We start from the raw sequence: 56,630 nt of genomic DNA on the forward strand, positions 1-56,630 counted from the left end.
GAGCCGGCTCACGGTCTCGTAGTCGGCTTCGCGCTGCGCCCGCTGCGACCGCACGTTGAGGTCGTCGAGCTGCTGCTTGAGCTCACCGATCCGGTTGAGCGAGGCCCGCTCGGCCTGCCACCGCGCTTCGAGCTCGGCGAGCAGCCCCTCGCGGCTCGCCAACTCGGCACGCAGGGTCTCGAGGCGTGCCTTCGACGCGTCGTCCTTCTCCTGCTTCAGCGCGAACTCCTCGACGCGCAGCCGGTCGACGGTGCGCTTGAGCTCGTCGATCTCGACGGGGCTGGAGTCGATCTCCATCCGGAGTCGCGAGGCCGCCTCGTCGATGAGGTCGATCGCCTTGTCCGGCAGCTGCCGCCCGGAGATGTACCGGTTCGACAGGCTCGACGCGGCGACGAGCGCGGAGTCGTTGATCGTGACCTTGTGGTGGGCCTCGTACCGCTCCTTGAGCCCGCGCAGGATCGCGACGGTGTCCTCGACGCTCGGCTCCCCCACGAAGACCTGCTGGAAGCGGCGTTCGAGCGCGGCGTCCTTCTCGATGTACTCGCGGTACTCGTCGAGCGTCGTCGCCCCGATGAGTCGGAGTTCGCCGCGCGCGAGCATCGGCTTGAGCATGTTCGAGGCGGCCACGGAGCCCTCGCCCCCGCCGGCGCCCATCAGCGTGTGCAGCTCGTCGATGAAGGTGATGACCTGCCCGTCGGAGTCGTTGATCTCCTTGAGCACGGCCTTCAGCCGCTCCTCGAACTCGCCGCGGTACTTGGCGCCGGCGATGAGGGCGGACATGTCGAGCGAGACGAGGCGCTTGTCCTTGAGCGAGTCGGCGACGTCTCCCGCGACGATGCGCTGGGCGAGTCCTTCGACGACGGCGGTCTTGCCGACGCCGGGTTCCCCGATGAGCACGGGGTTGTTCTTGGTGCGGCGCGTCAGCACCTGGGAGACGCGCCGGATCTCGGCGTCGCGGCCGATCACGGGGTCGAGCTTGCCGTTGCGAGCGATCGCCGTGAGGTCGACGCCGTACTGCTCGAGGGCGGTCTTCTGTCGTTCTTGCGAGTCAGGAGCGCCCTGGAGGTTCGCCATGCGTTCCGTCCTTTCGTTGCGGTGGTCCTGAGGTTGAGTCTACTCCACTCAACTTGCGTCCGCGGCGGCAGATTCCCGCCGCGGGTTCCGGATACCGACGGCACTCACGAGGGCACCGGCGAGGAGCAGGAACGCCATCACCACCATCGCGCGGTGCAGTCCCCCGACGCTCACCGCACCGCCGAGCACGATCCCCGCGAGCGCGACCATGACGAGCCCGGCGATCCGCGCGACGGCGTTGTTCACGGCCGATCCCGCTCCGGCCTCGGACTGCGGGACGGACCCGAGGACCGCGCTCGTCAAGGGGGTGACCATCAGGGCGATCCCCGCACCGATCAGCACCAGCCCGGGCAGGACCGACCACCAGTAGCCCCGCGGATCGTCACCGGCGGCGAGCATCAGGAGCGCCCCGCAGGCGGCGATGGCGGGGCCCGCGGCCATGAACCACCGCGGCCCCCAGCGGCCGGCGAGCGCACCGACCGTGGTCGAGAGGACGAGGAGCATCACGGTCGGGGGCAGCGTCGCGAGACCGGCGAGCCAGGCCGGGAAGCGCCAGACCTCCTGCAGGAAGAGCGTCACCACGAAGAACACCATCCCGAGGGCGCCGTAGATCGAGAGCGTCGCGAGGTTGCCCACCGTGAAGTTCCGCGCCCGGAAGAGCTCGAGCGGGACGAGCGGCGCACCGTGCCGACGGGTGACGCGGAGCTCCCACGGCACGAAGGCCACGAGCGCCGCCCCGCCGAGCACCAGTGCGGTGAGGACGACCGGCGCGCCCCACCCGAGGCGCTCCTGCTCGATGAGCCCGAGCACGACACCGCCGACCCCCACGACGGCCAGCACCGCGCCCACTACGTCCACGTGGGCCCGCGGACCGACCCGGACGTCCGCCGAGATCCGCGACACGAGCGGGATGGTCACGGCGATGGGCACGGCGGTCAGCACGAAGATCCACCGCCAACCGATGCCGTCCACGACGAGCCCGCCAACGACCGGCCCGAGGATCGTCGCCGCACTCGACCACGCCGTCCACGTCCCGATCGCCTTCGCCTGCGCCGCACCACGGAACGCCGCAACGATGAGCGCGAGCGCACTCGGCGTGACGAGCGCCCCGCCGACGCCCTGCAGCGCCCGGGCGACGATGAGCACCTCGCCCGTGGGCGCGACGGCACACACGACCGAGGCGATCCCGAACACCACCAGCCCCCACGTGATGATCCGGACACGACCGAACAGGTCGGACAGGCTGCCGGCGACGAGGATGAGCGACCCGAGCGTGACGAGGTAGGCGTCCACAGTCCACTGCTGGACGACGAGTCCCCCGCCGAGTTCGTCGCGGATCGCCGGGAGCGCCACGTTCACGACGCTCGAGTCGAGCCCGACCACGAAGGACGACAGGATCGCCACGACCAGCACGACACGGCGGTCGTCGCGGAGCGGAGCGGTGGCCGCAGGGGCAGGGGTCGTCATGTGCTCATCCTCCGCCACCCGGCGCGGTCCCGCCTGCCCTGGGGACGACCTGTGGACGACTCGTCCGACGTGCACGACGAAGCCCCCGCGACCGACGGGGTCGCGGGGGCTGCCGACAGGACGGGGCTGGGGTCCTAGTTCCTGGAGTCCGAGTTCGGCTGGACCGACGGGCCGGGGTTGACCACCGGCTGCGGGGCGGGCTCGGCCGCGGTGTTCGTCACCGTGGTGTTCTGCGCTCCGGCGTCGGTGCCCTTGGCCTTCTTGTCGTCGTCACCCATCTCCTTCTTGAAGATGTTGATCGACTGCCCGAGGCCCTTGGCGAGCGCCGGGAGCTTGGTCGCACCGAACAGCAGGATGATGATCCCGAGGATGATCAGCAGGTGTACGCCACCGAGGTTTCCGAGCATCATGACTCCTTGGTATCTGGATCTGGTCGCCGTCTCCGAGTCACCGTCGACGCGTGCGGCGGAAGTCCGTCGTGCACCCATCGTAACTCGCACCGGTCAGGAAGCCCAGGCGGGCCCCGGAACGGACACCGTTCGCACAGGCAGGCAGAACGACAGACGGGCAGCCAGCCGGGCAGGCGGCAGTCAGCCAGGCAGGCAGGCAGGCAGCCAGTCAGCAAGGCAGCCAGTCAGCAAGGCAGCCAGTCAGCCAGGCAGCCAGTCAGCGTGCGAGCACCGCGTCGAGGGTCCAGGCCACCGGCGCTGCCGAGAGCGCCGGGACGTCCGCCTCGGTCACGCCCCGCAGGCGGTACGCGACGCGCTCCCCGGGCAACAGCGTCATGAAGCCACGGTCGACGGTGCCGCCGGCAGCGACCCGGTCCGGCTGGAAGAGCAGATCGCGGACGAGCCCCTCCGCCTCGACGACGAGGTCGAGCCCGTCGCCGTCCGCCGCAGGGGTGAACGCCGTGCGGTAGCGGGCGGGCTCCCAGCGCATCTCCTTGTCGGGTGCCGGCGTCCAGACCGCACGTCGCCAGTCCATGTCGGCGACGACGAGTTCGTTCGTCGGGTCGTCCACGACACCGACCGACTCCGGCAGCGCCACGACGGCGACCCCGGCGGCGGACAGGTGGACGGGCAGCGAGACCTCGGCGAGGACGGTGCCCGCCAGGGTGATGCGCCGGACCCGGACGACGCTGTCGTGACCGGACCGGGTCGAACGGACCGCGATCTCGATCGGCGAACTGCCGAACGCCCCTGGCGACACCCCGAGGGAGAGCGTGTCCGCCAGGTCGCCCAGATCAGCCGTCTCCCCGCCGGCGGCCGACGAGGCGCCGCGATCCGCGCCTCCCGGCTGCTCCGACCCGTCCACCGGACCGGACCCACCCGCCTGGCCGGACCCGACGCCGGACCCGACCGCCTGGCCGGAGCCGACACCGGAGCCGACACCGGAGCCGCCCCCGGACCCGACGCCGTCACCGACCGCAGCCGCGACCGACGAGACCGGACGGATCGTGAGCAGCACGTCGTCGTAGAGCCGCCGTAGCTCGTGCGCGAGCGGCTTCAGCCGCCCGGCCGAGTCGATCGCCGACCACGACGAGACCGGCCACAGGTCGTTCAGCTGCCACACGACGACACCCGTGTTCCGGGGCCAGTGCGTCCGCCAGTGCTCCACGCCCGTCGCGATCGCGCGTGCCTGCTGGAGCTGCGTCAGGTAGTGCCACCGGTCGAACTCGGCCGGGGCGACGGAACCGAACCGGGGTGCGAGCCCCCGCTCGAGCTTGCCCATGCCGTCCGCCGCCTTCTGGTGGTGGACGACGCCGGGCGAGTCGACGGCGAGCGGCGCGTCCCGCACGGCGTCGCGGAGCGTCCGCCAGGCGGGCGGTGCCTGCCAGCCGAACTCGGACACGAAGCGCGGCACCGACTCGCGGTAGGCGGTGTCCGGCAGGCGGTTCCAGACCTCCCACGAGTGGTGCGTCTCGTGGTCGACGTCGTTCGCGAAGAGCGACTCGGAGCCCGACCACGGCGACGCGACCGTGTAGAAGCGGGACGGGTCGACCGCGTCGACGATGGTCGGCAGCAGGTCGAGGTAGTAGTCCAGGCCCCAGCCGCGGTCCCCGAGCTCGGCGGCCCAGCCGTCGACCTCGTGCAGCCAGATGTTCTCGTTGTTCCCGTTCCAGAGCACGAGGGACGGGTGCCGCGAGAGCCGGGCGACGTTGTCCCGAGCCTCGGCGATGACCTCGCTGCGGATCGGCTCGCCCTCGGGGTAGGCCGAGCACGCGAACGGGAAGTCCTGCCAGACGAGCAGTCCGAGCTCGTCGCAGACCTCGTAGAAGTCGCGCGACTCGTAGACGCCGCCACCCCAGACGCGCACGAGGTTGACGTTGAGGTCGGCGGCGGCGCGCAACCGCCCCTCGACGCGGTCCCGGGTGACCCGCGAGACGATCACGTCGTCCGGGATCCAGTTCACGCCCCGGACGTCGACGAGGGTGCCGTTGACGTGCACGTTGAACGGCTTCCCGACCCGGTCCGACGTCGTGTCGATGCGCGTCGAGCGGAAGCCGGTGCGGAAGGTCGAGCGGTCGAGGACCTCGCCGTCGACCGTCTGCAGCTCGACCACGACGTCGTAGAGCTCCTGTGCGCCGTAGCCGCGCGGCCACCACCGCTGGACCTCGGGCACGCGCACGGTGACGACCGTCTCGTCGTCCTTCGGCGTCAGCTGGGCGCGGGAGCGCTGCCGCGTGGTCCCGCCGTCGGCCGTCCCGCCGCTCACGGTGACGACGAGCACGAGGTCGTCGTCCTCGCCGTCCTGGTCGAGGTCGTTGAGTCCCGAGCGCTCGACGGTGATGTGCGCGTCGAGCACGCCCTCCCCCGCCTCGACGTCGACGAGCGGCCGGACGTCCCGGAGCCTCGCCGTGGACCACCGCTCGATCGCGACCGGTCGCCACGGACCGCTCGTCACCGCCGTCAGCCCCCAGTCCCAGCCGAAGTTCGACGCCATCTTGCGGATGTACGGGAACGGCTCGTCGTACGGACCGGGCATGCTGCCGGCCTTCGCGGCGACGCGTCCGGCCTCGCGGTAGGGCGACTCGAACAGGATCTCGAGCGTCTTGCTGCCGCGGCCGACACCGCCGGTGGCGTCGCGCGCGTCGAAGCGGTACCGCCGGTGCATGTTCCGGGTGGTCCCGACCACGACGCCGTCGAGGCTGAGCTCGGCCACGGTGTCGAGTCCGTCGCACACGAGATCGACGCGTTCGAAGCCGCGCGGGTCGACGTCGACGGTGCGCTGGTACGACCAGTCCGCCCGTCCCACCCACTTCCCCGCGTCCTCGTCGCGGTCGAACGTCGGGTCCGCCAGCAGGCCCGCGCGCTCGAGGTCGGTGTGGACCTGCCCCGGCACGGTCGCCGGGATGACGCGGCCCGCGACGCCGTCCGGCGCACCGGGGCCCTCGGCCAGGGTGACGGTCCAGTCGTCGCGGAGTTCCTCGCGTTCGAGGGTCATGCGGGTCCTTCTCTTCGGCGGAGGGGTCGGTGTCCGCCACGGTCGGGGCGCCGGCCGGCGGCCCGCCCCGGGGCCGGGGTCTCGGCCTGGAGGCGCTGCACCGGTCGGCCGGGCGTCGTCGCGTCGCGCGCGCGGACGCTGGTGCGATCGCGCGTGGGGGTGCCCGGCGATGCTAGTACGGCGACCTTGCAGGACCGCGAGTGGCAGGCTGGGGAGCGTGATCAGTGTTGCACTCGCCACCGCCCTGCGTGACGCCGGACTCCGGTGGCACCCGACGACGGGCGACCGGTTCGTGATCGACAAGCCGGGCGTGGACGACGACGTCTACACGGTGTCCGAGATGACCGTGGAGCGGCACGACTACCCGTCCGGCACGGTGCTCGGGTTCAACGGCACGACCGAGTGGGCACTCGACTCCGTGGACGCCGCCGAGTCGCTCTGGCTCCCGCGCGAGGACCAGCTGCGCGAGCTGCTCGGGCCGGCGTTCGTGTCGCTGTCGGCCGGCTTCACGGTGGTCGCGACGATCGACGGTGCTGATCGTTCGTTCACCTCGGACGACGCCGCCGAGGCCTACGGGCTCGCGCTGCAGGCGTACATCACGGCCGCACTGGCCTAGCGGGGTACGTCGGACGCGCGACGGCGCGCCCGGCCTGAACGTTCCCGGAATGCGGGCTGGGCGCGCTTTGGTTGACTCGGACCATGACCGTTCCGAACATCACCCTGAACGACGGCAAGACCATCCCGCAGCTCGGCTTCGGGGTCTTCCAGATCGACCCGTCGGAGACGAAGGACGCCACGCTCGCAGCGCTCGAGGTCGGCTACCGCCACATCGACACCGCCGAGATGTACGGCAACGAGAAGGAGGTCGGCGAGGCCATCGAGGCGTCCGGCATCCCCCGTGAGGAGATCTTCGTCACGTCGAAGCTCAACAACGGCTTCCACGACCCCGAGGCGGCGCTGGAGAACGGGAAGAAGTCGGCCGAGCTGCTCGGCGGCTACACCGACCTCTTCCTCATCCACTGGCCGCTGCCCACCAAGTCGGACTTCGTGCCGACGTGGAAGGCGATGGAGGAGCTCTACCGCGGCGGCACCGCCCGCTCGATCGGCGTGAGCAACTTCCAGGCCCACCACCTCAACCGCCTCGCGGCTGAGACCACGATCACCCCGGCCGTGAACCAGATCGAGGTGCACCCGTACCTCACGCAGGACGAGCTCCGCGCCTACGACCGCGAGCACGGCATCGCGACCGAGGCCTGGTCGCCGATCGCGCAGGGCCTCGTCCTCGACGACGAGACCATCACGCGCATCGCGGGCAACATCGAGAAGACCGCGGCGCAGGTCGTCCTGCGCTGGCACATCCAGCGCGGCGACATCGTCTTCCCGAAGTCGGTCACGCGCGCCCGGGTCGAGGAGAACTTCGCGATCTTCGACTTCGAGCTCTCGGACGACGACATGACCGCGATCTCGTCGCTCGACAAGGGCCACCGCACGGGTCCGGACCCGGACACGTTCGACTACATCCCGGCGTAGGCGGGGCAACGAGAGCGGGGGGGGGCGCGCGCGCCCCCCCCCCCCCCCGCCGGGCCCGGGTGCGCGGCCCGGGTCCGCCGCCGCGTGGCCCGGCCCGGGGGGCGCCCCCCCCCCCCCCCCCCCGCTCTCGTGTCCGGTGTCCGCGTCCGGTGTCCGCGTCCGGTGTCCGCGTCCGGTGTCCGCGTCCCGCGCGATGCGTCAGGCGCGACGCGTCAGGCGCGTCAGGCGCGACGGGACGCGGTGACCGTGAACTTCGGCGTGCGGACGACCTGCCTGGTCGTCCCGACGAGCCGCTCCAGGACCGGCCGGTAGCGCAGGTGCGAGTTCCAGACGCACCACAGTTCACCGCCGGACTGGAGGATCGTGGCCGCGTTCCGGAACATCGCCTCGGCCGCGTCGGTGGACACGGTGGTGTCCTCGTGGAAGGGCGGGTTGCAGAGGACGAGCTGCGCGGACCCCTCGGCGAGTTCGTCGCCGGCGTCCGACCGGACCACCTCGACCCGGTCCGTCACGCCGTTGGCCCTGGCCGTGGCGATCGTCGACGCCACGGCGATCTGCGAGACGTCCGTGGCGACGACCCGGATGCCCGGACGGCGCCGGGCGAGCGCGGTCGCGATCACGCCGTTGCCGCACCCGAGGTCGACCGCCGTGCGGGCGGTGGGCACGGCGCCGTCCATCGCGTCGAGCAGCACCCGCGTGCCCTGGTCGAGCGAGGTCCCGGCGAACACGCCACCGTGTGCGACGAGGGTCATGCCGAGGTCGTCGACGTGCACGGACCGCGGCCAGGGGTTCGTCGCGTCCGCCCGTGTCGCCTGTGCGCGGAGCGGGTCCTGCGCGATGAGCAGCCGCGACTTGCCCCGGCCCCGGGACGCCGTGACCTCGCCGAAGTACCGGCGCAGGACGTCGTTCTGCGAGAGGTTCATGTGCTTCGACACCCCGCCGCACAGCAGCACGACGTCGGGCGCGGCGAACCTGGCGACGGCACGGGCGAGTTCGTCGAGCCGGTCGTTCGACTTCGACAGCCGGAGCAGGACGAGTCGCACGTCCCGGAACGCCTGCTCGAGCGAGCCCGGGTGGTGGAAGCCCCGCCGACCGAAGGTCCCGGCGTTGGCCTCGAGCGCGCGCACGCCGACCAGGGAGTCCTGCACGACCCGGACGTCCGAGGCGCCGTGCAGGGTGATCGCACCGAGCGTCAGCACGCCGTACCGGTCGTCGACCACCGCGACCTCGCCCGGCTGCCGGAGCGCGTCGCCGTGCACGTGCGGCGCCTCGTCGAGGATGAACCGGTCGGTGCCGTCGATCGCGATGAGGTCCGGCGCGTCGTCGTGACGGCGGCGGAAGAGGTCGGCGAAGTCGGGTGGCACGGCGCCAGCGTACCGGTCCGGCTGTTGCCAAGCGTTGCCAAGACTTTCACATACGGTGTTCCACATCGATATGTTGCAGAGGTCCTGTTCGACTCCGAAGGAGCCTCATGCAACTCACTGTCCCCACCGCCCGCGCGCGCTGGATCGCGGTCGGCGTCTGCGTCACCGCGGCCATCGCCGCCGGCGGCGCGACCTCGGCGTCCGCCGCGACGACCCAGGCCGACGGCGACCAGGTCGTCGGCCCCCTCGTCACCGAGACGTCGTCCTTCCAGGGCGCACCGGCGTTCGCCGCACCGCTGCCGGGCGCCGCCGGTCAGGAGATCGCCGCGAACCGTGCGGCGACGCTCGCCGGCGCCCTCGACCGCGCCGTCGACTGGTACCTGCCGGCCCCCGGCACCGTCGGCCCGGTCCGCCCGGTGTCCGCGCCCGACCTGTGCCTCAGCGCCGCGACCGCGACGGCCGGCATCAACTCCCGCGTCACGCTCGAGTCCTGCGTGGACGGCGCCGTCGAGCAGCGGTTCTCGCTCGCGAGCAACCAGGGGTCGAACAACCCGATCGGCACCGGTCTCCGTTCGGAGCGCAACGGCGGCTTCCTCGGGCTCTACAACAACGACCCCGTGATGCGACTGCAGGTGAAGGAGATCGCCGACCGGCTGCCGAACGTGGCGGACTTCCTGCCGGCCTTCGACGCCCGGATCGACCGCATCGACACCCTGGCCCGCACCGCGTTCCTCAGCGGCCGCGGCACCCCGAACGCGCAGGTCCTCGTCGACGGCGCGAACGCGGTGTCCATCGGCACCGACGGACGGTGGACCGCGGTCGTCACCGGCCTGGCGTTCGGCACGAACACGATCCGCCTCGAGCAGTACGTCGGGCCCGACCGCACCGGGTCGACCACCCTCACCGCCGTGCTGGCCGCCGACGAACTGACCTTCACGACGACGTTCTCCCCGATCCGCGACACCCCCGTCCAGGCCGCCGGTACCGCCCACCCGGGCGCGACCGTCCAGCTGCGGGACGCCGCCGGCACCGCGCTCGGCGCCCCGGTCACGGCGAACGCCACCACCGGACGCTGGTCGACGACCATCCCGGCACCGAACGCGGCCGGCACCTACGCCGTCACGGCGACCCAGTCGCTCGCCGGCCTGGTCGACTCCGAGCACGCGGTGACGCGCGACGTCGACTACGGCGCGGGCGTCGCGGTGGAGACCCCCGCCGACGGTGCCGCGCACGCGGGCGGACCGCTCGAGATGTCCGGCACGGGCGAGCCCGGGTCGACGATCGAGGTGCACGACGTCACGGGCGGCACCGACCGCATCGTGGGTCGCGGCACCGACGTCGTCGCGCCGGACGGTCGCTGGACGCTCACGACCGACGACCTCGACCGGGCCGAGCACGTGCTCCGCGTCGTGCAGTCCTCGCGCGGCGCGAACACGACAACCGCCCAGGTGACGATCAACCCCGGCTCGAACGGCAGCCTCGCGCCGGTCGTGCTCACGTCGCCCCGCTCGGTGACCCCCGGACTCTCGAACACGTTCCGCGGCACCGCCGAGCCGGGTGCGACCTACCGGGTGCTCAACGTCTCCGGCACCCAGATCGTCCCGGGCACGCTGACCGTCGGCGACGACGGCACGTGGGAGTTCGAACGCGTCGTGTCGACCGGCGCCACGTCGTTCCAGTTCGTGATCGAGCAGACGAAGGACGGGCAGACCGAGACCTCGGAGCTGTTCTCGATCGACGCGAACCAGGGGGTCGCCCCGGTCGTCGTGACGACGGACGCGGTCCTCCCCGGCTTCGTGAACACGTTCGAGGGCACCGGCCCCGCCGGCGCGACCTACGAGGTGCTCAACGCCTCCGGCACGGTCATCGTCCCCGGTCGCCACACCATCGGTGACGACGGCTCGTGGTCGTTCGACCGGACGGTGTCCGCTGGGTCGCTCCGCTTCGGCTTCAAGCTGCGGGTGACCGTCGACGGCTCGACCTACACGACGCGGCTCTACGACCTGCCCGCGGCGACGCGGTGACCCGCTGTCGTTCGGTCGTCAGCGCGGAGGCCGCCACAGCACGATCTGCGTGTTCCGCTGCGGCCGCACCCCGGCGCGGAGCGGAACGGCTCCGCCGGTGGCCGAGGCCGCGAACACGCGCGCACCCGGCCGGTTGATGAGCTGGTCGGCGAGCGCCGTCTCGAGCTCGGAGATCCGTGATCGCAGCGCCCGGTTCTCGTTCTCGAGCTCGAGCACCCGACGGATGCCCTCGAGCGAGACGCCCTCGGACCCGAGCTGTGCGATCTCGCGGAGCTGGGCGATGTCCCGCATCGAGTACCTGCGGGACCCGCCCCGGGTCCGCCCGGGGACGACCAGACCGAGCCGGTCGTACTGCCGCAGCGTCTGCGGGTGCATCTCGGCGAGCTCGGCGGCCATCGCGATCGCGAAGACGGGCGAGTTCTCGTCCATGTCGGTCATGGCGTGTTCCTTCCGTCGTCCGCGTGGTGGTGGAAACCAGCCTGGAGGCTCGGCGAGCGTCCGTCAGGAAGCCGCGCCGAGCCTCCAGGCCGGGTTCATCGCTGTTGTTGCGTGACGCTAGTCGCGCGCCTTGGCGAGGAGGTCCTCGCGCGGGTTCTCGTCGGGCAAGACGTCGGCGAGGGCCTCGACGGCCTCGCGCTGCTTGTCCGACAGGTGGGACGGCACCGCGACCTGGACCGTCGCGAGCAGGTCGCCCGTGCCGTTCTTGGTCGTGACGCCGCGACCCTTGACGCGCAGGACGCGACCAGACGGGGTGCCCGGTGCGACCCGGAGCTTGACGGTGGAACCGCCGAGCGTCGGGACCTCGATCGTCGCGCCGAGGGCCGCCTCGACGAACGTCACGGGGACGTCCAGCCGGAGGTGCTGCCCGTCACGCTCGAAGACCGGGTGCTTGCGGACCGTGACGGTGACCACCAGGTCGCCCGCCTCGCCGCCGTCGGGCGACGGTTCCCCGCGCCCGCGCAGTCGGATCTTCTGCCCGTCCGCGACGCCCGCCGGGATGCGGACGTTCACCGGACGGCCGTTGCCCTGCGAGAGCTTGACGGTGTCGCCCGCGATCGCGGTGGTGAAGTCGAGGGTCGTCGTCGCCGTGACGTCGCGACCCTTCGTCGGCCCACCGAAGCCCCGGTAGCCGCCGCTGGACTGGCCGAAGCCACCGCCGCCGCCGGCTGCGCCGGCTCCAAACATGCCGCCGAGGATGTCTTCGAAGCCGCCGGCTCCGCCCTGGCCGAAGCGGACGCGTTGCCCGCCGCCGCCCTGGCCGAACATGCCGCCGAAGACGTCCTCGAAGCCCCCGCCCTGGCCCGGGCCACCCGCGGTGAAGCGGGCACCCGAACCCATGGCGCGGACCTGGTCGTACTCCTGGCGCTGCTCCTTGTCGGAGAGGACCGAGTAGGCCTCGCTGATCTCCTTGAAGCGGTTCTCGGCGGCGGCGTCACCCGGGTTGGAGTCCGGGTGGTACTGCCGCGCGAGCTTCCGGTAGGTCTTCTTCAGCTCAGCGTCGCTCGCCGTCTTGTCGACGCCGAGGACCTTGTAGAAGTCCTTGTCGAACCAGTCCTGACTGGCCATGAATCCCTACCTCCTCCCCGCGCTCAGGCCGGGACCGCCACCGCGACCTTGGCCGCACGGAGGACCCGCTCGCCGAGCTTGTAGCCCGGCTCGACGACGTCCGCCACGGTCTGGCCGGTGGCACCGGGTGTCGGGAGCTGCACGATCGCCTCGTGGATGTTCGGGTCGAAGGACTCGCCCTTCTCGCCGATCTGCACGAGCTTGAACTTCTCGAAGCCGCCGCGGATCTTCTGTCCGATGACCTGCATGGGCCCCTCGGCGAGGTCACCGTGCGCCTCGGCACGGGTGAGGTCGTCGAGCGCCGGCAGCAGTGCCCGGACGACCTCGGCGATGGCGACCTCGCGGTTGGCCTCGCGGTCGCGCTCGACGCGCTTCCGGAAGTTCACCAGCTCGGCCTGCGCACGGAGCATGTCCGCACGCATCTCGGCCACCAGGTCGCGGTCCTCGGGGCTGAGCTTGTCCTCGGCGATGCCGCGCGCGGCGTCGGCGAGGAGCGCTTCGTCCTCCGGCGAGAGGTCGTTCTCGGCGTCGGCGGCCGGGCCGCCGGCGGCGGGGCCGTCCGTCGGGAGTTCGACGTCGGGCCCCTCCGCCTCGATGAGGTCCTCGGGCTCGGCCGCGTTGGTGGCGTCGCCCTCGACCTGGGGTTCGTCCTCGTTCGGCACGTTGTCCTTGGGGTCCGTCATCTACTTCTTGTCCTTGTCGTCCTCGTCGTCCACGACCTCGGCGTCGACGATGTCCTCGTCGTCGGCCGGCTGCTCGCCAGCGGGCTGCTCGCCACCGGCGGCACCGGCTGCTGCGTCCTGCTGGGAGTAGATCGCCTGGCCGAGCTTGCCCTGCGACTCGTTGAGCTTGTCGAAGGCGGTCTTGACAGCCTCGTCGTCCTCGCCCGCGAGTGCCGACTTCAGGGCGTCGACGTCGGCCTGGACCTCGGACTTGACGTCCGCGGGGAGCTTCTCGTCGTTCTCCTTGATGAGCTTCTCGATCGAGTAGACGAGCTGCTCGGCCTGGTTGCGACGCTCGTTGGCCTCGCGGCGGGCCTTGTCCTCGGCCGCGTGCTCCTCGGCTTCGCGGACCATGCGCTCGATGTCCTCCTTCGGCAGCGACGAGCCGCCGGAGATGACCATCGACTGCTCCTTGCCGGTGCCCTTGTCCTTCGCGGACACGTGCACGATGCCGTTGGCGTCGATGTCGAAGGTGACCTCGACCTGCGGGACGCCGCGGGGGGCCGGGGCGATGCCGGTCAGCTCGAAGGTGCCGAGCGGCTTGTTGTCACGGGTGAACTCACGCTCGCCCTGGAAGACCTGGATCGCGACGGACGGCTGGTTGTCGTCGGCGGTCGTGAAGGTCTCGCTCCGCTTGGTCGGGATCGCGGTGTTGCGGTCGATGAGCTTCGTCATCAGGCCACCCTTGGTCTCGATGCCGAGCGACAGCGGCGTGACGTCGATGAGGAGGACGTCCTTGCGCTCGCCCTTCAGGACACCGGCCTGCAGCGCGGCGCCGACGGCCACGACCTCGTCCGGGTTGACGCCCTGGTTCGGGGACTTGCCGCCGGTGAGCGACTTGACGACCTCGGCCACGGCGGGCATGCGGGTCGAACCACCGACGAGCACCACGTGCGCGATGTCGTTGACCGAGACACCGGCTTCCTTGATGACGTCGTTGAACGGCTTCTTCGTGCGGTCGAGCAGGTCGGAGGTCATCTGCTCGAACTGGGCGCGCGAGATGGTCTCGTCGAGGTTGAGCGGACCGTCGGCCGTCAGCGTCAGGTACGGGAGCTGGATGCTCGCCGACATCTGCGACGAGAGCTCCTTCTTCGCCTGCTCGGCGGCTTCCTTGAGGCGCTGCTTGGCGATCTTGTCGGTCGACAGGTCGACGCCGTGCTCGTCCTTGAACTTCTTGACGAGGTAGTCGACGATGCGCTGGTCCCAGTCGTCGCCACCGAGGCGGTTGTCACCCGAGGTCGCGCGGACCTGGATCGTGGAGAAGTCGTCGTCCTTGCCCACCTCGAGCAGGGAGACGTCGAACGTGCCGCCACCGAGGTCGAAGACCAGGATGAGCTCGTCTTCCTTGCCCTTGTCGAGGCCGTACGCCAGCGCGGCGGCGGTCGGCTCGTTGATGATGCGGAGGACGTTCAGGCCGGCGATCTCACCGGCGTCCTTGGTGGCCTGGCGCTCGGCGTCGTTGAAGTACGCCGGCACGGTGATGACCGCGTCGGTCACGTCCTCACCGAGGTACTGCTCGGCGTCGCGCTTGAGCTTGCCGAGGATGCGGGCCGAGATCTCCTGCGGCGTGTACTTCTTGCCGTCGATGTCCGTCGTCCAGTCGGTGCCGATGTGGCGCTTGACGCTGGCGATGGTGCGGTCGACGTTCGTGACGGCCTGGCGCTTCGCGGTCTCGCCGACGAGCACCTCGCCGTCCTTGGTGAAGGCGACGATCGACGGCGTGGTGCGCATGCCTTCGGCGTTCGCGATGACCGTGGGCTCACCGCCCTCGAGCACGCTGACGACCGAGTTGGTGGTTCCGAGGTCGATGCCTACTGCACGTCCCATGTGTGGGTGCTCCTTCTGTTGGTACTCGTGATGCTGAAGTCGTTGGACTTGCGTCCGATGGACTCAACCTTACTCCGGTGCACCTGGGCGTCAAGATGACACCCTCGGAACTTGCCATGAGTCGACTCAAGTCGTTGGCGATCGCGGATGTTGTATTTCAGTGTTCGGTTTGATATTCTGGTACGGCAGCGGGGTCTCCCGCGAACATCCACCGCGAGCCGCCGACGGCCCGATCGTCCGAGCGAGAGCACGCGGCCCGACCCCCTCGAAAGGGATCACCAACCATGTCATCCAAGAAGAAGCGTCTCGCGAAGGGCCTGGGCGCCGGTGCGCTCGCCGTCGCGACGATCGTCTCCGGCCTGTCGTTCGGTGCGGCTTCCGCGTCCGCCACGACCGGCTCCGATGAAGTGCTCGGGACCATGAAGTTCCTGACGGGCACGTCCGGCATCATCTCGACCGAGGACTCCAAAGGTCTGCCGTACGCCATGTGGCAGAAGTCCTCCAGCGCAGCGCAGGCGTCGCGGCGGGCGACGTCCTTCGACATCCTTCCGAGCGAGCAGTACGGCGCGTACAGGTATCGCTCGCAGGACTCCGGGTTCTGCCTCATCTTCTCCTCGCCTCTCTCCTCCACGTCGGGTTCGGCCCTTCGCGAGGCCCCCTGCAGCTTGAGCTACACAGCAATCCACTTCGAGAACGGTTCGTTCTACGGCGAGGACTATGGCGTGCCGGGAACGTGGTCCGCTCTAACCACGCTGAATCACACCTGGCAGTCCGGAAATGAGTCGCTCACCGCCGCTGTGGGATGGCCGGGTAGAGCCGGGAACACTTCGTGGAACGACCTCCCGCCGCTCCTCGGCGGGGTCGCGAAACTCACGGCCGCCGGACGGTTCGACGCGGACAACTCCAAGCCCGCGGAGTACTCCGGCACCGCGAACCCGAACACCCGGATCGAGATCCGCGACCTCGGCAATACCCTGGTCGCGTCGACGACCTCGGACGCCAAGGGGAACTGGGCGGTCGAGATGCCGGCCCCGAACATCCAGGGCAGCCTGTACACGGTTCGGGTCAACCAGATCGTCAACGGCACGCCCACCGGCAACGTGGCGATCGACCTGCAGTACGGCACGCGGGTGTCGATCACGTCGCCCGCCGATCGGAGCGAGGCACCCGCTGGAGCAATCGCCGTCAGCGGCAAGGGTGAACCGAACTCACGTGTCGATCTCTTCGACAACAAGTCGGCCACGCCCGTCGCTACGACCACCGTGTCCCAGACCGGCGACTGGTCCTCCGACGTGGACCTCAAGCAGGGCGAGAACGTGCTCGAGGCCTCGCAGCTCTCGAAGGGGGCCCGCACCACGACGGCGACCGTGACCGTGAACCCGGGTCAGTCCGCGCTCACCGCGGCGGAGATCACCACCGACGAGTACACGCCGGGGCAGCGCACCACGTTCGCCGGTACGGCGACCGCCGGCGCGACCGTCGACATCCTCGACGGCAACGGTTCGGTCATCGTCGGCGGCGTGCGCGTGGCCGAGGACGGTTCGTTCTCGTTCCAGCACACCCCGGCCGCGAACAGCACCGAGTTCTCCTTCCGCGTCCGCCAGACGCTCGGCGACGCCACGCGTACCGACGGTCCGTTCACGATCGACGCCACGGTCGACGCGTTCGCTCCCGTCACCGTCAGCCGTCCGGCGACCGTGACCGCGGGTGTCGAGAACGTCTTCTCCGGCACCGCGACGCCGAACGCGACCTACCGGGTGCTGAACGCGTCGGGCAGCCAGATCGTCCCGGGCACCTTCACCATCGACGCGGACGGCAACTGGACGTTCCGTCGTGCGGTCTCCACCGGCGCATCCAAGTTCGACTTCAAGCTCGAGCAGACGCTGAACGGTGAGACCCGTACGTCGCAGCTGTTCAGCATCCGCGCGAACGCCGGGTACACGGTCACGAACACGACCCGCGCGGTGCGTCCGGGCGTGAACAACACGTTCACCGGTACCGGCCCCTCCGGTGCGTCCTACCGCGTCCTGAACATGTCGGGCACCCAGATCGTCCCGGGCACGTTCGACATCGACGGCCAGGGCAACTGGACCTTCGACCGAGTGGTGTCGCTGGGCGCTCCGAACTTCAAGTTCAAGCTCGAGGTCACGACGGCGGACGGGGCGACGTTCACCTCGCCGCTCTACACCGTGAACGCCGCCTCGCTCACCCCGGTGACGGTCGACACGACCGAGGTCTTCCCCGGTCGCCAGAACACCTTCGAGGGCACCGGTGAGCCCGGCGCGACCTACTCGGTGCTGAACATGTCCGACACGGTGCTCGACCCGAGCATCGAGAGCACGTTCCGCGTCGGCCAGGACGGCAAGTGGGAGTTCAAGCGAGTCGTCTCGATGGGTGCGGCGAACTTCAAGTTCAAGATCCGTCAGACCCTCAACGGCCAGACCACGACGAGTGACCTGTTCACCATCGACGCCGCCACCTTCCAGGCCCCGACCGTCGACAACGAGTACGTGAACGCCGGCATCTGGAACACGTTCACCGGGACCGTCACCCCCGGCGCGACGATCCGCGTCCTGAACACCTCGAACAACGAGCTCTCGGGCGTCACCGACCTCGTGGTCGGCGCGGATGGCAAGTACTCGTTCAAGCGGATCGTCGGTGCGACCAGCACCAAGCTCGACTTCCGCATCGAGCAGACGCACCTCGGCAAGACGATGATCGGTGACACCGTGACCCTGCAGGCCCGCACCGCGGACGTCACCATCGACAACACGACGGTGACCCCGGGTCGCGTGAACACCTTCACCGGCACGGCCACCCCGGACGCGACCTTCCAGGTCTTCACCGTGGGCAACGTCGGCGACGCCCCGCTCGCGAGCGGCACCGTGTCGGCGCAGGGCCGCTTCGCCTTCGACCGCACGGTCGGCGCCGGCGCCACCTCGTACGCCTTCAAGATCGTCCTCACCAAGGACGGCAAGCAGAGCGTCTCGGCTCCGTTCACCATCACGGCCAGCACCCGCTGACCGAACCCCACCACGGCGACGGCGCCCCGGGGCCCCCCGCCCCCCGCGCCCGCGCGCCCCCCCCCCCCCCCCCCCCCACGCCCAGATCAAGAAAACGACCGCCCCCCCCCCCCGCGCCGCCGTCGCGCACGCCCGCAGCACCACCCGAAGGACCAGATCATGAACTCGACCGCAATCCGCACGCTCGCCGCCGCCTCCCTCGCGCTCGTCGCCGCCGTCGGCCTCAGCGCCTGCACCGCGAACTCGTCCGGCGGGGACCAGAAGCCCACCGCTACCGCCTCGGCTTCCACGAAGGTCGCCGAGACGCAGTACAACGACTGCATCGACGGGTCCCTGCAGATCTTCGACGACAGCAAGGACGCCAAGCCCGCCACGTTCGGCGACTGCGCCGGCGCCAGCATCATCTCGTCGGGGCGCACCATCACGCTCGGGACGGTGCCGACCCTGACCGTCGAGGGGCAGAAGAACACGGTCGACGTGACCGGCGTCAAGTCCCTGACCGTCCTCGGCAACGAGAACACCATCACGTACCACGGCACCGCGCCGAAGGTCGACGACCAGGGCAAGGGGAACGCCATCAAGCCGGCCGGCTGATCCACCGATCACCGGCATCGAAGGGCCTCGCACGTGCGGGGCCCTTCGTCATTGTCATTGCTCATGTGATGTATTACACTGAGTACGTCAGCCCGAACGAAGGACCGCCATGAACGCCTTGATGATCGCCCGAGCCCTGCTCCGCAGCTGGTGGATCCTCGCCACGTGCGCCGTCCTCGGCGTCGCAGTCGCGGCCCTGAGCAGCGCCACCACGACTCCGACCTACCGCGCGTCGACCTCGTACTACGTGTCGGTCGCCGGCCAGGACGCGTCGACCGCCGGCGAGATCGCTCAGGGTTCGACGGCGGCCCAGCAGAAGATCAAGTCGTACGTGCAGCTCGCCTCGTCCCCGCGGGTGCTCACGCAGGTCATCGACGAGCTCCACCTGAAGACCACCCCTGCCGAGCTCGGGCAGCGGGTCACGGCGAGCGTCGGGACCGGCACGGTGATCATCTCGATCGCCGTCACGGACACGGACGCCGAAGACGCCGCCCGCACCACCGAGGCGATCGGCTCGACCCTCGCGTCGGTCGTCAGCCAGATCGAACCCGAGATCTCCGCGAAGACCCCGTCGGTGCGACTCGAGGAGATCACGCCGGCGACCACGCCGAGCTCCCCGGTGGGGCCGAAGACCGCGGCGAACATCGTGCTCGGCTTCGCCGCCGGCCTCGCCGTCGGTGCAGCGCTCGCCCTCCTGCGGAGCGGGCTCGACACCCGGGTCCGGACCGCCGACGACCTCGAGGAGGTCGGCCTGCCGCTCCTCGGAGACATCGCCTTCGACAGCGACGCCGCCGCGCATCCGCTCATCGTCCGCGACAACGCCGGGAGCGCTCGCAGCGAGGCCTTCCGGGCACTCCGCACGAACGTCCAGTTCCTGCGGTCCGACGGACCTCGGACACTCGTCGTCACGAGCGCCCGCCCCTCCGAGGGCAAGACCACGACCACGGCGAACCTCGCGGTCGCGATGAGCCAGGGCGGCCTCCGCGTGGCCGTCGTCGACGCGGACCTGCGGCGTCCGAACCTCGCCAACGTCATGGGCGTCGAGGGTGCTGCCGGCCTCTCCGACCTGCTCGTCGGTCGCGCCGAGCTCGAGGACGTCCTGCAGGAGTGGGGCGAGGACGGACTGCACGTGCTGCCGGCCGGCACCATCCCGCCGAACCCCAGCGAGCTCCTCGGGTCCGAGGCGATGGAACGCGTCCTCGACGTCCTCACCGACCGGTTCGACGTGGTTCTCCTGGACACCCCGCCGGTCCTCGCCGTCACGGACGCCTCGATCCTCAGCGCGCTCGTGTCGACGACCCTCCTCGTCAGCGCAGCCGGTCAGACGAAGCGCACCGAGGTGCGACTCGCGACCGAGGCGCTCGAACGAGTCGGACGACAGGCCAGCGGCGTCGTCCTCACCAAGACCAAGCACGCGCGACGTCAGGGCGGCTACTACCGCTCGGAGTACGCAACCGTCACCACCCCGTCCGCCTGACACGCCACCCGACAACCCGACAACCCGACAGGAGCCACGACCATGAACCACGACCGTCGTACGCGCGTGATGCGCACGAAGCGGATCCTCGACGTCTGCGGCGCCGTCCTCGGACTCGTCATCGCCGGACCGGTCATGCTGGTCGTCGCGGCACTCGTCGCGATCCGGCTCGGCCGACCCGTGATCTTCCGGCAGGAGCGACCGGGCCTGCACGGCTACACCTTCACGATCCTGAAGTTCCGGAGCATGCTCGAGGTCGACGAGGCCAAGGGCATCACGACCGACGACCAGCGGCTCACCCGGTTCGGCCGGCTCCTCCGTTCGACGAGCCTCGACGAGCTGCCGAGCCTCTGGAACATCCTGCGCGGCGACATGTCGTTCGTCGGCCCCCGGCCGAGCCTCTGCCGCTACCTCGACCTCTACACCGACGAGGAGGCGCGTCGGCACGACGTCCTCCCCGGCCTCACCGGGCTGGCACAGGTCCGCGGACGGAACGAGCTGCCGTGGCCCGAGCGGCTCCGGTCGGACGTCGAGTACGTCGACTCGATCAGCCTCGGCCTGGACCTCCGGATCCTCCTGCGCACCGTGGTCGTCGTCCTGCGCCGCGAGGGCATCACCGCCCCCGGCCACGCCAGCTCCGACGTCTTCACCGGCACGGACCGGATGACGGGGTCGACGGCATGAGGACGGTCTGGATCGTCAACCACTACGCCCACCACCACCTGCGGGACGGCCGTGCGACCCGGCACCAGTCCCTCGCCGAGCACCTCGCCGGGCTGGGCTGGCACAGCGTCGTCATCGCCGCCGGGACCGACCACCCCACCGGCCGCTCGCACCTCCGCGGCTCCCGTCTCCGGCAGCGCTGGTCCGGCGCCGGACACGAGTTCCTCTGGCTCCGCGGCGTCGACTACCGCGGCGCGGGCATCCGGCGGACGATCCGTCGCGCCGCGGACATCCTCCTGTTCACGCTCCTGCTGCTCGCCCCCGGGACGCTCGCCGGACTCCCCCGGCCGGACGTGATCGTCGGCGGGTCGTTCCACCCGCTCGCCGCCCGGGCGGCCGCCCGCCTGGCGAAGCGGCACGGGGTGCCGTTCGTCTTCGAGCCCCGCGACCTGTGGCCCGAGTCCGCGCTGGGCCTCGCCGGCATGACCGAGCGGCACCCGGTGATCCGTGCGCTCCGCCTGCTCGAGCGGAGCATCGTCCGACGGAGCGACCACATCGTCTCGCCGCTCGGCGGGGTCGGGCGCTACTACGCCGACCGCGGGTACACCGGTGGCTTCACCTGGGTGCCGAACGGCGTCGCGGTCGAGGAGCTCCCGGGCGAGCAGTCCGATGCGGTGACACCGCGCGGCACCGACGGCCCGTTCACGGTCACGTACATCGGCTCGATGGGTCCGGCGAACGCGCTCGAGACCGTCATCGACGCGTTCGACCGTGCCGCGACGACCGCCGCGGCACGCGGGACCGGGCCGCTCGCCCTCCGCCTGGTCGGGGACGGCGCCGACGTGACGGCGCTCCGGGAACGCGCGTCGCGCCTCCCGTCCGCCGCCTCGATCTCGTGGGACGGCCGCATCACCCAGGGCGATGCCCGCCGGATCGGCCGACAGGCCGACTGCCTCGTCGTCAACATGCACGACCTGCCGCTCTACCGCCACGGCGTCTCGATGAACAAGCAGTACGAGTACATGCTGCTCGGCCGGCCGCTGCTGGTCGGTGCCCCGGTCCCGCTCGAGTCGGTCGAGGCGTCCGGGTGCGGCGTGCACGTCGCCGCCGACGACGTCGACGCGATGGCCGACGGCATGCTCGCGCTCGCCGCCATGCCCGCCGCGGAACGTGACGCGATGGGCGCTCGGGGCCGCGACCACGTGCTCCGCGAGCACGACTACGCACGCCTCGCCCGCACCTACGCCGGAGCCCTCGACTCCGTCACCGACCGCCCCTGACCCAGCATCTCCTCGCCGCAGACCCGAACGGATCCGCCCATGCGCTACGACATCGTCCACGTCTCCTCCGCCCACCCGTGGGTCGACAACCGCGTCCACCTGCGCGAGGCCGCCGCGGGTGTCGCCGCCGGACGACGCGTGCAACTGATCGCCGTCGAGAGCGACCTGCGTGCGCCGCGGACCGGGGTCGACGTCGTGTGCATCCCCCGCCGACGTCGGGTCCGACGCATGGTCCTGTCGACCGTGCAGGCGCTGCGACTCGCGCTGCGCTCCGGAGCGCGAGTGGTGCACCTGCACGACCCCGAGCTCATCTGGACGATCCCGGTGCTCCGCCTCGCCGGCCGTACCGTCGTCTACGACGCGCACGAGGACCTCCCCGACCAGGTCTGGGGCAAGGACTACCTGTCGCACCGACAGCGTGCCGTGTTCGCGGCGCTCTCGCACGTGCTCCTCCGGGTCGCCGGGACCGCGAACCGCGTCGTCGCCGCGACCGAGTGGACCGGACGTCGGTTCCCGGCGGACCGCACCGTCGCGATCCACAACTTCCCGCTCGAGCGCGCCGAGGACTCGGCGCAGCGCCCCCTCGCCGACCGCGCACCGGTCGTTGCGCACGTCGGCGTGCTGAGCCGTGACCGGGGCATCGACGTGATCAGCGCGGCTGCGGTGCACGATGCGTTCCCCGCGGACTGGCGCGTCGAGATGGTCGGTTCGATCGACGCCGCGACCGACACCTCCGTGCTCCGCGGCGCCGAGGCGACCGGGCGCGTGCGACACCGCGGCGTGGTCGGACCGATGGAGGCGCGGGACCTCCTCCTCGACGCGCGGATCGGGGTCGTGCCGTTCCGACGGACCCCCGTGACCGACCAGATCTTCCCCACCAAGCTCTTCGAGTACCTCGCCGCCGGCCTCGCCGTCATCGCCACCGACGTGCCGCTCTGGCGCCGGCTGCTCGACGGCGTCGGGTGCGTGACGTTCGTGCCGGCCGACGACCCCGGCGCGATCGCCGCCGCCGTCCGTCGGTACGCCGAGGACCCGGAGCTCCTCGCCGCGCACGGCGCCGAGGCCAAGGCCGCGGCGGCGCGGTTCTCGTGGGCACGGGAAGCCGACCGGCTGACCGCGGTGTACGACGAGCTGCTCGCGACGACCGGGAAGGCCTGACCCGTGGACCCCGTGCAGGCATCGAAGCGGTCCCGTCGCACCGCCCCCGGGACGATCGTGGTGCTCCGACGCGTGGTCTTCGTCGTGGGTGCGGTCGCCGCGCTCGCAGCGACCATGAACTGGATCTCCGCGGTCCTGGTGGCGCCGTTGTTCAGCTACCTCGGCTACACCTACGTCGGGGCGTCACCGATGGTCATGCTGGCGGCGGTCCTGCTGACGAGCGCGGTCGCGCTGGCGCTGCCGGTGCGGATCACCCGTCCCTCACACGTCGTGCTGTGGGCCCTCTTCGTCGTGTGCGTCGCCCCGACGATGCTCATGGGCGTCTCCGCCGGCTACCTCTCCGCAGGGACGGCACTCCTGCTCTCAGCCGCCGTGGGCACCGCGTTCGTCCTCGTCGCGGCGGGCATCCCGCGGTCCGCCACCGTCGGGCGGTCGACACCGTCGGACGTCCTCCGGCTCGGTTCGCTCGCGATCCGGCGCAGCACGCTGACGTGGACGGTGTGCGCCGTCTACTCGCTGTTGACCTACGGGATCATGGCGGCGACCGTCGGGGTCCACGTCCGGTTCCTCGCCCTCGACGACATCTACGACGTCCGCGCCGACTACACGGCCGACGTCGGCTCCGGCGGCACGCTCGGGTACCTGCTGACCGGTCAGGCCTACGTGGTGAACCCGCTGCTGCTCGCCCGTGGCATCTTCCGTCGACGTCCGTCCCTGATCGTCCTGGCGCTGGTCGGACAGTTCCTGCTGTACTCGAGCACGGGCTTCAAGGCCGTGCTGTTCTCCTTCGTCGCGGTGCTCGGCATGGCCCTGCTGTTCCGCGGACGGTCGACCAAGGGGTCCGCACCGTTCCTCGTCGCCCCGCTCGCGATCATGGTCGTCTCGGCCCTGGCCGACGAGGCACAGGGTGGCATCACCTGGACGTCGGTCTTCACCCGGCGGTTCATGCTCGCCCCGGGACTGCTCTCGTCGGTGTACGTCGACTACTTCAGTCAGAACCCGGTGGCGATGTACGCCTACTCGTTCCTCGACACCTGGTTCGACTACCCGTACGACCTCGCGCCGCCGAAGCGCATCGCCGACTACCTCGTCCCCGGATCGACCGGGTACGCGAACGCGAACCTCTTCGCCGACGGCTTCGCGAACTTCGGCTGGCTCGGCATCGGGATCGCGGCGTTCGCCCTCTGGGTGTGGCTGCGCGTCGTCGACCGGGCCGCCCACGGGCTTCCCATGCGCGTGGCTGCCATGGCGCTCGTGATGCCGAGCATCATGCTCTCCAACACGTCCGTCTTCACCGCGATGTTGTCGCACGGGTTGCTGTTCGGCACGATCATCCTCGCGATCTGCCCGCGGACGGGATGGGAGCCCGAAGCCCCGGGGAGCACGACGCGAACGGAGCGGTCCGGAGCGCCGGTCTCCGCGGCCTCGCGGGCGCGACGTGTCGCCGTCGGGGCGGACCGGGTCCTGCGCGCCGCCCACCGGTTCGACGCCGCCCGGGCCGGTGCCGGCTCGGTTCGAGCGGCGTACCGTCTCGCGGGGCGGACCGCGCGACACTCCCGCGCACGGTCCACTGGTCGCCACAGTGCGCATCAGGTCGGCAGCGGCCTCCGCGTCGCCAGGTAGGTCGGCCGGGTCAGGGTCGATCACGAACTCGCCCCGCGCTCTGCCCGGCCACCCGTCACGCGCTCCGGGCCTTCCGTCGGGTGTCGCATCCCTGGTCGGCCAGAGGGCCGGGAGAACGATGGACGCGAACCGGCCGAGCCCGGACCCAGCCGACTCGGCCTGGTCGGCCTGGTCGGCCCGGTCGGCCCGGTCGGCGGGGTCGGCGGGGTCGGGGCTGGTGGGGTTCGGCCCGGTCGGCCGGGTCAGCTGGGTCGGGCCTGGTCGGGCTCGGCCCGGTCGGCCCGTCGGCCCCGTCGGACCCGTCGGCCCCGCCCGACCCGTCCCGACGACACCGCATCATCCGTCGAGGAACCGCAACACCGAGTCGCCGGCGGCCACCACGGGATCCATGCCCGCTCCGCCCCAGGTGTTGGCGACGCTGAGGAGCGCGTTCGGCGCCAGTCGGCACTGCAGCCCCACGTCACCCACCGACACCTGGTTGGCCGCCACGATCCCGGAGTTGGCGGTAGCGACGACCGCGATCCCGACGCTCCGCGCCGCCCCGAGCCGTTCCAGCCCGAGCACGGAGTTGCGCTGGACCGCCACGTCCGCGTTGGAGTGGTAGAGCGAGATGGCCCGACCGAACCCCTGCAGCTCGTTGTCGGCCACGATGAGGTCCCTCGTCAGGTACACGAGGATCGGCGCGTCCCGATCGGCGTCGCCGTACCCGGACACCGCGTTCCGCAGCAGGACGCCGGTGGCACGCTCGGCCGGCGAGTCGACGGTCTCCCCCGCTCCACGCACCACGATCCCGGACCCCGCTCCCCGCGTGGACCGGGTGACGCTGTTGCCGATGACCGCGCACGCGAGCGGCGCGTACTTGGTCTTCGACGCATCCGCTTCGTCCTTCGACGGGACGAGGGCGATGCCGACACGGCAGTCCTCGACCCGGTTGCGGAGGATGACGATCTCCTCACCGCCGTGCGTGTCGATCCCTTCCCAGGACCGCACGCCCCGCACCAGGTTGTCGCTGATGGTGATGCGCGCGCTGCGGGGAAACCGATCGGTCCCCGCGGTCGTCGCGCGGACCGCCTCGATGCCGTACGAGTTCACGTACGGGCTCGGCTGGTGCACCTCGTCGATCCGGTTGCCGCTGACGGCGCCGTCCGTGCACGAGAACATGAGGATTCCGGCGTACCCGACGCCGCTGATCGTGACGCCGCTCACGGCGAACCATCCGACGTGCTCGAGCAGCACGCCGTCGTGCGAGTGGCCGCTGATCGAGCCGCCGCGGATCTCGATGTTCCGCAGCGGAGCGTCCGGTGTGCCGGCTGCGTGCACACCGCGACCGAGGCCCGAGACCGTCCCGTCGCGACCGCGGAGGACGGGCTCGTCGATGCGCACGTCGGAGGAGCGCACCGTGATGACCGCGATGTGCGCGTCGGTCGAGATCGACCCGCCCGCGAACCGCAGGGTGATCGGCGACGTGAGGACCAGCGACTCGGTGACGACCCAGTCCCGGGTGATGGTGACCGTGGACCACGGGGCCGCCGCTTCGACGAGTTCGTGCAGCGACGCCGCGTCGACGTCGTCCACGGGGACCGCTGCCGCCGGAGCGGGCGCAGGAGTCGTCGCCACCCGCGCGAGCGTCGGAGCCGCGCCGAGCGCCGACGCCGTCGCGCTGACCGCGATCGCTCGCAGGGTCTGCCGCCGCGTCACCACGGGAGGCTCCCGAGGTGCGTCCGGCCGACCCGGGTCAGCGAACGGGGAGTGCGGGCTCCGGAGGAGCCAGGACAGTCGAAGTCGCGACGATCCGGTGCGCCCGGACTGCTCGCCGCACCAGGACGAGGACGACGGCGTAGGCGACGACCATCGATGCCGACAGCGCGGCGACCGTCACCCCGGGGCTCGCGCCTGCAGCGGTCGTCACGAGGACCGAGCCGGACGTCAGGACCAGTCGACCGCCGTCCCACCACAGTTGCGTCAGCTGTCGGCCGAGCAGGGAGAGCAGCTGGGTCACCGGCGACGCGACGACCTGCACGGCGAACGCCGGCACGAGGACCTGGGCGTAGGTGCCCGACAGCGTCCATTGCGAGCCGAAGACGACCGAGAACGCCGTCGGTGCGAAGACGAGGACGAGGAGTGTCCCGGCGGCACCCGCGACCGCCAGCCGCAGCACGATCCGTCTGAGCAGCCGGTCCACCGGTGTGCCGGAGCGGACCGAGCGCCCGAACACGCCGCCGGACCACTGCGCGACCGCGTCCGCCAGCATGCCGACGGGTGTACCAAGCACACGCATCGTGAGGGCGACGTACCCGGCCGACGTGCTGCCCAGGGCGAGGGCGATGAGGACACTGGGTCCCTGCTGCCCGAGGACGTTGAGGAGCGCGGACCAGGGCGTCACGAGCAGGAACCGCCGGTGTGCGCCGAGCGTCGCCGCCATGCGGTCCGACCGCGACACGGACACCGAAGCGGGTGCCGACGCCGACGCCGACGCCGACGCCGACGCCGACGCCGACGCCGACGCCGACGCCGACGCCGACGCCGACGCCTCGAGCATGCGGCGACGGGATCCGGGCAGGGAGCCGAGCACCCCCGCCAGTCGGCCCACCGACAGGCCAGCGAGCAGGCCGACGGGTCCGAGCGGTGCGGCGAGCAGGTTCCACGCGGTCTGTGTCAGCCCTTGCACCGCGTTCCGGGTGGCCAGGTCGGTGTAGCGCTGTCGTCGCGCGACGGTCGCGCTCACGATCCGGAAGGCACTGATCGCGACGGTCGTCAGGGGGAAGAGCCACCAGAGCTCCGCGAGCGACGGGGCGTCGAAGCCCGCGGCGAGGGCGTCCCGGAAGGACCAGGCCGCCGCCCCGACGGCTCCCGCGACGACGGCCGAGGTCATCAGTCCGAAGAGCACGAGGTGCCGCACCGCGCGATCCGTCGGGGCGACCATCAGCGCGCGGTCCGTCCCCGTGGTGGCGAACGCGCCGAGGATCGAGCACAGGGCCGTGATCACCGCGAGCGCGCCGAAGTCCGACGGCCCGTACGCGCGCGTCAGCAGTGGCGACACGGCGATGACGGTCCCCTGCCCGATCAGCGTGCCCGACAGGATCACCGCGACGGCGGGCAGTCTCCGTGCCGTGACTCGGCGCGTCCTGATCCGGCGCATGGGTCGACCTTCCGTCCTCGACCATCGTTGCGTGGCCGTCGAGATACAGAATATCACATGCCATAAGAAAGGCCCCCGATCGGGTCCGGGAGGCCCAGGCGGCGGTAGACCCCCGTGAGCCGCCCCGACTCGCGTCCCCAGTGCAGCCGGGTGCGAGCGGCCTCGGCCGCCGCACGACCGTGTCGGTCGAGCAGCGCCGGGTCGTCGTCGTACGCCTGAACGGCGCGGAGGATCGCCTCCGGGTCATCCGGTGGGACCCACGTCACACAGTCGAAGCCGTCGACGAGCGCACGCCAGGCGGGGACGTCGGTCGCGATCACGGCCAGACCGGCCGCGAGGTACTCGAGGAGCTTCGTCGGGATCGAGGTCCGGAACGCCGGCGTCGGTAGGAGGGGGACGATCCCGATGCGCGCATCGAGCAACACGTCGCGTGCCGCATCGGGAGCGAGGACGCCGGCGTAGGCGATCCGCCCGGTCGCGATCTGTGCGTCGAAGGCGCGGCGATCGACGGCCGCATCGATCTGCCCGGCGACGACGAGCGACCACCCGGGTGCCCGGTGCAGGGAGTCGGCGAGCGCCGTCACGACCGACAGCCCGCGGTCACGGTTCAACGCACCGAGGTAGGCGATGCGTCGTCGGCGCTGGGACGGCGGGAGCCCGTGGTCGACCGCTCGGAGCCGGGGGAAGTTCCGGACCACCTCGGTCGACCTCGGATCGAACCGTTCCGCGATCGTCGGGGTCGCCGCGACCACGAACGAGGCTCGGCGTGCCACGGCGATCGCAGCGTGCGCGATCGGCACGGCGAGCCGTCGACCAGCCCGGCCGAGGTACTCCTTGCCGGCGACCTGGGCGGGGAGGTCTTCGTGCGCGTCGTAGACGACCGCGCGACCGGCCGCACGCAGGAGCGGTACCGACCAGAGGAGTTCCGGGTCGTGCAGGTGCACGACCCGGGCACGGGACGACCACGCCGCTCGGACGGCCTGGGCGGTCGAGAGCGTCACTCGGGCGGCGCGTCGTCGCCGTCGGAGCCGTCGGACGTAGACGCCCGTCGTCGGATCGGGGTCGTCCCAGTCACGATCGGCGCGGCCGTCGGTCGAGACGGCGACCAGAGCGGTCCGGTACCCGGTCGCGGCCGCGGTGGCTGCGGATCGGAGGTGCACACGGTTGTCCGTCCACGGATGGGCGCTCGACACGTGCACGATGTCGAACGGACGGGGCCTGGAGTCCATGACCGCAGGCTAGGTGCGCAGACCTCCCGGACGGCAGTTCTGCACATGTTGCATGTCAGTTCGCGGCAGGTGCCCCGATGGCGACGACGACGCAGTCCCACTTGGCCGTGTCGAGGACGCGTCGACCGTCGACGACGGTGCGGACGCCCGGCAGGGAGCCGTGGTCCATCGTCCGGTACTCGGCGTGGTCGGCCTGGACCACCGCTGCGTCGACCGGCTCCCCCGGCACGTGCGCCGTGAAGCCGAGCCGCTCGAGCTCCGACGAGGAGTACAGCGGGTCGGAGACCGTGACCGTCGCACCGCGCTGCTCGAGCGCGGTGACCGTGCCGTAGACCCCGGAGAACGCGGTCTCCTTGACGCCCCCGCGGTAGGCGGCACCGAGCACGACGACACGCTGGCCCGCGAGGTCGCCGTGGAGGCGCGCGAGGAGGTCGACCGCGTGGTCGGGCATCGCCTGGTTCCGCGCACGGGCGGCGCGCACCACGGTGGCGTCCGGGTCGTTCCAGAGGTAGAGCTGCGGGTAGACCGGGATGCAGTGGCCGCCGACGGCGATGCCCGGCTGGTGGATGTGGCTGTACGGCTGCGAGTTGCAGGCCTCGATCACCTTGGCGACGTCGATGTCGTTCCGCCCGGCGAACACCGCGAACTCGTTGGCGAGCGCGATGTTGACGTCGCGGAAGGTCGTCTCGGCGAGCTTCGCCATCTCGGCGGCCTCGGCGGACCCGAGGTCCCACACGCCGTTCCGGCGCGGCAGGTCGGACCGGTCGTCGAACTGCAGGACCGCCCGGTAGAAGTCGTCGGCGAGGTCGGCTCCGGCTCCGGAGAGCGCACCGATGAGCTTCGGGTAGCGCCGGAGGTCCGCGAAGACCCGCCCGGTGAGCACCCGCTCCGGCGAGAACACGACGTGGAAGTCGCGGCCCTCGGTGAGCCCGGAGGCGCGCTCGAGCATCGGCGCCCACCGGGTGCGGGTGGTGCCGACCGGCAGCGTGGTCTCGTAGGCGACGAGCGTGCCGGGGCGGAGGTGCGCGCCGATCGACTCCGTCGCAGCGTCCATCCAGCCGAAGTCGGGGGCACCGTCCTGGCCGACGAAGAGCGGCACGACGACCACGACGACGTCGGCCGTCGGGATCGCGTCGGCGGGGTCGGTGGTGGCGCGGAGCATCCCGGCGGGGACGACCTCGGCGAGGCCGGCGGCGAGCCCGTGCTCACCGGGGAAGGGTTCGACCGCGGCGTTCACCGACTCGACGACGGCGGGTGCCACGTCGAGTCCGGTGACGGTCGCGCCCGATCGGGCGTACTGGACGGCCAGCGGGAGGCCGATCTTGCCGAGGCCGACGACGACGACGTTCATGGTGTGCTGCTCTCTCCGGCGGGGCCGGGACGGGTTCTGGTGGTCCGGTGCGGACGGGTGCGGGCGGGTGCGGTCAGGCCGCGAGGTGGAGTGCGGTGCGGGTCTGCGCGGAACGGAGCACGGCCTCGGCGACGGCGACCGTGCGGGCACCCTCGGCGAGCGTCACGATGTCGTCTCCGCGTCCGAGGACGGCGTCGCGGAACGCCTCGTGCTCGACGAGCAGCGGCTCGCGCTTCTCGATCGCGAAGCGGGTGCTCGCCCCCTCGGCGACCCCGCGGAAGGCCGCGACCTGGTCCCAGGCGGTGGCGGTGGTCCCGTTCTCGTGGAACGTGAGGTCGGCGTGCAGCGTGTCGGCGACGAAGGCCCCGCGCTCGCCGGTCACGACGATGAGCCGCTCCTTGAACGGCGTCAGCCAGTTGACCAGGTGCGAGGTGACGGTGCCGTCCGCGAGCTGCCCGGTGACGGTCACGAGGTCCTCGTGCGGGCGACCGCTCTTGGTGCAGGCGAGCGCGCCGACGTGGACGAACGGCGACCGGGCGATCCACGCGGTCGCGTCGATGTCGTGGGTCGCGAGGTCCTTCACCACGCCGACGTCGGCGATGCGTGCCGGGAACGGCCCCTGCCGACGGGTCGCGATCTGGTAGACCTCGCCGAGCTCGCCGGCGTCGAGCCGGGTGCGGAGTGCGCGGAGCGCCGGGTTGTAGCGCTCGATGTGTCCGACGGCGCCGACGAGTCCGGCGGCGTCGAACGCGCTGACGAGTCGCGCGGCGGCCTGTTCGTCGACCGCGACCGGCTTCTCGATGAGGGCGTGGACCCCGGCGGCGGCGAGTTCGAGCCCGACCGCTTCGTGGAAGGCGGTGGGGACGGCCACGACGGCCGTGTCGATCCCGAGCGCGACGAGCTCCTGCACGGTCGCGACGACGGGCGCGCTCCCTGCTGCGCCGTGGCGGTCGCCGAGGGCATCGGCGGCGCCGACGAACTCGACACCTTCGACCGACTGGAGCACGCGGGCGTGGTGGCGGCCCATCATGCCGAGACCGATCACGCCGGCCCGGAGGACGCGGGCGGTCATCGGCCTGCTCCCACGAGGGTGTTGACGCCGTCGACGATGCGGTCGAGCTGGGCGAGCGTGAGCGTCGGGTAGACCGGCAGCGCCAGGACCTCGCCGGCAGCGCGCTCGGTCTCGGGCAGGTCGAGCTCGAGGCCGAACGAGGGCAGGCGGTGGACCGGGGTCGGGTAGTACACGCCGGTGCCGACGCCGAACTCCGAGCGGAGCGCCTCGGCCAGGCCGTCGCGGTCCTCGGGGACACGGACGACGAACTGGTGGAAGACGTGCTCGGCGTCGGGGTGCACCGTCGGCACGACCACGCCGCGGAGTTCACGGGCGAGGTAGGCCGCGTTGGCCTGGCGCTGCGCCGTCCAGCTGAGCACCTTGCCGAGCTGGACGCGGCCGATGGCGGCGTGGATGTCGGACATCCGGGCGTTGAAGCCGATGACCTCGTTCGCGTAGCGCTGCTCCATGCCCTGGTTGCGGAGGAGTCGCAGCGTGCGGTCGACCTCGGGCGAGGTCGTGGACACCATGCCGCCCTCGCCCGCCGTCATGTTCTTCGTCGGGTAGAGGCTGAAGGCGCTGGCGTCGGACGTGCTGCCGACCCGCCGGCCGGCCCAGCGGGCGCCGTGGGCCTGGGCCGCGTCCTCGACCACGAGCAGGTCGTGCTCGGCGGCGATCGCGGCCAGGGCCGTCATGTCGGCCGGGTGTCCGTAGAGGTGCACCGGCATGAGGGCACGGGTGGCCGGCGTGACCGCGCGGCGGACGGCGGCGGGGTCGACGCAGTAGGAGACCGGGTCGATGTCGACGAAGACCGGGGTGGCACCGACGAGCCGGACCGCGTTGGCGGTGGCCGCGAAGGTGAACGAGGGGACGATCACCTCGTCGCCGGGACCGATGCCGAGGGCGACGAGCGCGAGGTGCAGCGCCGCGGTGCCGCTGTTGACGGCGACGACGGAGCGTCCTTCGACGAGCACCTGGCCGAACTCGCGCTCGAACGCGGCGACCTCGGGACCCTGGGCGAGCCCGCCCGAGGCGAGGACGGCATCGACGGCGCGACGTTCGTCCTGGCCGATGAGCGGCTTGGCCGCGGGGATGAGGTCGGGGGTGGTGCGGAGCGGTGCGGTGGTCTGCACGGGGGTCATCGGGACACCTCGATCTAGTCGCCGGCTGCGGAGAGCCGGAAGCGGTCGCCCGTTGCGGGGCAGGTCAGTGCGTCGCCTGCGGAGGCGACGAGTCGGGCACCGGTGCGTCCGACCCAGCCGATGCGGCGGGCCGGCACACCGGCGACGAGTGCGTGGTCCGGGACGTCGTGGGTCACCACGGCACCCGCGGCGACCATCGCCCAGCGGCCGACGTGGACCGGGGCGACGCAGATCGCGCCGGCGCCGATCGACGCGCCGTCCTCGACGACGACGGCGGTGGGCTGCCAGTCGGACGCGTCCTGCTTGGTGCCGTCGGGGTTGACGGCGCGGGGCACGTTGTCGTTCGTGAGCACGGCACCGGGGCCGATGAAGACACCGGCGCCGAGGACGGCCGGGCCGTAGACGAGGGCGGCGTTCTGGATCTTGCAGCGGGCGCCGACGACGACGCCGGCGCCGATCGTCACCCCGCGACCGACGAGGGTCTCGGCGCCGATGACGGCACCGGCCTCGACGTGCGAGCCGTCCCAGACGCGGACGCCGTCGCCGAGCGAGGCGGTCGGCGCGATGGTCGCGGTCGGTGCTGCGGAGGCGTTCGGGTGCGAGGGCATCTGCTGTTCCTGTCTCTCGTGGCTGCCCTCCAAGATTACATATCGGTATGAGAAATATCAAGTGCGATTCCAAAGCACGTGTGATGCCCCTAAGGTCGACGTGTGCGATGGAGTCGAGTTGGCTGGCCCGCCGTCGGGTACGTCTCCCTCGAGGACGTCGACGGCTACCCCGAGCACCTCGCGCGCCTGGTCACCGACGCACCGCCCTCGATCGCCGCGCTCGCCTCGGTGACGTGGAGCGAGTCGCGCGTGCAGAGCTGGCGGATCGAGGAGGCCGGCCGGCACGGGGACGCCGGCGTCGACGCGACACCGACCCACACCGTGCACGCGGTCTTCGTCGTGCGGAACGACGAGGTCCTGGACACCCCGGACGGCCTCTGGCGGCGCTGGAACCACGCGCGGGTCTCGCTCCGGTTCGACCGGGCCGTGCTCGACCCCGGCGACACGGACGCACTCGACCTGCTGGCCGGTGACGTCCACGTCTCACGCGGCGAGATCGCGCACGTCGACGCGGACGTCTGGGAGCTCCGGCTGCTCGTCTCCCCGACCGGCGAGCTCGCCGTCCACTTCCGCGACGTCGTGATCGAGGTCCGGCCGGTGGACGAGGCGGTCTGGTCCGACCTCGAGCGTCGCCCCGTGCACGGCTGGCGGGGCCCGGTGCCGGACGGCTGGGTCGAGTGGGCGACCCCCGCGGTGCGTGCGGCAGCGCACGGCGACGTCGGCGGGCTCTCCCTGGCGCTGGACGGCATCGGTCAGGACCCAGCCGGGATCGACGAGGTCGACCCGCGGTGGGGCTTCGCGCCGTTGCACGCCGCGGTGTGGTTCGACAACCGCGGCACGACCGAGGCGCTGCTGGAACGCGGGGCGGACGTCCGGGTCGAGGACGCCGCGGGGCGGACCGCGATGGACATCGCCCACGAACGAGGTGCGCGGAAGGCGGAGGAGGTCCTCCTGGCCTGGTTCGACCGGCCGGCGCACGACACGGACCAGGGCGACTAGGGCGAGACGGGAGGCGCGGTGGCCGCCCGCCCCCCCCCCCCCCCCCCCCCGCCCGGGGCCGCGCACAGCGGGGGGGGGGGGGGGGGGGGGGGCCCCCCCCCCCCCCCCGCCTCCCGTCCGCTGTCCGGTCGCTGCTCAGACGGTGAGCGCGTTGGCGGCGGCGACCCGCCCGTACCAGTGCGCCGAGTCCTTCGGCGTGCGCTCGAACGTCTCCGGGTCCCAGGCGACGAGTCCGAAGGTCGGGCGGAAGCCCGACGCCCACTCGTAGTTGTCGAGGAGCGACCAGTGCTGGTAGCCGAGGACTTCGATGCCGTCCTCGATGCAGCGGTGGATCCCCTCGAGGGCGCCCTGCGTGTAGGCCACCCGGCGGGAGTCGTCGGCGGTGGCGATGCCGTTCTCGGTGATCATCAGCGGGACGTGGCCGGAGAGCTCCCACGCGCTGCGGAGTCCGTCGGCCGAGGCCTCGGGGTAGAACTCCCAGCCGGTCAGGGTCGTCTCGACGTCATCGGCGACGGGCAACGGGCCGGACGGGCCGATGAAGGTGCGGGTGTACGCCTGGACGCCGAGGAAGTCGTCCCCGGCGGCGTTCTCGAGGTACCAGTCGTCGCGCGGGTACCCGTACTCGCGGAGCATCTCGTCGGCACCCGGCTCCCCGTTCGACCGGAACGCCTGCGTCGCGATCGTCCAGCCGGACTGCAGGTCGGACACCTGCGAGAGGACCTCTCGCGACCGCTTGTGCGAAGCGAGCAGGGCGTCGGCGACGCCGAGGTCCGGGTTCGGCAGGCCGTATGCGACGAGGTTCCGGGCATCCTCTCCCCCGGCGAGCATCGCGGCGATGTTCGGCTCGTTGATCGTGCAGACGTAGCGCACGCCGTCCTGGACGACGGGGAGGGCCGCCTCGGTGTAGCGGGCGAACAGGTCGGCGGCGTCGGGGGCGCGCCAGAAGCCGTCGCGCTCGAACCAGCGGGGAACGGTGAAGTGCATGAGCGTGACGATCGGCTCGATGCCGAACTCGTGGCAGGCCTCGACCATGCGGCGGTAGTGGTCGATCTCCGCGCGGGACACGAAGCCACGCTCGGGCTCGATGCGCGCCCACTCGATGCTGAACCGGTAGGAGTTCAGGCCGAGGTCGGCGGCGATCCGGATGTCCTCGCGGTAGCGGTGGTAGCTGTCCGCCGCGTCCCCGGAGGGTTCGACGATGGTGGTGTCGGGCTCGTGCTCGTGCACCCACCAGTTGCTGTTGACGTTGTTGCCCTCGATCTGGTGGGCGGCGGTGGCGGCGCCCCAGAGGAAGCCGTCGGGGAACTGCAGCGTGGTGATGATGGTGCCTTTCGGTGCGTGCTCGGTCAGGTCAGTGCTGACTCATGAAGGTGTCGAAGACCGCGAGCGTCGCCGTCGGGTTCTCGACCTGGGGACCGTGGTAGCTCTCCGGGATGACCTCGTAGGCGGCGCCCGTGTCGAGCGCCATCTGCCGCTGCCACGGGATCGGCCAGGCGCCGTCCCACTCGCCGTGCGTCACGAGCACCGGCAGCCCGGTGGCGCGGAGCTCGGCGGACGAGTCGGTGTGGTCCTCGAGGATGTGCCCGCCGGCGACGACGCTCGCGGGGTCGTGCGCGTCGAAGCGGTCGCGGACGAAGCGGGGGTCGTCGGGGAGCTCCTCGTCGGGCCGGTACGCCCAGAGCGGGTTCGTCGAGTCGAAGAGCTGGCGGAGGTTGCCGGCGGTGTCGTGCAGGATCGTCAGCTCGGTCACCTTGCGGTAGGGCCAGCCGTACGGACCGGAGCAGAACTGCACGACGTCGCGGAACGCGCTCGGGTCGGCGATCGCAGCCTCGCGCACGATCACGCCGCCGAGCGAGTGGCCGATCAGGTGCACCGGCGCGCCGTCGTCGAGCAGTCGTGCCACCCGGACGACGTCGGCCGCTTCCTCGTCGAGCGTGTAGCCCGCGGGTCCGGACGCCCGCGCCGAGTCGGCCTGCCCACGCCGGGTGATCGCGACCGCGGTCCAGCCGGCGTCGCGGAGGAGCGGCATGAACGTCCGCCAGTCCTCCTTCGACCCGGTGTACCCGGGGACGACGAGCACGACGCCCTTGCTGGGCCCGGACGGCACGACGCGGTAGGCGGTGAGCCGACCGACGGGGAGGTCGATGCCGACGACGTCGACGCCGTCGGGGGTGGGCAGGTGGCCGAACGGCGGGACCGTCGGGAAGTCGTGGAGGGTGCTCATGCCAGCAGTGTCCTCCGCGGGTTCGGCACGGCGTCGAGCAACGCCACGGTGTAGTCGTCCTGCGGGTGCTGCAGCACCTCGGCCGTGTGCCCCCGCTCGACCACGGCGCCGTCGTGCAGCACCATGATGTCGTCGGTGATGAGGCGCGCACTCAGCAGGTCGTGCGTGATGTAGAGGAGCGAGACGCCCCACTGCTCGCTGAGGTCCTCGAGCAGGGCGAGCACCCCGGCGCGGAGCGTCACGTCGAGCATCGAGACCGGCTCGTCGGCGATGATGACCTGCGGGTCGCTCGCCAGCGCCCGGGCGATGACCACGCGCTGCCGCTGGCCGCCCGAGAGCTGGTGCGGCAGCTTCTGCGCGAACTGCTCCACCGGGGTCAGGCCGACGGTCTCGAGCAGCTCGAGCACCCGCCGTCGGGCATCGCGTCCACGGAGGTCCGTGAAGTTCGCGATCGGCCGGGACAGCGTGTACTCGACCGTGTGCAGCGGGTTGAGCGCCGAGTACGGGTCCTGGAACACCATCTGGACCTCGGAGCGGAGGTCCTTGAGGCCGCGGCGCCCGAGCTTCGCGACGTCCGTGTCGCCGAACCGGACCGTGCCCGACGTCGGCTTCTCGACGCCGGTCAGCAGCTTCGCGATCGTGGACTTGCCCGAGCCGGACTGCCCGACGAGGGCGAGCGACTGCCCGGGCTCGAGGGTGAACGACACGTCGCGCACCGCCTGCACCGGCTGCTCGCCGCGGCGGGGTGCCGGGTACGTCTTCACGAGGTGGTCGACGACGATCGGGTTGCGTGCCGCACTGCGCTCACGGGACCCGACCGTGCTGAACGAGCTCGTCGTCTCCTGCCGCGTCGCCCCGTCGGACGAGCGCTGCGACCGATCGGGGAACCCGGGCAGGCTCACGACCTCGGCGCGCGGGTCGGCGTAGTGCGACAGCAGCATCTTCGTGTAGTCGTCCTGCGGGTCGCGCAGGATCTCCTTCGAGCCGCCGTCCTCGACGATCCGCCCCTCGTGCATGACGAGCACGCGCTCGGTCGCCTCGAGGACGATGCCGAGGTCGTGGCTGATCAGGATGGCCGTGAACCCCTCGGACTGCTGCAGCTCGATGATCGTGTCCATCACGGCGTGCTGCACGAGGACGTCGAGCGCGGTGGTCGGCTCGTCGAACACCATGAGCTGCGGTTCCAGCGACAGCGCGAGGGCGATCGAGACGCGCTGCCGCATGCCGCCGGAAAGCTCCCCGGGGAACCGGGCGAGCATCGACGTCGGCAGCTTCACCTTCTCGATGAGCTCCTTCATCCGGGCGTCCCAGCGGTCCCGCGACACGTGGCCGTGCGCCTTGAACACGTCGATGAAGTGGTTGCGGATGGTCCGCACCGGGTTGAGCGCGTTCATGCCGGACTGCAGCACCATCGCGAAGCCGCCCTGGCGCTGCTGCCGGAGGGCTTCCTCGTCGAGGTCGCGGATGTCGTGTCCGCCGAAGACGATGCTGCCGCCGTTCGTACGCGCCGGCGGTTTCTGCAGTCGGGTCAGCGCGTAGCCGAGGGTCGACTTGCCCGAGCCGGACTCGCCGACCAGGCCGACGAACTCGCCCTTCCGCAGGCTGAAGGACACGTGGTCGACGGCCTGGACGGCCTCCTGGCCGGCCGATTCGTACACGACCGACAGGTCGCGGACGTCCAGCAGGACGTCCTGCGTCACGCTCGTGGCGCGGTGCGGGTCGGACGGGAGGCGCGTGGCGGCGCCGTTCCGCGCCTCCAGGCCGTCCGATGCGTGCGTGGGTGCGCCGCTCATGCGGTGGCCTCCTTGCGCTTGCGACGCGCGCCGTCGCGCAGTCGCGGGTTGGACACGGCGTCGACGCCGAAGTTGATCAGGGTCAGGCTCATCGCGAGGAGGGCGATGCAGAGACCCGGGGCGAACAGCAGGATCCACTGGCCGGTGAGCAGCGCGTTCGAGTTCTGCGCCCAGTAGAGGATCGTGCCCCAGCTGACGATGGACGAGTCGCCGAGTCCGAGGAACTCGAGGCCCGCCTCGGCGAGGATGGCGCTCGTCGCCGCACCGAAGAACGAGCCGACGATGAGGCTCGTCATGTTCGGGAGGATCTCGCGGAACACGATGCGCGTCGCGCCGTCGCCGGAGAACTGGGCCGCGGTCACGAAGTCACGACCGCGGAGCGACTGCGTCTGGCTGCGCAGGACGCGCGCGCCCCAGGCCCAGCCGGTGACCACGATCACCGCGATGATGACCGCGATGCCGCCGTTCTGCAGGTACGCCGCGATGACGATCATGAGCGGGAGGCCCGGGATGACGAGGAAGAGGTTCACGATGAACCCGATGACCTCGGCGATCCAGCCCCGGACGTAGCCCCAGCTCAGGCCGATCGCGACCGCGACGAGCGTGGACAGCAGGCCCGCGACGGCGCCGACGAGGACCGAGATCCTCGCGCCGTAGATGATCTGGGAGAGGACGTCCTCGCCTGCGGCGGTCGTGCCCATCCAGTGCGCCCAGGTGGCGTCGGCGCTCCGGGCGAACCCGTTCTGGCTCGCGCCGTAGGGGGCGAGGAGCGGGGCGGCGAGCGCGACCACGACGAAGACGCCGAGGATGATGATGCCGATCCGGGCCTTGGTGTTCGACCAGACGACGCCGAACTGGCGGGCGGCGGCCTTGAGCTTGGACGGGGCTGCTTGTTCTTGCTGGGTGCGTACTGCCACCGTCGTGTCCGGTGCTTTCGTCGTGGTCATCGGCGCGTCCTCGGGTCCAGGACGCCGTACAGGACGTCCACGATGAAGTTGGCGATGAGCACCGACACGGTGATCATCAGGAAGAGGGCCTGCATGAGCGGGTAGTCCTGCCCGATCACGGCGTTGAACAGCAGGTAGCCGATGCCCGGGTAGCCGAACACCTGCTCGACCAGGACGGACCCGCCGACCACGCCACCGAGCGCCAGACCGAAGCCGGTCAGGTTCGGCAGGATCGCGTTGCGCGCCGCGTACCGGACCGCGACCGTGCGCCCGCGCAGGCCGTTCGCCTCGGCGAAGGTCACGTAGTCGTCGCCGAGCGTGTTGATCATGGCGTTGCGCATGCCGATGATCCAGCCGCCGAGGCTCGTCACGAGGATCGTGACCGCCGGCAGGACCGCGTGCTGCAGCGCGTCTCCGAGGAACGCCCCGCTGAGGCCGGGGGTCGTCGTCGCGGAGTAGGCACCCGTGGTCGGGAACCAGTGCAGGACGTAGCCGAGGAAGAACAGCAGCAGGAGCGCCGTCCAGAAGTAGGGGAACGTCGACATGAACGATCCGGACAGCGTCGGCAGGGAGTCGAGCCAGGTGCCGCGCTTCCACGCTGCGCCGACGCCGATGAGGGTGCCGAGGACGAAGGCGAGGATCGTCACCACGCCGACGAGGATGAGCGTGTAGGGCAGGGCCTGGGCGACGAGGTCACCGACGGGCTGCGGGTAGAACGTGTAGCTCGTGCCGAAGTCGAGGGTGATGACCTGGTGCAGGTAGCTGACGTACTGGTCCCAGAGGTTGCCGCTCGGGACGCCGAGCTGCGCCTCGATGGCCTTCTTGGTGGCGTCGGTGACGGGCCCGTTCTGGCTGAGCTTCGCCAGTGCGGCGTCGGTCGGGCTGCCCGGCATGAGTCGCGGGAGCACGAAGTTCAGCGTGACCGCGGCCCAGAGGGTCAGGACGAAGAGGACGAGTTTCTGGAGGATGTACTTCACTGCTGGTCCTCCTGGGCCTTCTGCTCCTGCAGGATCTGCTTGCCCGCTGCGCTGTCACGGAGCCGCAGCTTCGAGAAGATCAGCAGCGGAGCCGAGTCGTAGTTCTGCGGCGCCATGTACGGGTCCTCGGCGCTCGGCCAGCCGACGAACTTGCCGGTGTTGAACAGGCCCCAGAGTCCGCCGTAGTACATGCCGATCACGGGCAGGTCGTCGTACACGATCTCCTGGAGCTGGTCGAGGATCTCCTGCTGTTTCGCGGTGTCCGTCGTCGCCTTGTACTCGTCGAGGAGCTTCTGGGTGACGGCGTTCTGGTACCGCTCGTAGTTGTTCACCGTCGACTTGCCGACCGGCTGGTAGAAGTCCGAGCTCAGCAGCGAGTTGAACGCCTGGTAGACGTCGCCGTTGCCCATGCCGCCCATCGCCATGTCGAACTGACCGTTGTTGAGGTTCGACTGGTAGCCCGCGGGCTGCGGCGCCTGGATCGACACCTTGATGCCGATCGCCGTGAGGTTGCGCTGCACGGTCTGCGCGGCACGGAGCCAGTCCGAGTAGCCGTTCGCGGTCATGATCGTGATCGTGAGCTGCTTGCCGTCCTTGACGAGCTTGCCGTCTTGCTCGGTGTAGCCGGACTTCGCGAACGCGCGCTTCGCGGCGTCGACGTCCTGCGCGACCAAGCCCTTGTCGGGGATCGATCCGTTGAGGTACTGCTCCTGGTTCGGCAGGATCAGGCCCGTCTGGCCGGCTGCCGCCAGGTTGCCCTCGGTGGCCGTCTCGGCGATGTCGTCGCGGTCGAGTGCGAGCGAGATGCCCTTCCGGACGTTGACGTCGTTGTACGGCGCCTTCGTCAGGTTCGGGATGAGGCCGATGACACCGCCGGCGGGGAACCACCAGGTGTTGGTCTTCGACGCCGCTCCCCAGGTGCCCTTCACGTCGGAGATGAAGGAGTACGCCCAGTCGTAGCCGCGCGTGACCGTGTCGAGCTGCGTGTTCGTCGCCGGGAGGATGAGGTGCTTGATGGCGATCTTGTCGGCCTGCCAGTACCGCGGGTTCTTGTCCATCGAGTACTGCTGGTCGGTGTAGTTGCCGAGCACGAACGGGCCGGTCCCGACGGGGTTCGGGTCACGCCACGTCGTCGGGTCCTTCACGCCGCCGTAGTGCTTCGCACCCAGGATGTACGTCGCGCCGATGATGTTGAGGCTCGGCACGTCGTCGCTCTTGAGGTGGAAGACGACGTGGCCGTCCTTGCTCTCGATGCGGTCGATGTGCTGCCAGGCGCCCTTGACGTCCATCGCCGGGAACTTCTTGAGCAGGTCGAACGTGAAGACGACGTCCTTCGCGCTGAACGGCGAGCCATCCGACCACTCGACGCCCTTGCGGATCGTCATGTCGATCGTGCGGGCGTCCGGCTGGCTCCAGCTGCTCGCGAGCCACGGGGTGCCCTTGCCGTCGAGCGGGTTGATCTCGATGAGCGGCTCGTACATCCACTTGCTCGCCGTGCGGGCGTTGGCGATGTACGGGTTGAAGTTGCGGTCGAACAGCGGGTTGCCGTGGTCCGCGTTGATGAGCATGGTGTCCTTGCCGATGCTCGGGTCCGGCTGGGAGCGGACCTGGATGCTGCAGCCGGTGGCCGCGAGGGCCACGACCGCGATGCCGGCGATGGCCGCGATGAGGCGGCCTCGCCGTCCCCGGCGGGTGCCCGGGGCGCGCGCTGGGACGCGCTGTGGGGGAAGCGTCATTGCTCGGTCGACCTCCGTGTCGAGTCGGTACGGAGACAATGTATGCGCTTACATCGCGGCGCGCAACCGTGCGGGTTGTTTCCCGGGGCGGTACGGGTGCGGGGCGGAGGTGTGCGCGGAGCCGGGTGGATGCGGGGGTGGGTGGGTGCGGGGCGGGCGCGGGTGGCGGGCGCGGGTCCAGCGCGAGGCCGGGTGGGCGCGGCGCACCGTGCGGGCTCCATCGGCCGGTGCGAGGTTGCACGCTGTGTGCGGCGCGACAGGGCCGCACACAGCGAGCAACGCCGCACGGGATGAGCACGGCGGCACGGTGCGGCGAGCGCGAGTGCGAGTGCGAGTGGGCGCGGTTGCGGACTTGGGTGCTGGCGCCCCGGCGGAGAGACGCTCGGTGCAGCCGGCGTGGCGCACGGTGCAGGCCCCGTCGGTCGGTGCGGCCGGTGCGGCTCACCGTGCGGGCCCCGTCGGTCGGTGCGAGGTTGCACGCTGTGTGCGGCGCGACAGGGCCTCACCCAGCGGGCAACGCCGCACGAGATGAGCACGGCGGCGCGGTGCGGCGAGTGCGAGATGCACGAGGCCGCGATGGGTGGACGGGTCGATCGAGACGCGAACGGGCAGCTGGGGCCAGGAGGCGCGGTGCAGCCCCGCCTCGCACCGTGCGCGGTTGCGGGGTCGAGTGACGCGGCGCCGGTGCGGGCTTCGTCGGCCGGTGCGGGGTTGCGGGGGCGGTCGATGCGGCGCACGGTGCGGGACTCGCCGGCCGGTGCGGGGTTGCGCGCTGCGTGCGGCGCGACAAGGTCGCACCGAGCGGGCAACGGCGCACGGGATGAGCAAGGCGGCACGGTGCGGCGCGCGGGAGGAATGGCCGAGCAGTACCCAGCGGCGCGCGGGAGGGACAGCCAGCAGGAGGACCGGCCAGCGGGAGGACCGGCCGGCAGGAGGCGCGGGAGGAGCGGCGAGCGGGCGGGCGGACCCGGCGGGCTAGAGCGCCGGGGGGCAGCTCTCCCGCAGCAGCACCTCGACCGGCAGGCGCACCGCCCGCGGCGGCCCGTCGCGCCGCTCCAGCCGGTCCACGATCGCCCGCACCGCGGCACGCCCGAGCTCCCCCATCGGCTGGTGCACGGTGGTCAGCCGGGGCGACGAGAACCGCCCCGCGTCGATGCCGTCGAAGCCGGTCACGACGAGGTCGTCCGGCACCCGGACGCCCCGCGCCCCCGCGGCGTCGAGCACGCCGAGCGCCGACTGGTCGTTCGAGCAGACGATCGCCCGCGGGACGGCGTCCCCGTCGAGCAGCTGCGCCGCGAGCTCCCGGGCCCGCGCACGCCCGAAGTCGCCGTGCACGACGCGCACCGACGACGCCGGGACCCCGTGGTCGTCGAGCGCCTGTCGGAACCCGGCCGAGCGCTCCATGTCGTCGGGTGAGTCGATCGGCCCCGCCAGGTACACGAGCGACCGGATGCCGAGCCGCCCGATGACGTGCGCGCCGAGCGTCCGCATACCCGCGGCGTTGTCGACGCTCACCGAGTCGAAGCCGTGCGAGCGCCGGTCGTCCGCGAGCACGACGACCGGGATCCGGCGGGCGACGTGCTCGAGCAGGTCGTCCGGGACCGTCTGCGCGAGGACCGCGAGTCCGTCGACCCGGCCGGCGACGTCGTTGACGATGACATCCCGGGAGGAGCCCCGCCCCGCCGCCACCATCAGCGCGAGCCCGCGCTGCCAGGCCTCGGTCTCGGCACCGCGCAGGACCTCGTCGAAGTACAGGTTGGAGGAGAACGGCTGCGTCACGTGCCGCCGGTCGTCGACGACCCGGACACCACCGTCGGTCACCAGGTCCGGCCGCTCGTCCGGCACGACGTCGAACCCCGGCAGCAGCAGACCGACCACGCCGGTGCGCTTGCCCGCGAGCGCGCGTGCGTTGCCGGAAGGGACGTACCCGAGCGTCCGGATGGCCGCCTGGACGCGGTCGCGAGTGCCCTCACGGACGGCGTCGGGCGTGCGGAGCACGCGCGACACGGTGGCGATGGAGACGCCCGCCGCGGATGCCACGTCGTAGACCGTGGGAGGTGCGGTGCGCTGCTCGGCCAAGCCGTGCCTCCCGTCCGACGTCCGCTGCTCGCGTGCCGCGAGCCGCGCGGCCGGACCATCCTAGGCATGGAGCCCACCGGGACTTTCCCACATGTGCCGGAAACCCCTTGCGCGATCCGGACAAGGCGCGCCACACTGTCACGACCTCAGCACGTCCCGTGAGGAAGCGCACCGCCACGGTGCCCACACACACAGGAGAAGACGCGATGTCCCAATCGACACGGTCCGGCAGCAAGAGCGCGATCCGGCTCACCACCGACGAGGCCGAGGTGCGCGACGCACTGCTCGACCACTCCGACGGCGGCAACGCCTGGATCTTCGACCAGATCGACTCGGCCGAGGACGGCGCGACGAAACCGTAGCGGTCCGCGGAGGCGCGGTGCGGGTCCGCCGCGCACCGCGCCAGACCGGACGGTCGCGCCCAGACACGTCCGTCCCGTCAGCGTGCGGTCGGCATGCGTCGCGTCAGCGCGCGGTCGGCAGGTGTGTCGCGTCAGCGCCCGGCCGGAAGGTCCGTCGCGTCACCGCCCGGTCGGCACGTCCGTCGCGCCGACGCCCGGTCGGCGCGTCAGCGTTCGGTGCTGCCCACGATCGCCATCCCGGCACCCCGCAGCCGCCGGCGCTCCTGCGCGATCCACGCCAGCAGTCGATCGTTCGTGCCCGCGACGTGTGCCGCCAACAGCTCGGCCGCGCGGTCGGCGTCGCCTGCGCGCACGGCGTCGATGATGGCGCTGTGCTCCTCCCACGCCGCGTCGCGTGCCTCGGGCGTGCGCACCTCGATCCACCGCGTGCGCTCCAGGCGGGTGAGCGCGTCGGCGATGGCGTCGGTGATGAACCGGTTGCCGCCGAGCGCTGCGAGGTCGAGGTGGAACGTCGAGCCCATCCGGATGCCGGCCTGCCGGTCCGGGGTCGGTCGGAGGCTGTCGAGGTGCGCGCGGACCTCGTCGAGCTGCGCGCCGGACGCCCGCTCCACGGCGAGCCGGGCGGCGGCGGGCTCGAGGACGCCCCGGAGTTCCGCGAGCGACGCGATCTCGTCGAGGTCGATCGGCGTGACCGTCCACGAGCGCCCCTCGTGCAGGATGAGCCCCTCGCGCTCGAGCCTCGAGAGCGCCGCCCGGACCGGGGTCCGCGAGGCGTGGAACCGCGCTTCGAGCCCGCGTTCGGAGATGCGCTCCCCCGGGGCGATCTCGAGCGTGAGGATCGCGGCACGGAGGTTGTCGTAGAGCTGGCTCGTCTGCGACACGGGCGCTGGTTCGGTCGTCTCGGTCACGGCGATCCAGCCTAGCGGCGTTCGGGTCCGGATGGTATACCGTTGTGGTATACCAATCAGTTCCACGACGGGACGACTCCGTGACCTCCACCACGCGCGCCTGGACGATGCTCGCTCTCGGCGTCGCCGCCCAGGCGGCCGGCACCCTCGTGGTGTCCGCACCCGCCCTGCTCATCCCGTTCCTGCACGCGCACGGCACGCCGCTCGCCCTCGCGGGGCTCCTCGCCGCGGCACCGACGTTCGGCATGGTCCTCACGCTCATCGCGTGGGGTGCGGTCACCGACCGCATCGGCGAACGCGTGGTCATCGCGGGCGGGCTCGTCCTCACGACCCTGGCGGTCGTCGGCGCCTGGGCTGCTGCGGGCAACCCCGTGCTGCTCGGCCTGGCCTTCCTCGCCGCGGGCATGACGAGCGCCTCGACGAACGCCGCGAGCGGCCGGGTCGTCGTCGGGTGGTTCCCGAAGGAGCGGCGCGGACTGGCGATGGGGATCCGGCAGATGTCGCAGCCCCTCGGGGTGACGCTCGCGGCGGTCACGGTCCCGCAGCTGGCCGAGGCGGTGGGCCTCCGTGCGGCCCTCGTCCTGCCGATCCTGCTGTGCGCCGTGCTCGCCGTCGCCTGCGCGATCGGCATCCGGAACCCGCCGAGGCCGTCCCGCGCCGAAGCCCCGGTGGCGCACGTCGCGAACCCGTACCGCGCGGACGGCTTCCTCTGGCGGATCCACGCCGTGTCGGTCCTGCTGGTCGTGCCGCAGTTCACGCTGTCGACCTACGGGCTGGTGTGGCTCGTCGGCCTCGGCTGGTCGACCCCGGCCGCCGGGCTGCTCGTCGGCGCCTCGCAGTTCGTCGGGGCGATCGGCCGGATCCTCGTCGGCGCCTGGAGCGACCGCGCCGCGTCCCGGGTCGGCCCCCTGCGGATCGTCGCCGTGAGCGCCGCGGCGGTGATGGGGCTGCTGGCCCTGGTGGACGCCACGCACCTCGCGGCCGCCGCGGTGTTCTTGGTCGTCGCGACGAGCGTGACCGTCGCGGACAACGGCCTGGCATACACGTCGGTCGCCGAGGCTGCCGGACCGTTCTGGTCGGGACGCGCGCTCGGGGCGCAGAACACCGGGCAGTTCATCGCGGCGAGCGCCGTCGGCCCCGGGATCGGTGCGCTCGTCGGGGCGGTCGGGTTCGCGGCGTCGTTCGGGGTCGTCGGGGTGCTGCCGCTGCTGGCGCTGCCGTTGGTCCCCCGGCGCGACCGGTCCCTGCAGGACTGAGACTTCCCAGAACGCTTGCGATGGGGAGCCGGAACGGGCGTACCGGGTCGAACGGATCGACCAGGGACGCCCGTTCCGACCAGGTACGCCGGTTCCGACCAGGTACGCACGTTCCGACTGGGCGCGCTCGGGAGCGGGCCCGCGACCGGGCCCGCCCCGGGCCGGGATCAGGCGGGGACGGCCGGACCGACCGGCCACCGCAGCAGCGCGGCCGCGGCGACCCCGCCCGGCAGCGACGCGGCGTTGACGAGCACGAGCTCCGCGTCGGTCAGGACGGCCGCGCGGACGAGCGCGCACACGGCCGGTACCGCCCCGATCACGGGCGTCCCGCCGGCCTGCTCCGGCGCGGTCGCGACCCACGGGGCTCCGGCGAGCGCGAGGAGCGTCTTGTCCCCGACGGCCACCGCGTCGAGCGCGACGACCGCGCCCTGCGCCTGCTGCAGTGCCCCGACGACGGCGCCGAGCCCCGTCACGGCGAGGTTGTCACCACGGCCGACGTGGGTGCGGAGCAGCTGCTCGAGGTCGTGCCGTCGGGTGGCCACCACACGGGCGAGAGCGGTCTCGACGTGCTCGACGAAGGCCTGCTTCGACGCGGCGTCCGCGCGGGGGTCCCCCGGGAAGACGGAGGTGAGCCCGCGGGTCTCCGACGACAGCGCCTTCACGAGGAGCTCGCGTGCGGTGACGTCCCCGGCCACCACGACGAGTCCCGGCCGGAGGGTCCGGACGGCCTCGTCGACGGCAGCCGCGGTCTCGGCGGAGTTCTGCTTCCAGATCTCCTCGGTGTGCTGCTGCCAGTGCGGCTGCTTCCAGCCCGTCCCCGCCTTGGCGTAGTGCAGCGTGTCGTTGTGTCCCTGCACCTGCTGCTCGTCGTGCGACAGCGGTGCGTGGCCGAGTCGGTAGGCGCGGAACGCCCCGCCCTCCTTGCCGGCGTGGACCACCAGGAACGGCAGGTCGACCGGACGGTGGGCGACCAGCGGGACGAGGTCGGGGACGTCGCCGACCCCGACGGACTCCGGGCCGTGCAGCGTGCCGGGGAGCACCTCGCTGATCACGAGCGTGCCGTCGTGCACGAGGACGTACCGGGTGACGGGCGACGGGACCCCCGGTGCCTGCTCGAACTCGCCGGCGACGAGGTCGACCACGTCGTCGACCGCGCCCTGCTTCCGGAGCGCCTCCTCGACGACACGGAGCCGCAGCGCCGCCTGCCGTCTCGGGTCGTCCACGTTGCCGGAGACGTCGGCGTACGCCCAGGCCCAGGTCCCACCGCCCTCCAGCCGCTGTCCCAGGATCTCGTGCAGTTCACTCGTCGCGTTGGTCGACGTCATGGCAGCTCCTCTCGGACGGTCGCCGGGGCTGTCACGAACCCCGACGTTTCGTGTGCGCCCACACTCCACCTGTTCGGCCCTCGTCGCCCACGGCCCGGAGCGAACACCCAGAGTCTGCGTGAAAGTACAGCCCTGCTCGGTTTTGTGGTTGGGTGGAGGGCACCCCGATCGACGACGAACCGGAGTCCAGGCAATGCGGCCACAAGCGAACCGAAGCGCGATATCGAGACGACAGCTGTTGGGCTTCGGCCTGGGCACCGCTGCCGCCGGACTCCTGGCCGGGTGCGCCGTGCCGGGCTCCACCAACGTGAACAAGGCGGCACTCATCCCCGCCGCGCCGAGCGGGCAGAAGGTCGAGCTGACCTACTGGGCCTGGCTCAAGGACCTGCAGAAGGTGTGCGACGTCTGGAACGAGTCGCACCCGGACATCCACGTCACGGCCAACTGGATCCCCGGCGGCAACAGCGGCGGCTACCAGAAGATGTACTCGGCGCTCGCGGCCGGCGGTGGCCCCGACATCGGCCAGGTCGAGCTCCGCCAGATCCCCGAGTTCATGCTCGCCAACGGCCTCACCGACCTCGCCCGGTACGGCGCGAAGGACTTCGAGTCGAAGTACGACGACGCGGCCTGGGCGCAGGTGTCGTTCGTGGACGGCATCTACGGCATCCCGCAGGACACCGGCCCGATGGGCTTCTACTACCAGACGGCGATCCTCGAGCAGGCCGGCGGCGAACCCCCGACGACGTGGGACGAGTGGCGCGACCTCGCCGAGAAGGTCCGGTCGACCGGGGCCCAGAACTACCTCGAGGTCTTCCCCGTCGCCGACGCCTCCCCCTTCGCCGCGTACGCGCAGCAGGCCGGCGCCCGGTGGTTCAAGGTCGACGGCGACGAGTGGGTCGTCGACATGACCGACGACAAGACCATGATGGTCGCCGACTTCTTCGACGGCGTCATCGACGACAAGCTCGTCGACACGAGTGCCGGTGCGTACTCCCCCGGCTGGTACGCCGCGGCGGCGAGCGGCAAGATCGCCGCCGTCACGAGCGCGAGCTGGGGCGACGCCCTCATCGAGTCCGTGCAGGGCGGCGAGGGCAAGTGGAAGGTCGCACCGATGCAGAAGTGGGGCGACACCGGGTTCGGGTCGAGCGCGATCGGCGGCTCGACGGCCGCCGTGCTCGCCAACGCGAAGCACCCGAAGGAAGCGCTCGAGTTCATCACCTGGATGACGACCTCGAAGGAGGGCATCGACGCGATGATCAAGTACTGCGGCATCGGGTGGTCGCCCGCCAAGGACTACATCGGCAGGCAGCGTGAGCAGCCGAGCAAGTGGTTCTCCGGCCAGAACTACAACGAGGACGTCTTCGTGCCCGCATCGCAGGAGCAGAACGTCGACTGGTCGTGGTCCCCGGTCACGCAGTCGGCGTTCACGAGTCTGCAGAACCAGTTCCGCCGCAAGCTCACCAGCGGCCTGAAGCTCACCGACGCGGTGGAGCTCGCCCAGAAGGAGATCGTCCAGTCCTTCAAGGACAAGGGCCTGAGCGTCAGGACGGCACGATGACCACGACACAGCCGAAGAACGGCTTCCGCACGAGCACGAAGGCCACGGTCGCCCAGAAGCGGGCCCCCTGGATCCTGCTCGCACCCTTCCTCGCCCTGTTCCTGCTGACGTTCATCATCCCGATCATCAGCGCGCTGTTCCAGTCGTTCACGACCGTCGACCGCGAGGGGCTCTTCGGCGAGGACGGCGTGGTCGGCCGGTTCGCCGGGTTCGACAACTACGCGATCGCGCTGCAGGACTCCGGCTTCGTCGCCTCGATCGGCCGCATGCTGCTGTTCGGCGTCGTGCAGGTCCCGGTGATGATCATCGCCTGCACGATCCTCGCGCTGCTGCTCGAGTCGGCGAGCGCCCGCTGGCCCGGGTTCTTCCGTGCGATCTACTTCATGCCCTACGGCGTCCCCGGGGTCATCGCGACGATCCTCTGGTCGTTCCTGTACGTGCCCGGCCTGTCGCCGATCGTGTCGCTGCTGCAGGGAATCGGCCTGCAGCCGGACTTCCTCGGCGCGAACAGCGTGCTGTGGTCGATCGCGAACATCGTCACGTGGACGTACACCGGCTACAACATGCTCATCATCGTGGCCCAGCTGAAGTCCATCCCCGGCGAGGTCTACGAGGCCGCCAAGGTCGACGGCGCGAACGCGTTCCAGGTCGCCTGGCGGATCCAGATCCCGCTGATCGCACCGGCGCTCGTGCTCACGACGGTCTTCTCGATCATCGGCACCCTGCAGCTCTTCGCCGAGCCGCAGATCCTGTCCACGGTCGCCCCGGCCATCGACACCGAGTACACGCCGAACTACGCCGCCTACACGAACGCGTTCGCCTTCAACGAGTACGGCGTCGCGAGTGCGCAGGCGGTCATCATCGCGCTGGCCGCGTTCATCCTGTCGTTCGCGTTCCTCGCGTTGACGAACCGTCCGCCGAAGAACGAGCGGGACCAGAGGAAGCGCGCCAAGCGCGACGGCCAGGAGGCGCGGCGCGCCCTCCAGACGCGCGTCGCCACCGCCGACGGGTCGCGTCCGGCGACCGGCGTCGCGAACCGCAGCACGACCACCGGGGCCGCACCGCGCCTCCGGGCCGAGGGGGACAACCGATGACCAGCGAAGCCGTCCAGGCGCCTGCCACCGCGAAGACCGCGGTCCCGGTCGACACCACGTCGATCTCGGCGCACCAGCGCCGCAAGCTCGACCGCTCCGGCAGGTCGCAGATCGTGGTGACGGGCATCCTCGTCATCGTCGCGATCTACTTCCTGGTCCCGCTGTACTGGGTGGTGATCGCCGCGACGAAGACCACCGGGGCCCTGTTCGCCACGAACGGGTTCTGGTTCGGCGGCGACTTCGCGCTCTTCAGCAACCTGCAGCAGGTCTTCACGTACGACGGCGGCATCTTCGTCCGCTGGATCGCGAACAGCATCCTGTACTCGGGCGTCGGAGCGGTCCTCGCGACCTACTTCGCGGCCGCAGGCGGGTACGCGCTCGCGAAGTACGAGTTCCGCGGTCGGCAGGTCGTGTTCGGCACGATCCTCGGCGGCGTGCTCGTGCCGGGGACCGCGACGGCGCTGCCGCTGTTCCTGCTGTTCTCGACGCTCGGGCTGACCGACACGTACTGGAGCGTGCTCATCCCGAGCCTCGTCTCGCCGTTCGGCCTGTTCCTCTGCCGCGTGTACGCCACGGCGTCGGTGGACACGGCGCTCCTCGAGCAGGCCCGCATCGACGGTGCCGGCGAGCTCCGGATCTTCCACACGATCGTGCTGCGGCAGATGACGCCGGCGCTCGTCACCGTGTTCCTGTTCCAGGTCGTCGGCATCTGGAACAACTTCTTCCTGCCGCTCATCATGCTGGCCGACCAGAAGCTCTACCCGATCACCCTCGGGCTGAACAACTGGCGCTCGCAGGTCGACCGGCTGCCGGAGTTCTACCAGCTCACCACCGGCGGGGTGCTCGTCTCGGTCATCCCGCTCGTCATCGCCATCATCGTCCTGCAGCGCTTCTGGCGCGGGGGCCTCACGGAAGGATCGGTCAAGGGTTGACCATCGCCGCACTCTCCTCCACCGCACCCGGCTCCGACACCCGGCTCGCCCCTCGGGCCTGGCTGCACACGGACGCTCCCACCCTGTCGCTGAACGGCGAGTGGGACTTCCGGTGGTCACCGGTCGCGGACGTCCCGGACCCGGGTCCGGAGGACGAGTGGGGCACCATCCCGGTGCCGTCGCACTGGGTCCTGCACGGGCACGGCGCGCCGAGCTACACGAACCTGCAGTACCCGTTCCCGATCGACCCGCCGCACCCGCCGGAGGAGAACCCGACCGCCGACCACCGCCGCACGTTCACGGTGCCGTCGTCCTTCGACGCCACGGCCCGGGTGCTGCTCCGGTTCGACGGGGTGGAGTCGCACTTCCGGGTGTGGGTGAACGGCGCCCTCATCGGATGGTCGACCGGGTCGCGGCTCGCGACCGAGTTCGACGTCACGTCCGTGCTGCGACCGGGGGCGAACGAGGTCCGTGTCCGCGTGCACCAGTGGTCGGCGGCCTCGTACCTCGAGGACCAGGACCAGTGGTGGCTGCCGGGCATCTTCCGTGACGTCACGCTGGTGGCGCGGCCGACGGCATCGATCGACGACGTGTTCGTGCGGGTCGGGTGGACCGCCGTGCTCGGGGACGCGGCGAGCGCCGGGACCGCGGCGTCCGGCAGGCCGTCCACCGGCACCGGAACGATCTCCTTCCCGACGCTGGACGCGGCGTACCCGGTGCGGTTCGCGGTGCCGTCGCTCGGCGTGGACGTCGTGTGGGCGGGTCCCGACGACGTCGCGCCGATCGAGGTCGACGGCGTCGAGCCGTGGAGCGCCGAGCTCCCGCGGCTGTACGACGCGACCCTGTCGACCGGGACCGCTGCCGGTGGGAGCGCCGGCGGTGAGACCGTGTCGCTCCGGCTCGGCTTCCGCACCGTCGAGATCGTCGGCGACCGGTTCCTGGTGAACGGCGAACGGGTCGTGTTCCACGGCGTCAACCGGCACGAGACGCACCCCGTGCGCGGGCGGGTCTTCGACGAGGAGCACGCGCGCGCGGACATGGCGCTCATGAAGCGGAACAACGTCAACGCGATCCGCACCTCGCACTACCCGCCCCACCCCCGCGTGCTCGACCTCGCCGACGAGTTGGGCTTCTGGGTGATCCTGGAGTGCGACCTCGAGACGCACGGCTTCCTCTTCACCGACTGGGTCGGGAACCCGTCGGACGACCCCGACTGGCGCGACGCGTACCTCGACCGCATCGCGCGGACGGTGGAGCGCGACAAGAACCACGCGTCGATCGTGATGTGGTCGCTCGGCAACGAGTCCGGGACCGGCCGGAACCTCGCCGCGATGGCGCAGTGGGTGCACGACCGCGACGACGAGCGTCCGGTCCACTACGAGGGCGACTACACGGGCGAGTACACCGACGTGTACTCGCGGATGTACCCGACGCTGCAGGAGACCGAGTCGATCGGCGGCGGTCCGGCCACGCCCCTGCTCGGCTGCGGCCCGGCCGAGGCGGCCCGGCAGCGGTCGAAGCCGTTCATCCACTGCGAGTACGTGCACGCGATGGGCAACGGTCCCGGGCAGATCGCCGAGTACGAGGCGCTCGTGGACACGTACCCGCGCCTGCACGGTGGGTTCGTGTGGGAGTGGCGGGACCACGGGCTGCTGGCGCACACGCCGGACGGACGGCCCTACTACGCGTACGGGGGCGACTTCCACGAGGTCGTCCACGACGGCAACTTCGTGATGGACGGCCTCGTGCTGCCCGACGACACCCCGACGCCGGGGCTGGCCGAGTTCGCCGCGGTCGTGGCGCCGATCCGACTGTCCGCGTCGGACACCACCGTGCTCATCGAGAACCGGTACCACTCGGCGTCGACCGCGGGACTGCGGTTCCACTGGACCCTGTCGCGGAACGGCGTGGTCGAGCACGAGGGTCGGTTCGCCCCCGGCGTCGTCGCGGCACGCTCGTCCGCCACCGTCCCGGTGCCCGACGCCGTCCTCGACGCCCGTGCCCGGACGCTGGCTCCCGGCGAGGAACTCTGGTTCGACGTCACCGCCGAACTCGCCGGCCCGACGGCCTGGGCGGACACCGGCCACGTCGTGGCACGCACCCAGACGCTCGTCGCATCGCGCGCGGCGGACGTCCCCCGCGCCTCCCGTCAGGGGTGGGACGGCGACCGACTCGGCGACGGGACCTTCTCGGCACGGGGCGACCTGGTGTCCTGGAAGGGACACGAGGTCGAGGGTCCGCGCTTCGAGCTCTGGCGCGCACCGACCGACAACGACAGCCTGGCGTCGCAGGGCGGCTACGAGACCGCCGACCCGGTGCTGACGCACGGCGTCGGCGACCCGGACGCGCCGGCCTCGGCGACCCGCTGGCGCCAGCGCGGACTCGACCGGCTGACGCACCGGCTCGTGTCGGTGGACCGGACCGCCACCGGCCTCGAGCAGCGGGTGCGCGTCGCGGCGGCGAACAGCGGCTGGGGCGTCGACGTGACGCACCGCTGGACCCGGACGGACGAGGGGCTGCTGCTGCAGACCGACGCCGTCCCGTTCGGCGCGTGGGACGTCACCTGGCCGCGCATCGGGGTGCGGTTCGACCTGCCGACCGCTCTGACGGACCTGGACGCCACCTGGTTCGGGACCGGGCCGTTGGAGTCCTACGCGGACTCGTCGCACGCCGCACGGGTCGGCCGGTTCACCGCACCGGTCCGATCACTCGGTGTCGAGTACTCGCGCCCCCAGGAGAACGGACACCGTCCGGCCCTGCGGTCGCTGTCCGTCGGCGAGCTGACCGTGTCCACCGTCGGGCGGCACCGCGCGGGCTTCACGCTGACGCCGTGGACCGCGCAGCAGATCGACCGCGCGGAGCACCCGTACGAGCTGCCGGCGTCCGACCACCTGTACCTGTACCTCGACTTCGCGCAGCACGGCCTCGGGTCACGCGCGTGCGGCCTCGACGTGCTCCCGGAGCACCAGCTCTGGCCGCAGGCGTCCTCGTGGAGCGTCGTCCTCGGCTGATCGCAGTCCGGAACTCACATATCTGATACATATTCCTTGCGCGCCCCGCGGGCGTCGGGAAGGGTCGTCTCCGCACCACAGCAGAGAGGACCCCATGCACAACACTCCGAGGCGCGCCGTCGTGAGCGCCGCCCTGACCGCCCTCGTGGTGGTCGGCGGCGGCCTCGCGGCGACGGTCACCACACCCTCCCCCGCGCACGCGGTCGTGCCCTTCCCGGTGTCCGACCCGTTCGCCGGGTTGCCGCTCGGCACGACCATGCCCGCCGGATGGACCCGCATCGCCTCCGACGACGACCAGGCGACGATCGTCGACCACGGCCCGGCCGGGCGGTGGCTGCGACTGACCGACGACACGAAGCGGGTGAGCTCCGCGGTGTTCGACGAGTCGCCCTACGACTCCAGCCGGGGGCTGAGCGTCGCGTTCGACGAGCGGATGTGGAGCACGACGGACACCGGGTACGCCGACGGCATCGGGTTCTTCCTGCAGGACGCCGCCGTCCCACTGGAGTCGATCGGCCCCGTCGGCGCCGGCCTCGGTTACCACGACGGGACCCGACCGTGCGCCGACGGCCTCGACGGAGGCGTCGTCGGGGTCGGCTTCGACCGGTTCGGCAACTTCGCCCGGCCCGACGTCGTGCCGAACGCGGTCACGATCCGCGGGGCCGAACGCGACTGCTACCCCGTCCTCGCGACCACCGGGGACCTCGGCGAGGGGTTCCTCGAGGACCGTGAGACCACCGCAGCGGCCGCGACCCACCGGCACGTGCAGATCGACGTCCTGCCGACCGACGCCGACGGCATCCGGGTGCGGGTCGCGATGTCCGACCCCGTCGCCCCCGACGCCGTCCCCGGTGCGCTCCGCGAGATCGTCACCGCCGAGCTCCCCGGGACGTCGCTGCCCGACCGGCTGCGCTTCGGCTTCAGTGCGTCGACGGGCGGTCGGTCGCAGTTCCACGAGATCCGGGGGCTGCGGGCCACGCAGCCCACCGACGTCGTGACGACCGCCCGGACCCTCACCGACCAACCGGTCCGCGCCGGCGCGGACGCCGTGTTCGAGGTGCGGTCCGAGAACCACGGACCCGCCACCATCGGCGGCGCGGCCGACGCGCTCGCGCGCACCGTGGCGGTCACCGCCGGCGTGCCGCTGACGGACGTGCGGTGGACGTGTCGCGCGGACGCCGGGGCGACGTGCGCGTCCCCGAGCGGCACGGGCGCGGAGGACGCCGACTGGGCGGGGCCGCCCGGGAGCGGGATCACGCTCACGGTGCGGGGCACGGTGCCCGTGACGACCCGCTCGGGACGGTGGACGCTACCGGTCGAGAGCGTCACCGACTTCGACGCCGGCCGGCTCGACACGGCACGCTCGGCGATCGCGCTCGACGGGTCGGTGAGTGACGTCGACCTGACGAACAACGCCGACACCGCCGCGTTCGAGGTGGTCCTGCCCGAGGCCGTCGCGGTCGACGACGAGGGCACCGCGGAACCGGGTCGGCCGCTGACGATCGACGTCCTCGGCAACGACCCGCTCGACGGGAGCGCGGCGGACCCCGGCTCGCTGCGGTTGAGCGGCGACGGGATCGACGGGGCGGAGCTCTCGGCGGACGGCAAGCGGCTCCGGGTCCCCGGCGAGGGTGTCTGGACCGTCGGCGCCGACGGACGGGTGACCTTCACGCCGGAGCCGACGTTCTCCGGATCGGCCACCCCCGTGCGGTACCAGGTGACGACGGACGCGGGGCAGACCGTCGTGGCGACGATCCGGGTCGCCGTGGAGTCGGGCGGGTCGGTGGTCGTCCCGCCGTCGCCGTCGCCGACCGCGGTGCCGTCGCCCGCGCCCGGGACCGGCACCGGTTCGGGCACGGACACCGGCGCGACGGGAGCCGGTGCGGGGACCGGGTCCGTCGTCCGAGGGGCGGCTGAGCCCGCGGGTAGCCGGGGTGCGCTGGCGTACACGGGGGCGTCCGGGCGGAGCGTCCTCGTGACCGGCGCGGTGGCGGCGCTGCTGCTGGCGGCGGGCGCGTGGATCTCGGTCGCGCGGCGGCGGCGAGCGGCGGCGGCCGGGCGCTAGCGCTGTCT

The 56,630-nt window shown here is 71.5% G+C and carries 42 protein-coding genes and 1 pseudogene (1 of these 43 running past the window's edge); 18 read left to right on the forward strand and 25 right to left on the reverse strand.

What is annotated here, in order from left to right:
• From ACNQOV_RS08120 to ACNQOV_RS08135, 4 genes are all read right to left on the reverse strand, one after another.
• Positions 1-1,074, reverse strand: the 5' end (the start) of a protein-coding gene (locus tag ACNQOV_RS08120) for an ATP-dependent Clp protease ATP-binding subunit (RefSeq protein WP_416394083.1). The gene continues 1,095 nt to the left of window position 1, outside the view; the window shows 1,074 of its 2,169 coding nt (coding positions 1-1,074); it begins with the start codon at positions 1,072-1,074; its stop codon lies beyond the left edge, outside the window.
• A gap of 48 nt (positions 1,075-1,122) precedes the next feature.
• Positions 1,123-2,541 (reverse strand): MFS transporter, encoded by a 1,419-nt coding sequence (locus ACNQOV_RS08125; RefSeq protein WP_402265281.1) that lies wholly within the window; start codon positions 2,539-2,541, stop codon positions 1,123-1,125.
• Positions 2,542-2,675: 134 nt separating this feature from the next.
• A complete protein-coding gene (gene tatA / locus ACNQOV_RS08130; RefSeq protein WP_022906152.1) occupies positions 2,676-2,951 on the reverse strand; it encodes a twin-arginine translocase TatA/TatE family subunit in 276 nt (91 codons plus the stop codon).
• 256 nt (positions 2,952-3,207) lie between these two features.
• Positions 3,208-5,985 carry a glycoside hydrolase family 2 protein gene (locus ACNQOV_RS08135; protein WP_416394084.1) on the reverse strand — a complete coding sequence of 926 codons (2,778 nt, stop codon included), beginning with the start codon at positions 5,983-5,985 and terminating at the stop codon, positions 3,208-3,210.
• 217 nt (positions 5,986-6,202) lie between these two features.
• Here ACNQOV_RS08135 and ACNQOV_RS08140 point away from each other — a divergent pair, with 217 nt between their 5' ends.
• The gene (locus tag ACNQOV_RS08140) at positions 6,203-6,601 is read left to right on the forward strand and encodes a hypothetical protein (protein WP_022906154.1); all 399 of its coding nucleotides are present in this window, start codon (positions 6,203-6,205) and stop codon (positions 6,599-6,601) included.
• 83 nt (positions 6,602-6,684) lie between these two features.
• Positions 6,685-7,515: an aldo/keto reductase gene (locus ACNQOV_RS08145; RefSeq protein ID WP_416394085.1), complete on the forward strand. Its 831-nt coding sequence runs from the start codon at positions 6,685-6,687 to the stop codon at positions 7,513-7,515.
• Positions 7,516-7,736: 221 nt separating this feature from the next.
• Here ACNQOV_RS08145 and ACNQOV_RS08150 read toward each other — a convergent pair whose 3' ends face one another.
• On the reverse strand, positions 7,737-8,879 hold the full coding sequence (locus tag ACNQOV_RS08150; protein WP_416394086.1) for a class I SAM-dependent methyltransferase: 1,143 nt from the start codon (positions 8,877-8,879) through the stop codon (positions 7,737-7,739).
• Between the two features lie 107 nt (positions 8,880-8,986).
• On the opposite strand from ACNQOV_RS08150, the gene ACNQOV_RS08155 reads away from it, so the two are divergent.
• Entirely contained in the window at positions 8,987-10,903 is a 1,917-nt protein-coding gene (locus tag ACNQOV_RS08155; protein ID WP_416394087.1) for a hypothetical protein, read from the forward strand.
• Positions 10,904-10,921: 18 nt separating this feature from the next.
• Here ACNQOV_RS08155 and ACNQOV_RS08160 read toward each other — a convergent pair whose 3' ends face one another.
• The 4 genes from ACNQOV_RS08160 to dnaK all read right to left on the reverse strand — a co-directional run bounded on the left by ACNQOV_RS08160 (position 10,922) and on the right by dnaK (position 15,018).
• Entirely contained in the window at positions 10,922-11,332 is a 411-nt protein-coding gene (locus ACNQOV_RS08160) for a heat shock protein transcriptional repressor HspR (RefSeq protein WP_031261684.1), read from the reverse strand.
• 126 nt (positions 11,333-11,458) lie between these two features.
• Positions 11,459-12,469, reverse strand: coding sequence for a DnaJ C-terminal domain-containing protein (locus ACNQOV_RS08165; RefSeq protein ID WP_416394088.1), 1,011 nt, complete (start codon positions 12,467-12,469; stop codon positions 11,459-11,461).
• 23 nt (positions 12,470-12,492) lie between these two features.
• Complete coding sequence (locus ACNQOV_RS08170; RefSeq protein ID WP_022906160.1) at positions 12,493-13,152, reverse strand: nucleotide exchange factor GrpE; 660 nt, start codon at positions 13,150-13,152, stop codon at positions 12,493-12,495.
• The gene (gene dnaK, locus ACNQOV_RS08175; protein ID WP_022906161.1) at positions 13,153-15,018 is read right to left on the reverse strand and encodes a molecular chaperone DnaK; all 1,866 of its coding nucleotides are present in this window, start codon (positions 15,016-15,018) and stop codon (positions 13,153-13,155) included.
• 284 nt (positions 15,019-15,302) lie between these two features.
• Here dnaK and ACNQOV_RS08180 point away from each other — a divergent pair, with 284 nt between their 5' ends.
• From ACNQOV_RS08180 to ACNQOV_RS08210, 7 genes are all read left to right on the forward strand, one after another.
• A complete protein-coding gene (locus ACNQOV_RS08180; RefSeq protein ID WP_416394089.1) occupies positions 15,303-18,041 on the forward strand; it encodes a hypothetical protein in 2,739 nt (912 codons plus the stop codon).
• A 159-nt stretch (positions 18,042-18,200) separates the two neighbouring features.
• Positions 18,201-18,635, forward strand: coding sequence for a DUF3060 domain-containing protein (locus tag ACNQOV_RS08185; protein WP_416394090.1), 435 nt, complete (start codon positions 18,201-18,203; stop codon positions 18,633-18,635).
• A gap of 109 nt (positions 18,636-18,744) precedes the next feature.
• Entirely contained in the window at positions 18,745-20,112 is a 1,368-nt protein-coding gene (locus ACNQOV_RS08190) for a polysaccharide biosynthesis tyrosine autokinase (RefSeq protein WP_402265308.1), read from the forward strand.
• Positions 20,113-20,154: 42 nt separating this feature from the next.
• On the forward strand, positions 20,155-20,796 hold the full coding sequence (locus ACNQOV_RS08195) for a sugar transferase (RefSeq protein ID WP_402265310.1): 642 nt from the start codon (positions 20,155-20,157) through the stop codon (positions 20,794-20,796).
• The gene (locus ACNQOV_RS08200) at positions 20,793-22,055 is read left to right on the forward strand and encodes a glycosyltransferase (RefSeq protein ID WP_416394091.1); all 1,263 of its coding nucleotides are present in this window, start codon (positions 20,793-20,795) and stop codon (positions 22,053-22,055) included. Before ACNQOV_RS08195 ends, ACNQOV_RS08200 begins: the two co-directional genes overlap by 4 nt.
• A gap of 39 nt (positions 22,056-22,094) precedes the next feature.
• Positions 22,095-23,213 (forward strand): glycosyltransferase, encoded by a 1,119-nt coding sequence (locus ACNQOV_RS08205; protein ID WP_416394092.1) that lies wholly within the window; start codon positions 22,095-22,097, stop codon positions 23,211-23,213.
• A gap of 3 nt (positions 23,214-23,216) precedes the next feature.
• The gene (locus ACNQOV_RS08210) at positions 23,217-24,836 is read left to right on the forward strand and encodes an O-antigen polymerase (protein WP_416394093.1); all 1,620 of its coding nucleotides are present in this window, start codon (positions 23,217-23,219) and stop codon (positions 24,834-24,836) included.
• 336 nt (positions 24,837-25,172) lie between these two features.
• Here the strand turns inward: ACNQOV_RS08210 and ACNQOV_RS08215 are convergent, their stop codons facing one another.
• From ACNQOV_RS08215 to ACNQOV_RS08245, 7 genes are all read right to left on the reverse strand, one after another.
• Positions 25,173-26,534, reverse strand: a complete 1,362-nt coding sequence (locus ACNQOV_RS08215) for a right-handed parallel beta-helix repeat-containing protein (RefSeq protein ID WP_187290465.1) — start codon at positions 26,532-26,534, stop codon at positions 25,173-25,175.
• Positions 26,535-26,571: 37 nt separating this feature from the next.
• Complete coding sequence (locus ACNQOV_RS08220; RefSeq protein ID WP_416394094.1) at positions 26,572-27,975, reverse strand: lipopolysaccharide biosynthesis protein; 1,404 nt, start codon at positions 27,973-27,975, stop codon at positions 26,572-26,574.
• A 53-nt stretch (positions 27,976-28,028) separates the two neighbouring features.
• Positions 28,029-29,204 (reverse strand): glycosyltransferase, encoded by a 1,176-nt coding sequence (locus ACNQOV_RS08225; RefSeq protein WP_022908129.1) that lies wholly within the window; start codon positions 29,202-29,204, stop codon positions 28,029-28,031.
• A gap of 55 nt (positions 29,205-29,259) precedes the next feature.
• Entirely contained in the window at positions 29,260-30,555 is a 1,296-nt protein-coding gene (locus ACNQOV_RS08230; RefSeq protein ID WP_402265328.1) for a nucleotide sugar dehydrogenase, read from the reverse strand.
• 73 nt (positions 30,556-30,628) lie between these two features.
• Complete coding sequence (locus tag ACNQOV_RS08235; RefSeq protein WP_402265331.1) at positions 30,629-31,627, reverse strand: Gfo/Idh/MocA family protein; 999 nt, start codon at positions 31,625-31,627, stop codon at positions 30,629-30,631.
• Positions 31,624-32,748, reverse strand: coding sequence for a DegT/DnrJ/EryC1/StrS family aminotransferase (locus ACNQOV_RS08240; protein WP_416394095.1), 1,125 nt, complete (start codon positions 32,746-32,748; stop codon positions 31,624-31,626). The genes ACNQOV_RS08235 and ACNQOV_RS08240 overlap by 4 nt, the downstream gene beginning before the upstream one ends.
• A 14-nt stretch (positions 32,749-32,762) precedes the next feature.
• Positions 32,763-33,356 (reverse strand): acyltransferase, encoded by a 594-nt coding sequence (locus ACNQOV_RS08245; RefSeq protein ID WP_416394096.1) that lies wholly within the window; start codon positions 33,354-33,356, stop codon positions 32,763-32,765.
• Between the two features lie 102 nt (positions 33,357-33,458).
• On the opposite strand from ACNQOV_RS08245, the gene ACNQOV_RS08250 reads away from it, so the two are divergent.
• Positions 33,459-34,355 carry a hypothetical protein gene (locus ACNQOV_RS08250; RefSeq protein ID WP_402265340.1) on the forward strand — a complete coding sequence of 299 codons (897 nt, stop codon included), beginning with the start codon at positions 33,459-33,461 and terminating at the stop codon, positions 34,353-34,355.
• A 135-nt stretch (positions 34,356-34,490) separates the two neighbouring features.
• Here the strand turns inward: ACNQOV_RS08250 and ACNQOV_RS08255 are convergent, their stop codons facing one another.
• The 7 genes from ACNQOV_RS08255 to ACNQOV_RS08285 form a co-directional block, all read right to left on the reverse strand.
• Positions 34,491-35,678: a glycoside hydrolase family 1 protein gene (locus ACNQOV_RS08255; RefSeq protein WP_416394110.1), complete on the reverse strand. Its 1,188-nt coding sequence runs from the start codon at positions 35,676-35,678 to the stop codon at positions 34,491-34,493.
• Between the two features lie 28 nt (positions 35,679-35,706).
• Positions 35,707-36,579, reverse strand: coding sequence for an alpha/beta fold hydrolase (locus tag ACNQOV_RS08260; RefSeq protein ID WP_416394097.1), 873 nt, complete (start codon positions 36,577-36,579; stop codon positions 35,707-35,709).
• Complete coding sequence (locus ACNQOV_RS08265; RefSeq protein WP_416394098.1) at positions 36,576-38,372, reverse strand: ABC transporter ATP-binding protein; 1,797 nt, start codon at positions 38,370-38,372, stop codon at positions 36,576-36,578. The genes ACNQOV_RS08260 and ACNQOV_RS08265 overlap by 4 nt, the downstream gene beginning before the upstream one ends.
• On the reverse strand, positions 38,369-39,319 hold the full coding sequence (locus tag ACNQOV_RS08270; RefSeq protein ID WP_416394099.1) for an ABC transporter permease: 951 nt from the start codon (positions 39,317-39,319) through the stop codon (positions 38,369-38,371). The genes ACNQOV_RS08265 and ACNQOV_RS08270 overlap by 4 nt, the downstream gene beginning before the upstream one ends.
• The gene (locus tag ACNQOV_RS08275) at positions 39,316-40,296 is read right to left on the reverse strand and encodes an ABC transporter permease (RefSeq protein WP_022907212.1); all 981 of its coding nucleotides are present in this window, start codon (positions 40,294-40,296) and stop codon (positions 39,316-39,318) included. The genes ACNQOV_RS08270 and ACNQOV_RS08275 overlap by 4 nt, the downstream gene beginning before the upstream one ends.
• Positions 40,293-42,032, reverse strand: coding sequence for an ABC transporter substrate-binding protein (locus ACNQOV_RS08280; RefSeq protein WP_416394100.1), 1,740 nt, complete (start codon positions 42,030-42,032; stop codon positions 40,293-40,295). Before ACNQOV_RS08280 ends, ACNQOV_RS08275 begins: the two co-directional genes overlap by 4 nt.
• Positions 42,033-43,007: 975 nt before the next feature.
• Complete coding sequence (locus tag ACNQOV_RS08285; RefSeq protein WP_416394101.1) at positions 43,008-44,072, reverse strand: LacI family DNA-binding transcriptional regulator; 1,065 nt, start codon at positions 44,070-44,072, stop codon at positions 43,008-43,010.
• A 245-nt stretch (positions 44,073-44,317) separates the two neighbouring features.
• Between ACNQOV_RS08285 and ACNQOV_RS08290 the strand changes: the two genes are divergently transcribed.
• The gene (locus tag ACNQOV_RS08290) at positions 44,318-44,473 is read left to right on the forward strand and encodes a hypothetical protein (protein ID WP_022907498.1); all 156 of its coding nucleotides are present in this window, start codon (positions 44,318-44,320) and stop codon (positions 44,471-44,473) included.
• A 206-nt stretch (positions 44,474-44,679) separates the two neighbouring features.
• Here ACNQOV_RS08290 and ACNQOV_RS08295 read toward each other — a convergent pair whose 3' ends face one another.
• A complete protein-coding gene (locus ACNQOV_RS08295; protein WP_416394102.1) occupies positions 44,680-45,381 on the reverse strand; it encodes a GntR family transcriptional regulator in 702 nt (233 codons plus the stop codon).
• 107 nt (positions 45,382-45,488) lie between these two features.
• On the opposite strand from ACNQOV_RS08295, the gene ACNQOV_RS08300 reads away from it, so the two are divergent.
• Entirely contained in the window at positions 45,489-46,637 is a 1,149-nt protein-coding gene (locus ACNQOV_RS08300) for an MFS transporter (RefSeq protein ID WP_042723774.1), read from the forward strand.
• 167 nt (positions 46,638-46,804) lie between these two features.
• Here the strand turns inward: ACNQOV_RS08300 and ACNQOV_RS08305 are convergent, their stop codons facing one another.
• The gene (locus ACNQOV_RS08305; protein WP_416394103.1) at positions 46,805-47,962 is read right to left on the reverse strand and encodes a hypothetical protein; all 1,158 of its coding nucleotides are present in this window, start codon (positions 47,960-47,962) and stop codon (positions 46,805-46,807) included.
• A gap of 193 nt (positions 47,963-48,155) precedes the next feature.
• Here ACNQOV_RS08305 and ACNQOV_RS08310 point away from each other — a divergent pair, with 193 nt between their 5' ends.
• The 5 genes and pseudogenes from ACNQOV_RS08310 to ACNQOV_RS08330 all read left to right on the forward strand — a co-directional run bounded on the left by ACNQOV_RS08310 (position 48,156) and on the right by ACNQOV_RS08330 (position 56,622).
• Positions 48,156-49,520, forward strand: a complete 1,365-nt coding sequence (locus ACNQOV_RS08310; RefSeq protein WP_416394104.1) for an extracellular solute-binding protein — start codon at positions 48,156-48,158, stop codon at positions 49,518-49,520.
• Positions 49,517-50,434, forward strand: a pseudogene (locus tag ACNQOV_RS08315) (carbohydrate ABC transporter permease); the annotation flags it as partial. The gene ACNQOV_RS08310 and the pseudogene ACNQOV_RS08315, both read left to right, overlap by 4 nt.
• Before the next feature lie 176 nt (positions 50,435-50,610).
• On the forward strand, positions 50,611-51,546 hold the full coding sequence (locus tag ACNQOV_RS08320; RefSeq protein ID WP_416394105.1) for a carbohydrate ABC transporter permease: 936 nt from the start codon (positions 50,611-50,613) through the stop codon (positions 51,544-51,546).
• Complete coding sequence (locus ACNQOV_RS08325) at positions 51,543-54,557, forward strand: glycoside hydrolase family 2 TIM barrel-domain containing protein (RefSeq protein WP_416394107.1); 3,015 nt, start codon at positions 51,543-51,545, stop codon at positions 54,555-54,557. The genes ACNQOV_RS08320 and ACNQOV_RS08325 overlap by 4 nt, the downstream gene beginning before the upstream one ends.
• 121 nt (positions 54,558-54,678) lie before the next feature.
• Positions 54,679-56,622: an Ig-like domain-containing protein gene (locus ACNQOV_RS08330; RefSeq protein ID WP_416394108.1), complete on the forward strand. Its 1,944-nt coding sequence runs from the start codon at positions 54,679-54,681 to the stop codon at positions 56,620-56,622.
• Positions 56,623-56,630 lie beyond the last annotated feature (8 nt).

This window comes from Curtobacterium sp. LFS084 (assembly GCF_047977705.1).
Classification (GTDB): Bacteria; Actinomycetota; Actinomycetes; order Actinomycetales; family Microbacteriaceae; genus Curtobacterium.

Bases quoted from the DNA above. Each gene is read 5' to 3' on its own strand.
- ACNQOV_RS08125 (WP_402265281.1), bottom strand. From the start codon at position 2,541: ATGACGACCCCTGCCCCTGCGGCCACCGCTCCGCTCCGCGACGACCGC.
- tatA (WP_022906152.1), bottom strand. From the start codon at position 2,951: ATGATGCTCGGAAACCTCGGTGGCGTACACCTGCTGATCATCCTCGGG.
- ACNQOV_RS08135 (WP_416394084.1), bottom strand. From the start codon at position 5,985: ATGACCCTCGAACGCGAGGAACTCCGCGACGACTGGACCGTCACCCTG.
- ACNQOV_RS08145 (WP_416394085.1), top strand. From the start codon at position 6,685: ATGACCGTTCCGAACATCACCCTGAACGACGGCAAGACCATCCCGCAG.
- ACNQOV_RS08155 (WP_416394087.1), top strand. From the start codon at position 8,987: ATGCAACTCACTGTCCCCACCGCCCGCGCGCGCTGGATCGCGGTCGGC.
- ACNQOV_RS08160 (WP_031261684.1), bottom strand. From the start codon at position 11,332: ATGGACGAGAACTCGCCCGTCTTCGCGATCGCGATGGCCGCCGAGCTC.
- ACNQOV_RS08165 (WP_416394088.1), bottom strand. From the start codon at position 12,469: ATGGCCAGTCAGGACTGGTTCGACAAGGACTTCTACAAGGTCCTCGGC.
- ACNQOV_RS08170 (WP_022906160.1), bottom strand. From the start codon at position 13,152: ATGACGGACCCCAAGGACAACGTGCCGAACGAGGACGAACCCCAGGTC.
- dnaK (WP_022906161.1), bottom strand. From the start codon at position 15,018: ATGGGACGTGCAGTAGGCATCGACCTCGGAACCACCAACTCGGTCGTC.
- ACNQOV_RS08180 (WP_416394089.1), top strand. From the start codon at position 15,303: ATGTCATCCAAGAAGAAGCGTCTCGCGAAGGGCCTGGGCGCCGGTGCG.
- ACNQOV_RS08185 (WP_416394090.1), top strand. From the start codon at position 18,201: ATGAACTCGACCGCAATCCGCACGCTCGCCGCCGCCTCCCTCGCGCTC.
- ACNQOV_RS08190 (WP_402265308.1), top strand. From the start codon at position 18,745: ATGAACGCCTTGATGATCGCCCGAGCCCTGCTCCGCAGCTGGTGGATC.
- ACNQOV_RS08195 (WP_402265310.1), top strand. From the start codon at position 20,155: ATGAACCACGACCGTCGTACGCGCGTGATGCGCACGAAGCGGATCCTC.
- ACNQOV_RS08200 (WP_416394091.1), top strand. From the start codon at position 20,793: ATGAGGACGGTCTGGATCGTCAACCACTACGCCCACCACCACCTGCGG.
- ACNQOV_RS08205 (WP_416394092.1), top strand. From the start codon at position 22,095: ATGCGCTACGACATCGTCCACGTCTCCTCCGCCCACCCGTGGGTCGAC.
- ACNQOV_RS08220 (WP_416394094.1), bottom strand. From the start codon at position 27,975: ATGCGCCGGATCAGGACGCGCCGAGTCACGGCACGGAGACTGCCCGCC.
- ACNQOV_RS08225 (WP_022908129.1), bottom strand. From the start codon at position 29,204: ATGGACTCCAGGCCCCGTCCGTTCGACATCGTGCACGTGTCGAGCGCC.
- ACNQOV_RS08230 (WP_402265328.1), bottom strand. From the start codon at position 30,555: ATGAACGTCGTCGTCGTCGGCCTCGGCAAGATCGGCCTCCCGCTGGCC.
- ACNQOV_RS08235 (WP_402265331.1), bottom strand. From the start codon at position 31,627: ATGACCGCCCGCGTCCTCCGGGCCGGCGTGATCGGTCTCGGCATGATG.
- ACNQOV_RS08240 (WP_416394095.1), bottom strand. From the start codon at position 32,748: ATGACCCCCGTGCAGACCACCGCACCGCTCCGCACCACCCCCGACCTC.
- ACNQOV_RS08245 (WP_416394096.1), bottom strand. From the start codon at position 33,356: ATGCCCTCGCACCCGAACGCCTCCGCAGCACCGACCGCGACCATCGCG.
- ACNQOV_RS08260 (WP_416394097.1), bottom strand. From the start codon at position 36,579: ATGAGCACCCTCCACGACTTCCCGACGGTCCCGCCGTTCGGCCACCTG.
- ACNQOV_RS08265 (WP_416394098.1), bottom strand. From the start codon at position 38,372: ATGAGCGGCGCACCCACGCACGCATCGGACGGCCTGGAGGCGCGGAAC.
- ACNQOV_RS08270 (WP_416394099.1), bottom strand. From the start codon at position 39,319: ATGACCACGACGAAAGCACCGGACACGACGGTGGCAGTACGCACCCAG.
- ACNQOV_RS08280 (WP_416394100.1), bottom strand. From the start codon at position 42,032: ATGACGCTTCCCCCACAGCGCGTCCCAGCGCGCGCCCCGGGCACCCGC.
- ACNQOV_RS08290 (WP_022907498.1), top strand. From the start codon at position 44,318: ATGTCCCAATCGACACGGTCCGGCAGCAAGAGCGCGATCCGGCTCACC.
- ACNQOV_RS08300 (WP_042723774.1), top strand. From the start codon at position 45,489: ATGCTCGCTCTCGGCGTCGCCGCCCAGGCGGCCGGCACCCTCGTGGTG.
- ACNQOV_RS08305 (WP_416394103.1), bottom strand. From the start codon at position 47,962: ATGACGTCGACCAACGCGACGAGTGAACTGCACGAGATCCTGGGACAG.
- ACNQOV_RS08310 (WP_416394104.1), top strand. From the start codon at position 48,156: ATGCGGCCACAAGCGAACCGAAGCGCGATATCGAGACGACAGCTGTTG.
- ACNQOV_RS08320 (WP_416394105.1), top strand. From the start codon at position 50,611: ATGACCAGCGAAGCCGTCCAGGCGCCTGCCACCGCGAAGACCGCGGTC.